The organism is Clavibacter sp. CT19 (assembly GCF_027858075.1).
GTDB lineage: Bacteria > Actinomycetota > Actinomycetes > Actinomycetales > Microbacteriaceae > Clavibacter > Clavibacter tessellarius_A.
In genome coordinates this window covers 55,676-112,914 of the sequence record NZ_JAQHYR010000010.1, presented here as the reverse complement: position 1 = coordinate 112,914, position 57,239 = coordinate 55,676, and the positions used below count along the sequence as shown (strand labels likewise).

The 57,239-nt window shown below is 74.2% G+C and carries 53 protein-coding genes and 1 pseudogene (2 of these 54 running past the window's edge); 41 read left to right on the top strand and 13 right to left on the bottom strand.

Annotated elements, in window-relative coordinates:
• The 7 genes from PED38_RS13090 to PED38_RS13060 all read left to right on the top strand — a co-directional run.
• Positions 1–120, top strand: the final stretch of a protein-coding gene (locus tag PED38_RS13090) for an ABC transporter permease (protein WP_063070300.1). Its footprint begins 579 nt before the window's first position; 120 of the gene's 699 nt are visible here — the last part of the coding sequence; the start codon falls outside the window, past its left edge; the stop codon is at positions 118–120.
• Positions 117–842, top strand: coding sequence for an ABC transporter permease (locus PED38_RS13085; protein WP_270981612.1), 726 nt, complete (start codon positions 117–119; stop codon positions 840–842). The genes PED38_RS13090 and PED38_RS13085 overlap by 4 nt, the downstream gene beginning before the upstream one ends.
• 14 nt (positions 843–856) lie before the next feature.
• Positions 857–1,783, top strand: coding sequence for an ABC transporter substrate-binding protein (locus PED38_RS13080; RefSeq protein WP_063070298.1), 927 nt, complete (start codon positions 857–859; stop codon positions 1,781–1,783).
• Between the two features lie 145 nt (positions 1,784–1,928).
• A complete protein-coding gene (locus PED38_RS13075; protein WP_270981659.1) occupies positions 1,929–2,381 on the top strand; it encodes a DUF3618 domain-containing protein in 453 nt (150 codons plus the stop codon).
• Positions 2,378–3,598: a type III polyketide synthase gene (locus PED38_RS13070; protein ID WP_270981658.1), complete on the top strand. Its 1,221-nt coding sequence runs from the start codon at positions 2,378–2,380 to the stop codon at positions 3,596–3,598. The genes PED38_RS13075 and PED38_RS13070 overlap by 4 nt, the downstream gene beginning before the upstream one ends.
• A complete protein-coding gene (locus PED38_RS13065) occupies positions 3,598–4,302 on the top strand; it encodes a class I SAM-dependent methyltransferase (RefSeq protein WP_270981611.1) in 705 nt (234 codons plus the stop codon). Before PED38_RS13070 ends, PED38_RS13065 begins: the two co-directional genes overlap by 1 nt.
• Entirely contained in the window at positions 4,299–5,489 is a 1,191-nt protein-coding gene (locus tag PED38_RS13060; RefSeq protein WP_270981610.1) for an FAD-dependent oxidoreductase, read from the top strand. The genes PED38_RS13065 and PED38_RS13060 overlap by 4 nt, the downstream gene beginning before the upstream one ends.
• Here the strand turns inward: PED38_RS13060 and PED38_RS13055 are convergent.
• Positions 5,482–6,336 carry a UbiA family prenyltransferase gene (locus tag PED38_RS13055; RefSeq protein ID WP_270981609.1) on the bottom strand — a complete coding sequence of 285 codons (855 nt, stop codon included), beginning with the start codon at positions 6,334–6,336 and terminating at the stop codon, positions 5,482–5,484. The genes PED38_RS13060 and PED38_RS13055 overlap by 8 nt on opposite strands.
• On the bottom strand, positions 6,333–6,503 hold the full coding sequence (locus PED38_RS13050; protein ID WP_270981608.1) for a hypothetical protein: 171 nt from the start codon (positions 6,501–6,503) through the stop codon (positions 6,333–6,335). The genes PED38_RS13055 and PED38_RS13050 overlap by 4 nt, the downstream gene beginning before the upstream one ends.
• A gap of 56 nt (positions 6,504–6,559) precedes the next feature.
• Here PED38_RS13050 and PED38_RS13045 point away from each other — a divergent pair, with 56 nt between their 5' ends.
• Positions 6,560–7,066, top strand: a complete 507-nt coding sequence (locus tag PED38_RS13045; protein ID WP_063070294.1) for a GNAT family N-acetyltransferase — start codon at positions 6,560–6,562, stop codon at positions 7,064–7,066.
• Positions 7,067–7,332: 266 nt separating this feature from the next.
• Here PED38_RS13045 and PED38_RS13040 read toward each other — a convergent pair whose 3' ends face one another.
• Positions 7,333–7,767 (bottom strand): hypothetical protein, encoded by a 435-nt coding sequence (locus PED38_RS13040; RefSeq protein ID WP_270981607.1) that lies wholly within the window; start codon positions 7,765–7,767, stop codon positions 7,333–7,335.
• 438 nt (positions 7,768–8,205) lie between these two features.
• On the opposite strand from PED38_RS13040, the gene PED38_RS13035 reads away from it, so the two are divergent.
• Genes PED38_RS13035 through cydC form a run of 4 tightly spaced genes read left to right on the top strand, consistent with a single transcriptional unit; the run spans position 8,206 to position 14,137 of the window.
• Positions 8,206–9,618, top strand: a complete 1,413-nt coding sequence (locus PED38_RS13035; protein WP_270981606.1) for a cytochrome ubiquinol oxidase subunit I — start codon at positions 8,206–8,208, stop codon at positions 9,616–9,618.
• Between the two features lies 1 nt (position 9,619).
• Positions 9,620–10,624: a cytochrome d ubiquinol oxidase subunit II gene (gene cydB, locus PED38_RS13030; protein WP_063070291.1), complete on the top strand. Its 1,005-nt coding sequence runs from the start codon at positions 9,620–9,622 to the stop codon at positions 10,622–10,624.
• A gap of 7 nt (positions 10,625–10,631) precedes the next feature.
• On the top strand, positions 10,632–12,440 hold the full coding sequence (gene cydD, locus PED38_RS13025; protein WP_270981605.1) for a thiol reductant ABC exporter subunit CydD: 1,809 nt from the start codon (positions 10,632–10,634) through the stop codon (positions 12,438–12,440).
• Positions 12,437–14,137: a thiol reductant ABC exporter subunit CydC gene (gene cydC / locus PED38_RS13020; protein ID WP_270981604.1), complete on the top strand. Its 1,701-nt coding sequence runs from the start codon at positions 12,437–12,439 to the stop codon at positions 14,135–14,137. Before cydD ends, cydC begins: the two co-directional genes overlap by 4 nt.
• Position 14,138: 1 nt before the next feature.
• Here the strand turns inward: cydC and PED38_RS13015 are convergent, their stop codons facing one another.
• Positions 14,139–14,957: an aminotransferase class IV gene (locus tag PED38_RS13015; protein WP_270981603.1), complete on the bottom strand. Its 819-nt coding sequence runs from the start codon at positions 14,955–14,957 to the stop codon at positions 14,139–14,141.
• 53 nt (positions 14,958–15,010) lie between these two features.
• Between PED38_RS13015 and PED38_RS13010 the strand changes: the two genes are divergently transcribed.
• The 5 genes from PED38_RS13010 to holA all read left to right on the top strand — a co-directional run bounded on the left by PED38_RS13010 (position 15,011) and on the right by holA (position 23,349).
• The gene (locus tag PED38_RS13010; protein ID WP_270981602.1) at positions 15,011–16,567 is read left to right on the top strand and encodes an anthranilate synthase component I family protein; all 1,557 of its coding nucleotides are present in this window, start codon (positions 15,011–15,013) and stop codon (positions 16,565–16,567) included.
• Between the two features lie 98 nt (positions 16,568–16,665).
• A complete protein-coding gene (gene leuS, locus PED38_RS13005) occupies positions 16,666–19,224 on the top strand; it encodes a leucine--tRNA ligase (protein ID WP_063070286.1) in 2,559 nt (852 codons plus the stop codon).
• A 140-nt stretch (positions 19,225–19,364) separates the two neighbouring features.
• A complete protein-coding gene (locus tag PED38_RS13000) occupies positions 19,365–20,426 on the top strand; it encodes a ComEA family DNA-binding protein (RefSeq protein ID WP_270981601.1) in 1,062 nt (353 codons plus the stop codon).
• 344 nt (positions 20,427–20,770) lie between these two features.
• Positions 20,771–22,258 (top strand): ComEC/Rec2 family competence protein, encoded by a 1,488-nt coding sequence (locus PED38_RS12995; RefSeq protein WP_063070285.1) that lies wholly within the window; start codon positions 20,771–20,773, stop codon positions 22,256–22,258.
• A gap of 62 nt (positions 22,259–22,320) precedes the next feature.
• On the top strand, positions 22,321–23,349 hold the full coding sequence (gene holA / locus PED38_RS12990) for a DNA polymerase III subunit delta (protein WP_270981600.1): 1,029 nt from the start codon (positions 22,321–22,323) through the stop codon (positions 23,347–23,349).
• A gap of 164 nt (positions 23,350–23,513) precedes the next feature.
• On the opposite strand, the gene rpsT is transcribed toward holA, so the two are convergent.
• Both rpsT and PED38_RS12980 read right to left on the bottom strand, forming a co-directional pair.
• A complete protein-coding gene (gene rpsT / locus PED38_RS12985; RefSeq protein ID WP_012038238.1) occupies positions 23,514–23,777 on the bottom strand; it encodes a 30S ribosomal protein S20 in 264 nt (87 codons plus the stop codon).
• A 135-nt stretch (positions 23,778–23,912) separates the two neighbouring features.
• Positions 23,913–24,431, bottom strand: a complete 519-nt coding sequence (locus PED38_RS12980; RefSeq protein ID WP_063070283.1) for an NUDIX hydrolase — start codon at positions 24,429–24,431, stop codon at positions 23,913–23,915.
• 104 nt (positions 24,432–24,535) lie between these two features.
• Between PED38_RS12980 and PED38_RS12975 the strand changes: the two genes are divergently transcribed.
• The 3 genes from PED38_RS12975 (at position 24,536) to lepA (ending at position 28,758) form a co-directional block, all read left to right on the top strand.
• A complete protein-coding gene (locus PED38_RS12975; RefSeq protein ID WP_270981599.1) occupies positions 24,536–25,798 on the top strand; it encodes an amidohydrolase in 1,263 nt (420 codons plus the stop codon).
• Positions 25,795–26,772 (top strand): epimerase, encoded by a 978-nt coding sequence (locus PED38_RS12970; protein WP_270981598.1) that lies wholly within the window; start codon positions 25,795–25,797, stop codon positions 26,770–26,772. Before PED38_RS12975 ends, PED38_RS12970 begins: the two co-directional genes overlap by 4 nt.
• A gap of 138 nt (positions 26,773–26,910) precedes the next feature.
• Complete coding sequence (lepA, locus tag PED38_RS12965) at positions 26,911–28,758, top strand: translation elongation factor 4 (RefSeq protein ID WP_063070280.1); 1,848 nt, start codon at positions 26,911–26,913, stop codon at positions 28,756–28,758.
• Between the two features lie 66 nt (positions 28,759–28,824).
• On the opposite strand, the gene PED38_RS12960 is transcribed toward lepA, so the two are convergent.
• Both PED38_RS12960 and PED38_RS12955 read right to left on the bottom strand, forming a co-directional pair.
• Entirely contained in the window at positions 28,825–29,664 is an 840-nt protein-coding gene (locus tag PED38_RS12960) for a hypothetical protein (RefSeq protein WP_270981597.1), read from the bottom strand.
• Between the two features lie 266 nt (positions 29,665–29,930).
• Complete coding sequence (locus PED38_RS12955; RefSeq protein ID WP_063070279.1) at positions 29,931–30,704, bottom strand: hypothetical protein; 774 nt, start codon at positions 30,702–30,704, stop codon at positions 29,931–29,933.
• A 376-nt stretch (positions 30,705–31,080) separates the two neighbouring features.
• On the opposite strand from PED38_RS12955, the gene PED38_RS12950 reads away from it, so the two are divergent.
• On the top strand, positions 31,081–31,734 hold the full coding sequence (locus tag PED38_RS12950; protein ID WP_063070278.1) for a DUF1990 family protein: 654 nt from the start codon (positions 31,081–31,083) through the stop codon (positions 31,732–31,734).
• A gap of 38 nt (positions 31,735–31,772) precedes the next feature.
• Here the strand turns inward: PED38_RS12950 and PED38_RS12945 are convergent, their stop codons facing one another.
• Complete coding sequence (locus tag PED38_RS12945) at positions 31,773–32,474, bottom strand: HAD family hydrolase (RefSeq protein WP_063070277.1); 702 nt, start codon at positions 32,472–32,474, stop codon at positions 31,773–31,775.
• 61 nt (positions 32,475–32,535) lie between these two features.
• Between PED38_RS12945 and hemW the strand changes: the two genes are divergently transcribed.
• Positions 32,536–33,759, top strand: coding sequence for a radical SAM family heme chaperone HemW (hemW, locus tag PED38_RS12940; RefSeq protein ID WP_063070276.1), 1,224 nt, complete (start codon positions 32,536–32,538; stop codon positions 33,757–33,759).
• A gap of 51 nt (positions 33,760–33,810) precedes the next feature.
• Here hemW and PED38_RS12935 read toward each other — a convergent pair whose 3' ends face one another.
• Both PED38_RS12935 and PED38_RS12930 read right to left on the bottom strand, forming a co-directional pair.
• Complete coding sequence (locus PED38_RS12935) at positions 33,811–34,224, bottom strand: VOC family protein (RefSeq protein ID WP_063070275.1); 414 nt, start codon at positions 34,222–34,224, stop codon at positions 33,811–33,813.
• A 10-nt stretch (positions 34,225–34,234) separates the two neighbouring features.
• Positions 34,235–34,630: a DUF4870 domain-containing protein gene (locus tag PED38_RS12930; RefSeq protein WP_063070274.1), complete on the bottom strand. Its 396-nt coding sequence runs from the start codon at positions 34,628–34,630 to the stop codon at positions 34,235–34,237.
• A 186-nt stretch (positions 34,631–34,816) separates the two neighbouring features.
• Here PED38_RS12930 and hrcA point away from each other — a divergent pair, with 186 nt between their 5' ends.
• From hrcA to leuA, 13 genes are all read left to right on the top strand, one after another.
• The gene (gene hrcA, locus PED38_RS12925; RefSeq protein WP_063070273.1) at positions 34,817–35,839 is read left to right on the top strand and encodes a heat-inducible transcriptional repressor HrcA; all 1,023 of its coding nucleotides are present in this window, start codon (positions 34,817–34,819) and stop codon (positions 35,837–35,839) included.
• 60 nt (positions 35,840–35,899) lie between these two features.
• Complete coding sequence (gene dnaJ / locus PED38_RS12920) at positions 35,900–37,012, top strand: molecular chaperone DnaJ (protein WP_270981596.1); 1,113 nt, start codon at positions 35,900–35,902, stop codon at positions 37,010–37,012.
• A 2-nt stretch (positions 37,013–37,014) separates the two neighbouring features.
• Positions 37,015–37,767 carry a 16S rRNA (uracil(1498)-N(3))-methyltransferase gene (locus PED38_RS12915; RefSeq protein WP_063070271.1) on the top strand — a complete coding sequence of 251 codons (753 nt, stop codon included), beginning with the start codon at positions 37,015–37,017 and terminating at the stop codon, positions 37,765–37,767.
• 28 nt (positions 37,768–37,795) lie between these two features.
• Entirely contained in the window at positions 37,796–38,152 is a 357-nt protein-coding gene (locus PED38_RS12910; protein ID WP_063070270.1) for an HIT domain-containing protein, read from the top strand.
• Positions 38,139–39,188 carry a PhoH family protein gene (locus tag PED38_RS12905; protein ID WP_270981595.1) on the top strand — a complete coding sequence of 350 codons (1,050 nt, stop codon included), beginning with the start codon at positions 38,139–38,141 and terminating at the stop codon, positions 39,186–39,188. Before PED38_RS12910 ends, PED38_RS12905 begins: the two co-directional genes overlap by 14 nt.
• On the top strand, positions 39,185–39,646 hold the full coding sequence (ybeY, locus tag PED38_RS12900; protein ID WP_043669058.1) for an rRNA maturation RNase YbeY: 462 nt from the start codon (positions 39,185–39,187) through the stop codon (positions 39,644–39,646). The genes PED38_RS12905 and ybeY overlap by 4 nt, the downstream gene beginning before the upstream one ends.
• 10 nt (positions 39,647–39,656) lie before the next feature.
• Positions 39,657–40,973, top strand: a complete 1,317-nt coding sequence (locus PED38_RS12895; RefSeq protein WP_063070268.1) for a hemolysin family protein — start codon at positions 39,657–39,659, stop codon at positions 40,971–40,973.
• Positions 40,966–42,015 (top strand): GTPase Era, encoded by a 1,050-nt coding sequence (gene era, locus PED38_RS12890; protein WP_081234748.1) that lies wholly within the window; start codon positions 40,966–40,968, stop codon positions 42,013–42,015. Before PED38_RS12895 ends, era begins: the two co-directional genes overlap by 8 nt.
• 113 nt (positions 42,016–42,128) lie before the next feature.
• Positions 42,129–43,622 (top strand): sensor histidine kinase, encoded by a 1,494-nt coding sequence (locus tag PED38_RS12885; RefSeq protein WP_270981594.1) that lies wholly within the window; start codon positions 42,129–42,131, stop codon positions 43,620–43,622.
• 65 nt (positions 43,623–43,687) lie between these two features.
• A complete protein-coding gene (locus PED38_RS12880; protein ID WP_063070266.1) occupies positions 43,688–44,374 on the top strand; it encodes a response regulator in 687 nt (228 codons plus the stop codon).
• 79 nt (positions 44,375–44,453) lie between these two features.
• On the top strand, positions 44,454–45,857 hold the full coding sequence (locus tag PED38_RS12875) for an alpha/beta hydrolase (protein WP_270981593.1): 1,404 nt from the start codon (positions 44,454–44,456) through the stop codon (positions 45,855–45,857).
• The gene (locus PED38_RS12870) at positions 45,854–48,415 is read left to right on the top strand and encodes a bifunctional lysylphosphatidylglycerol flippase/synthetase MprF (RefSeq protein ID WP_081234746.1); all 2,562 of its coding nucleotides are present in this window, start codon (positions 45,854–45,856) and stop codon (positions 48,413–48,415) included. The genes PED38_RS12875 and PED38_RS12870 overlap by 4 nt, the downstream gene beginning before the upstream one ends.
• Positions 48,416–48,574: 159 nt before the next feature.
• Complete coding sequence (gene leuA / locus PED38_RS12865; protein WP_270981591.1) at positions 48,575–50,341, top strand: 2-isopropylmalate synthase; 1,767 nt, start codon at positions 48,575–48,577, stop codon at positions 50,339–50,341.
• A 102-nt stretch (positions 50,342–50,443) separates the two neighbouring features.
• Here the strand turns inward: leuA and PED38_RS12860 are convergent, their stop codons facing one another.
• On the bottom strand, positions 50,444–51,121 hold the full coding sequence (locus tag PED38_RS12860) for a trimeric intracellular cation channel family protein (protein ID WP_063070263.1): 678 nt from the start codon (positions 51,119–51,121) through the stop codon (positions 50,444–50,446).
• A gap of 118 nt (positions 51,122–51,239) precedes the next feature.
• On the opposite strand from PED38_RS12860, the pseudogene recO reads away from it, so the two are divergent.
• The 4 genes and pseudogenes from recO to PED38_RS12840 form a co-directional block, all read left to right on the top strand.
• A pseudogene (gene recO / locus PED38_RS12855) lies at positions 51,240–51,953 on the top strand (DNA repair protein RecO); the annotation flags it as partial.
• A gap of 218 nt (positions 51,954–52,171) precedes the next feature.
• Positions 52,172–53,038: an isoprenyl transferase gene (locus PED38_RS12850; protein ID WP_063070261.1), complete on the top strand. Its 867-nt coding sequence runs from the start codon at positions 52,172–52,174 to the stop codon at positions 53,036–53,038.
• A 10-nt stretch (positions 53,039–53,048) separates the two neighbouring features.
• Positions 53,049–54,149 (top strand): Gfo/Idh/MocA family protein, encoded by a 1,101-nt coding sequence (locus tag PED38_RS12845; RefSeq protein WP_270981588.1) that lies wholly within the window; start codon positions 53,049–53,051, stop codon positions 54,147–54,149.
• A gap of 108 nt (positions 54,150–54,257) precedes the next feature.
• Positions 54,258–55,643: a glycine--tRNA ligase gene (locus PED38_RS12840; protein WP_063070259.1), complete on the top strand. Its 1,386-nt coding sequence runs from the start codon at positions 54,258–54,260 to the stop codon at positions 55,641–55,643.
• Between the two features lie 51 nt (positions 55,644–55,694).
• Here the strand turns inward: PED38_RS12840 and PED38_RS12835 are convergent, their stop codons facing one another.
• Positions 55,695–56,234: an aminoacyl-tRNA deacylase gene (locus PED38_RS12835; RefSeq protein WP_270981586.1), complete on the bottom strand. Its 540-nt coding sequence runs from the start codon at positions 56,232–56,234 to the stop codon at positions 55,695–55,697.
• A 51-nt stretch (positions 56,235–56,285) separates the two neighbouring features.
• Between PED38_RS12835 and PED38_RS12830 the strand changes: the two genes are divergently transcribed.
• Positions 56,286–57,011, top strand: coding sequence for a DsbA family oxidoreductase (locus PED38_RS12830; protein ID WP_270981585.1), 726 nt, complete (start codon positions 56,286–56,288; stop codon positions 57,009–57,011).
• Positions 57,008–57,239 carry the 5' portion of a hypothetical protein gene (locus PED38_RS12825; protein WP_063071930.1) on the top strand. Its footprint extends 14 nt past the window's final position, so 232 of the gene's 246 nt are visible here — the first part of the coding sequence; its start codon is at positions 57,008–57,010; its stop codon lies beyond the right edge, outside the window. Before PED38_RS12830 ends, PED38_RS12825 begins: the two co-directional genes overlap by 4 nt.

Below are 57,239 nucleotides of genomic sequence, written 5' to 3'. Positions count from 1 at the left end.
GACCTCCTGCTGGTCATCGCCGGTCGGCTCCTCATGCCGTGGGCCAGCACGCCCTCCCTCCGCGCGCGGTCGCGCTCCGCCCGCCGCGCCGCCCTCGTCACGGATGCGAGCGCCTCGTGAACCTCTTCGCCGAGGCGTTCGGCCTCCTCCTCGACGGCTCCAGGTGGGGCGGGGGCACCGGATACGGCACGCGCCTCCTCGAGCACCTCTCCTACACCGGCCTCGCCATGGGCCTGGCGGCGCTCGTGGCCGTGCCCGCCGGGCTCTACATCGGGCACACGGGTCGTGGACGCAACGTCGCCGTCGCCTTCTCCGGGGGGCTGCGCGCGCTGCCTACGCTGGGCGTGCTGGTGCTCCTCGGCCTCCTGTTCGGCATCGGGCTCACCGGGCCGATCCTCACCTTCTCCGTCCTCGGCATCCCCCCGCTCCTCGCGGGCGTGTACGCCGGGATCCAGGCCGTCGACCGGCCCGCCATCGACGCCGCCCGCGCGGTGGGGATGACGGAACGGCAGATCCTCGGTCGGGTCGAGATCCCCCTGGCCCTGCCGCTCATCATCAGCGGGTTCCGCGCGGCGACCCTGCAGGTGGTGAGCACCGTCACCCTGGGCGCCTTCCTCGGCCTCGGCGGCCTCGGGCGCGACATCTTCACCGGCCTCACCACGCGGGACTTCCCGCTCCTCCTGGCGTCATCGATCCTCGTCACGGCCCTCGCGCTCGTCGTCGACGGCGTGTTCGCCGTCGTGCAGCGACTCGTCATCCCCCGCGGCGTCGTCGCCGCCGCGGGACGCACCCCCGACTCACCGCACGCCTCGTCGAGGCACGCGGTCAGCACCACCTCCTGAAAGGAACACAGCACATGTCCCACAGCATCACCCGCCGGCTCCTCGTCGGCACCGTCGCGCTGGGCACCGCGATGGCCCTCGCCGGCTGCGCGTCCGGCGACCCCCTCGACACCTCGGGCGGCCAGGGCTCCGCGGCGCCCGGCGACACCATCTCCGTGGGATCAGCCGCATTCGGCGAGAACGTCATCCTCGCGGAGGTCTACGCGCAGGCCCTCGAGGCCAACGACGTGAAGGTCACGCGCAACCTGCAGATCGGCGAGCGCGAGGTCTACCTCAAGGCGCTCGAGGAGGGGTCCATCGACCTCATCCCCGAGTACACGGGCAACCTGCTCGCGGCGTACGACACCGATTCGACGGCCGCCTCCAGCGACGACGTCTACTCCGCCCTCGGCGCCGCCCTCCCCGACGGCTTCGAGGTGCTCGACGAGTCGCCCGCCGAGGACAAGGACTCCTACAACGTCACCAAGGAGTACTCCGCGGCCAACGGCGTCACGAGCCTGTCCGACCTCAAGGGCAAGACGGTCCGCGTGGGCGGCGGCGCGGTGCTGGGCGAGCGCGAGTACGGGATCCCCGGGCTCACGAGCGTCTACGGCGCCGATGCCAGCCTCGTCACCATCGAGGACCAGGGCGGCCCCAACACCGTCAAGGCGCTCCTCGACGGCCAGGTCGACATGGCGAACATCTACACGACCACGCCGTCGATCCTCGACAACGGCTTCGTCACGCTGAAGGACCCCGAGAACCTCATCAAGGCGCAGAACGTCGTGCCGCTCGTGAAGACCGCGAAGATGAACCCCGACATCACCTCGATCCTCGACAAGGTCTCGGCCGCGTTGACCACCGAGGACCTCACGAAGATGAACCGCCGCAACCAGGGGGACGAGAAGGCGGAGCCCGCCGCCATCGCCTCCGACTGGCTGAAGGAGAAGGCCCTCTTCTAGGAGGAGCCGACCGGGCCGAGAGGCCCGTCCCGCGACGAGGGGCCGACGCACGAGCGCCGGCCCCTCGTCGCATCGCGCTCCGCCGTGCACGCGGCGGAGCACAATGGACCCACCGATGTCCTTTCCCGACGGCAGGAGCCCGCGCATGGCGAAGAAGAAGAAGTCCCCGACCGGCGAGGTGAGCGTGCTCGGTGCCGTGACGACCGTGGCCCGCGAGGTGCGCAAGCACAAGGTCGTCGCCGAGTCGGCCCCGCACGGGCAGGGGGCCGACATCCCGCCCGCGCCCAAGCGCAGCCCCGAGGAGCTGAAGCGCGACATCCGCTCCGGCCGCGACGAGCTCGCCCGCACCGTCCGCGAGCTCGAGACCGCGCTCGACGTGCCGGCCCGGGCGTCGGACCTGAAGGCCGAGGCGTCCGGCCGCGTGCGCGGCATCCGCGACGACGTCGTCGCGCGCGTCCGCAGCACGACCGACGACGTGACGGCCCGCACGCGCGCCTTCACCCGGAACGACCCCGCCCTCGCCGCCTCGATCGGCGCGGGCGCCGTGGCCGTCGTCATCGCGGTGGGCGCCGCCGTCGTCTCCGGCGGCCGACGCTGACCGCGTCGATCCGCTCCATCGCGACGGAGGTCCCGCCGACCGTCCTCGCGCAGGAGGGGGTGCGCGACCTGTTCGGGAGCCAGCCCGAGCTCAGCCGCCTCGGGACGCGGCTCGTCTCGGCGGCGTTCGGGGCGTCCGGCATCCGCACGCGGCACACGGTCATCGACGAGCTCGGCACCGCGCCCGGCATGGCGGGTGCCGACGCTCCGGCCGGGCCGCACGCGGACGAGCCGGTGTTCTACGACCGCGGGACCGGCCGGATCCTCACGCCCGGCACCGGCGCCCGCAACGACACGTACATCCGCGAGGCCCCCGCGCTGCTGCTCGGCGCGGCGCGTCAGGCGGTCGAGCAGGCGGCCGGCATCGAGGCGTCCGACGTGACCCACGTCGTCACCGTGTCCTGCACCGGCTTCTACGCGCCCGGCCCCGACTACGCCGTGGTCCGCGGCCTCGGCCTCGGCGCGTCCACCCAGCGCTTCCACCTCGGCTTCATGGGCTGCTACGGGGCGTTCCCCGCGCTCCGCATGGCGTCGCAGTTCTGCGCCGCCGACCCGGATGCCGTCGTCCTCGTCGTGTGCGTCGAGCTGTGCTCCCTGCACCTGCACTCCTCGGACGATGCGGACACCATCGTCGCGTCCTCCGTGTTCGGCGACGGGGCCGCGGCCGCGATCGTGACCGCGCGGCCCGCGCCCGCCGGCTCCACCGTGCTCGACCTCGACGCGTTCGAGACCGTGCTCACGCCCGTCGGCGAGGACGACATGGCGTGGACCATCGGCGACCAGGGCTTCGACATGGTGCTCTCCAGCTACGTGCCGAAGATCATCGACGAGCACATCACGGGCGCGCTCGAGCCGCTGTGGGCGCAGGTGCCCGCGCTCCGGGGCGTCGCGCCCGCGGACATCGAGGACTGGGCGATCCACCCGGGCGGGCGCAGCATCCTCGACCGCGTGGAGGACCGGCTGGCGCTCGCGCCCCGCCAGCTCCAGGCATCGCGGTCGACGCTGGCCGAGGTCGGCAACATGTCGAGCGCGACCGTGCTGTTCGTGCTCCAGCGGATCCTGCACGGCACCCCGCCCGCGGACGTCCCGGGCGTGGACGGCAGCGAGCTGGCCGCACCCGTCGCCGTCCCGGGCGCGGGTGCCGGTCGCGTGTGCGCCATGGCGTTCGGACCGGGGCTCACGGTCGAGACGTCGCTGATGACCCGCCGCATCGCCTGATGGACCTGTCCCGTCGCGACGTCGGCCTCACCGAGCTGATGGACGACCCCGACTGCGACCCCGCGGCGCTCGACCGCACGTACGCCCGCTTCGCGCTCGTCAACCGCGTCGTGGCGGGGTGGCGCGGGGTGTACCGGTCCCGGATCCGCCCGCTGCTGTCCCCGGCGCGGGAGACGACGCTCCTCGACATCGGCTCGGGCGGCGGGGACGTGCCCGTCGCCCTCGTCCGGTGGGCGCGCCGGGACGGGCTGCGGCTGCGCGTGACGGGCATCGACCCCGATCCCCGCGCGGCCGCGTTCACGCGCGACCTGCCGGCGGATCCCGACCTGACGTTCCTCCGGGCGTCGAGCGCCGACCTCGTCGCCGAGGGCCGCCGCTTCGACCTGGTGACGAGCAACCACGTGCTGCACCATCTCGACGACGCCGCCCTCGACGCGCTGCTCGCGGACTCCGCGGCGCTCGCCCCGCGCGCGATGCACGGCGACATCGCGCGGAGCCGGCTCGCGTACGCGGTCTACGGTCCGCTGTCCCGGCTGGTGGCGCGGGGCTCGTTCGTGCACGTCGACGGGCTGCGTTCGATCCGCCGCAGCTGGACGCCCGTGGAGCTCGCGCTGCGCGTGCCGGACGGCTGGCGCGTCGAGGGGGCCGTGCCCTGCCGGCTGCTCCTGGTGCGCGACCCCTCGGCGCGGGGCGCGACGCGGTGAGCCCGCGCGACGCGCTGGTCGTGGGCGGCGGGCCCGTGGGGATCCACCTCGCGGCGCTCCTCGCGCAGGCTGGCCTCGACGTGCGCGTCTGGGAGGCGCGGCCCGAGCCCGCGCGGCTGTCCCGGGCCATCGGCATCCACGCGCCCTCCCTCGACGCGTTCGACCGCCTCGGCGTGGCCGACGAGATGGTCGCCGAGGCGGTGCTCGTGCGGAACGGCATCGCGATGGCGCGCGGTCGCGCGATCGGCCGGGTGTCCTTCGCCGGCGCGTCCGCCACGCACCCGTACGTGGCGGCGTTGCCGCAGTGGCGCACCGAGGCGATCCTCGCCCGCCGCCTCGCCGCGCTCGCCCCGGACGCGCTCCGACGCGGCGTGACGCTCACGGGGCTCGACGCGGATCCGGTCGAGGCGCCCGGCGGCGGCGTCCGCGCGACGGGCCAGGACGCGGACGGCCGGCTCGTCGAGGCGACGGCGCGCCTCGTGATCGGCGCCGACGGCACGCGCGGCCGGGTCCGCGACCTCCTCGGCATCGGCGTGGACGAGCGCCCGCTGCCCGACCGCTTCCTCATGGGCGACGCGCCCGACACCACGGACGGCGGCGACGACGCCGTGATCACGCTGCACCCGGACGGCGTCGTCGAGTCGTTCCCGCTGCCCGGCGGCATGCGCCGCTTCGTCGTCGGCGTGCGCGCCGGACAGGGGGACGGCGATCCGGCCGAGATCGTCGCCGCGGCGGTGCGCGCGCGCACCGGCCACGTCGTACGCGCCGCGGACCTCGATCCCGTCAGCGGGTTCGGCGTACGGCGGCGTCTGGCGCGTCGCATGTCCGCCGGCCGCGCGCTGCTCATCGGCGACGCGGCCCACGAGATCAGCCCCATCGGCGGCCAGGGCATGAACCTCGGCTGGCTCGACGCGGACGCCCTCGCGCCGATCCTGGTCGACGCCGTCCGCTCCCGCGACGGCGTGCCGGACGCGCACCGCATCGCCCGCTGGGAGCGCGACCGCATGTCGAGCGCCCGACGCGCCGCGGTGCAGTCGGAGATCAACACCGCGCTCGGCCGGCCGGTCCGCGGCCTCACGCGGGTCGTGCGCGACGCCGGGCTCCGCGCGGTCCTCGCGTCGCCCGCCGCCGCCGGGCTCGCGTCCGTCTACGCCATGGGCAGGGACGCGGGCGCGCGGATCAGGTGAGCTGCGTGGCGTTCGCCGCGACGAGCGCCACGAGCAGCAGCGACGCCGCCATGATCAGCCGGAACAGGAGCCGACCCGGTGGTCGCGTGACGACCAGCACCGCGCCCCACGCCGCGATCGCCAGCATCGCGACCAGACCCGCGACGGCGAGCGGCGTCACGGCGTGCGCGGGATCGGCGAGCACGGGCCCGACCGACGCGACCACCGCGCCGAGGGCGAGCGCCCCGAAGGCGACCAGGCCCGACGGCACGCGGCCCAGCCGGTGCGGCAGGCCGCGCACGCCCGTCCGCGCGTCGTCCTCCAGGTCGGGGAGCACGTTGGTGAAGTGGATGGAGACGCCGAGCACCGCGCCCGTGGCGACGGCCCAGGCGGCGGCGGGCAGCGGATCCGGGCCACCGAGCGCCACCACGGTCGGCAGGATCCCGAAGGCCACGACGAACGGCACGACGCTCGCCGCGGTGCGCTTGAGCCCCGCGTTGTAGGCCCAGCCCGCGCCGACCAGCACCACGTGCGCGACGAGGAAGGCCGGCCCCAGCAGCGCGGACACCGCGAGGCAGGCGGCCGCCGTGCCGAGCGCGGCGACGCGCACCTCGGCCACGGTCACCTCGCCGCGCGCGACCGGCTTGTCGGTGCGGCCGACACGGCGGTCGCGGCCCGCGTCGATCCAGTCGTTGGACAGCCCGATCGACAGCTGCCCGAGGAGCACGGCCACCGCGACGGCGGCGACGCGCCCGGGCGCGAACCCGAGGGCCGCGGCGAGGCCGGCCGCGAGCACGGTGACGGTGGCCGTCGGACCCGGATGCGAGGAGAGCGCGAGGAGCCGGATCGACCGCAGGGGGCGCCTCACGCGAGCGTCAGCCCGGAGCAGCGCGAGCGCGCGGATCCGGCGGAGGCGCCGGAGCGGGGGATCGCCGCCGAGCCCTCGCGCGCGGAGGACCGCACGGCGTGCGGGGCCGGCCGGAGGAGGGTCGCGTCCTCGTCGTCCCCGGGGACGGGCGCGATGGTGCAGTGCATGCATCGATCCTGCCGCACTCGTGGGCCGGCGACGACCGCGCCGATACCCTGGTGGGATGCTGATCCGCCCCGCCGAGCCCCGCGACATCGACGACCTGCTGGACATCCGCAACGACGCCATCCTGCACGGCACGGCCCTCTGGATGGACGAGCCCGTGGACCGCGCCGAGCGCGAGCGCTGGTACGAGGAGACCACGGCGGCGGGCGACCCGATCCTCATCGCCGACGTCGACGGGCGCGTCGCGGGGTACGGCACCTACGGGCAGTGGCGGGAGAAGTCCGGCTACCGCTTCTCCGTAGAGGACTCCGTCTACGTGCGCGAGGGCTTCCAGGGGCAGGGCATCGGCCGGGCGCTCGTGGAGGGGCTCATCGCGCACGCGAAGGCGGCCGGGAAGCGCGCGATGTTCGCGGACATCGAGGCCGGCAACGCGGGATCCATCCGGCTGCACGAGCGGCTCGGCTTCCGTCGGGTGGGGCTCCTGCCCGGAATCGGCGTCAAGTTCGGGCGGTCGCTCGACCTCGCGATCCTGCACCTCCCGCTCGAGGACGCGCCCCGCGCCTGAGGCGGCGGACGGTCGAGAGGCCCGGCACGGGGCGCGGGAACGCCGCACGGTGCCGGGCCTCTCTCCGACGGCCCGGGTTCCTTCGGGGGAGAGGAGGCCGTCGTGGTCCGGGAGCGGTCCGCCCGGGGGGGATGGACGGACGCGCTCGTCGGGTTGCGAGCATCGGCCCCAGGGGGGTAAGGGCCGTCTGCTCGTAGACGACTCTAGCCGGTCCTCATTTATGCGGACACACCGGGCTGGCCCCAGTAGGAGGGGCGCGGCGCGGATCAGTCCTGCGACTCGTCCAGCTCGCGCGCGCCGACGGCGACGACGGCGTCCCGCAGCGCGTGGAAGTGGTGCACCTCGAGGCCGTTGCGGAGGAGGTACGGCTCGACGCCGCCGCGCCCCGCGAGCGAGTGCAGCGCCTGGATGACGGGTGCGGGATCCCCGGCGACCGCGTGCTGGGCGGCGTCGCGGACGTCGAGCCCGCCGGCCACCAGGGCGAGGGCCACGACGAGCACGTCCTGCACCGACGCGGTGCGTGCGTCGTACCGCTCGGGGGCCTCGGCCACGACGCGCTCGGCGGCCTCGGCGACGCGCCCGGCGAGCAGGGCGCCGTCGGCCACGAGGACGCCGACGTAGGCGGACGCGGTCGCGGGAGCCGCAGCGGCGGATCCCGTCGCGAGGCCGGAGGCCCGGGGTGCGGGGGCGGAGGAGTTCATGGCGGCCCTTCGGTCGTCGTGCGGTTCGGGTCGTGCGGGGCCGGGTGCTGCGGATCGGATCCGGCGGAGGCGCGACCCGGCGGGCCGCGCGTGGACGCGGGCGCACCGGGTCGACGCCGACCGGATGCGTCCTCGAAGGCTCGCCCGGCCGGATGAACGCCGGGTGTCGCGCGCGCCGCCGTCGGGCGAACGCGGCCCGACCGGGATCCGCCGCGCCCCTCGCGCCGATCGTCTACAAGTCGTAGAATGGAGGCGTCGCGATGGAGCCTCGAACCGCACGATCCACCCTCCACAGGAAGCGCAGCCGGTCGCCATGACACCGCATCCCGCCCCCGCCGACCACCCGCACGCGAGCCGGCTCCCGGCCGCCCGTCCGTCGCACGCGTCGGTCCCGCGGGATCCGCGCCGCACGGGCGCCGCCCGGAGCGGGACCCGCTCGTGAACGAGCTCCTCGACCCGCTCGTCCTCTCCCGCTGGCAGTTCGGCCTCACGACCGTCTACCACTTCCTCTTCGTGCCGCTCACGATCGGCATGGCCGTCGTCTGCGCGCTGTACCAGACCGCCTGGGTGCGCACCGGCAAGCAGGAGTACCTGCGCCTCACGCGCTTCTTCGGGCGGATCTTCCTCATCAACTTCGCGATGGGCACCGTCACCGGCATCGTGCAGGAGTTCCAGTTCGGCATGAACTGGTCGGAGTACTCGCGCTTCGTCGGCGACGTGTTCGGTGCCCCGCTCGCGCTCGAGGGGCTGCTGGCGTTCTTCCTCGAGGCGTCGTTCATCGGCGTCTGGATCTTCGGCTGGGACAAGCTCCCGAAGGGGCTGCACCTGGCGTCCATCTGGGTGGTGTCGGCGGCGTCGATCCTGTCGGCGTACTTCATCCTCGCGGCCAACGCCTTCATGCAGAACCCGGTGGGCTACCGCATCGACGAGGTCCGCGGCCGCGCGGAGCTCACCGACATCGGGGCGCTCCTCACGAACAAGGTCGCGCTCGCCGCGTTCCCGCACACGATCTTCGCCGCCTTCATGTGCGCGGCCGCCGTGATCATCTCGGTCGCCGCCTGGCACCTCTCGCGCAACCAGCACCTCGACACGATGATGCCGGCGCTGAGGTTCGGCATGTGGTTCATGGTCGTCTCCGGCGCGCTCACGATCCTGTCGGGCGACCAGCTCGGCCTCGCCATGGTGCAGACGCAGCCGATGAAGATGGCGGCCGCCGAGGCGCACTACGACACCTCATCGGGAGCGGCCGCGTCGTTCTCGCTCTTCACCTGGGGCACGCCGGACGGCTCCAGCGAGCTGTTCTCCATCCGCATCCCGTACCTGCTCTCGTTCCTCTCCACGCACACGCTCGACGGCACCGTGCAGGGCATCAACGACCTGCAGGCGCAGTACGTGGCGAGCTACGGCCCCGGCGACTACACGCCCACCATCTGGGTCACCTACTGGGCGTTCCGCTGGATGATGGGCTTCGGCATGGCGGCCATCGGCGTCGCCGTCGCGGGCCTCTGGTTCACGCGCCGCGGGCGCCGCATCACCAGGCCGTGGATGTGGCGGGTCGCCATCTGGGCCGCCCCGCTCCCGCTGCTCGCGATGACGGTCGGCTGGATCTTCACGGAGATGGGCCGCCAGCCGTGGATCGTGTTCAGCCTGCTGCAGACGTCCTCCGCCGTCTCGCCCAACGTCACCGGGCTGCAGGTGCTGATCTCGCTCGTCGCGTTCACGCTCGTCTACGGGTCGCTCGCGGTGGTGGAGTTCCGCCTCATCCTGAAGGCGGCGCAGCACGGGCCGGAGCCCGAGCGGGAGCCGGATCCCGTGACGGGCGAGGTCGCCCGGGAAGCGAGCGTGTACTGACATGGACCTGCCCACCCTCTGGTTCGGCGTCATCGCCTTCCTCTTCGTCGGCTACTTCGTGCTCGACGGCTTCGACTTCGGCGTGGGGATGAGCCTGCCGTTCCTCGCGAAGGACGACACCGACCGGCGCGTCCTCATCAACGCGATCGGCCCGGTCTGGGACCTCAACGAGACGTGGCTCATCGTCGCGGGCGCCGCGCTCTTCGCGGCGTTCCCCGAGTGGTACGCCACCATGTTCAGCGGCTTCTACCTGCTGCTGCTCGCGATCCTCATCACGCTCATCCTCCGCGGCGTCTCGTTCGAGTACCGGCACCAGGGGGCGTCCGACCGGTGGCGCGGGTCCTTCGACCTGATGATCGTGGTCGGCTCGGTCGTGCCCGCGTTCCTCTGGGGCGTCGTGTTCGCGAACGTGGTGCGCGGGGTGCCGATGGACGCGGGCCACGACTACACGGGTTCCACGCTCGACCTGCTGAACCCGTATGCGCTCCTCGGCGGGCTCACGACGCTGTCGCTGTTCCTCGTGCACGGGCTGCAGTTCGCGGCGCTGAAGACGGACGGGCCGATCCGGGCGCGTGCCCGGGCGCTGTCGATGCGGGTGGGGGCCGTCACCATCGTCGTCGCGGCGACCTTCCTCGTCTGGACCACGCTGGCCCACGGCTCGGCCCTCTCCGGGCTGATCTCGGTGCTCGCCGCCGTCGCGCTCGTCGCGTCGTACCTCGCCAACGTGCGCGGCCGGGAGCGCTGGGCCTTCGGTCTGCTCGCGGCCACTATCGCGCTCGCGGTCGCCAGCCTGTTCGCGGCGCTGCACCCGTTCGTCATGCCGGCGTCGAACGACCCGGCGTACGGGCTGACGATCGCGAACGCGTCGTCGTCGGCGTACACGCTGACGATCATGACGTGGGCCGCGGGCTTCGCGCTGCCGCTGATCCTCGCGTACCAGGGGTGGACGTACTGGGTGTTCCGGAAGCGCATCACGCGCGCCGTGATCAGCCGGGCCGCCCACTAGGCGCACGGTGAAGCCCCTGGATCCGCGGCTGCTGCGGGCGTCCGCCGCCGCCCGCACGATGCTCGTCGTCGGCGCCCTCGCGGGCATCGTGCAGACCGCGGCGCTCGTGGGCTTCTGCTGGTCGCTCACGCAGCTGGTCGTGCGGGCGATCGCGGGGCGGACCGCGGAGGAGCTCGCGCCCGTGCTCGCGCTCGTCGTCGTCTCGGCGGTCCTCCGCGGCGTCGCCGGCTGGCTGCTCGACGTGGTCGGTGCGCGTGGGGCCGCGCAGGTCGTCGCGGAACTGCGGCGGCGCGCGCTCCGGGCCGTCGTCGACCTCGGCCCGGTGTGGACCGCGAGCCGCAGCCGCGCCCGCGTCGCCACGGTCATCGGCCCCGGCCTCGACGCGCTCGACCCGTACTTCGCGCGCTACGTGCCGCAGCTGATCCTCACGGCGCTCGCCACGCCGATCGTCGTCGCGGTGCTGCTCCTCGCCGACCCGCTCACGGGCGTCACGGTGCTCGTGACGCTGCCCGTCATCCCCGTCTTCATGGTGCTGGTCGGCTGGGCGACGCGGGAGGTGCAGCGGCGTCAGTGGGTCCGGCTCACCGAGCTGGCGTCGGGATTCCTCGACGTGGTCGACGGTCTCTCCACCCTGCTGGTGTTCGGGCGGGCGCGGCGGCAGACGGCGAGGATCCGGCGGGTCACCGAGGAGCACCGCGTCGAGACCATGCGCGTGCTCCGGATCTCGTTCCTCTCCGGCTTCGTGCTCGAGCTCGCCGCCTCCCTGTCGGTGGCGCTCGTCGCGGTGTCGGTGGGCGTGCGGCTCATCGGCGGGCAGCTCGACCTCGAGGTGGGGCTGTTCGTGCTGCTGCTCGCGCCCGAGGCGTTCCTGCCGATCCGCCAGGTCGGCGTGCAGTTCCACGCCGCCGCGGAGGGGGTGGCGGCCGCGGACGACGTGCTCGGGATCCTCGACGCGGAGCGGGCGGGGCGGGCGTCCCGCGCCGCCGGAGCCGCAGCCGCACCCGCTCCGGGGTCTGCGCGGTACGGCGCGGGCGCCGCGCCCGGCGAGGCGGCTCCGGACGACGAGCTCGTGATCCGCGACCTCGTCGTCGCGCACGACGACCGGCCGGTGGTCGACGGCCTCTCGGCGCGCTTCCGCCGAGGCTGCGTGACGGCGGTGACCGGCCCGAGCGGGGCCGGGAAGTCGTCGCTCCTCGCTGCGGTGCTCGGGCAGCTGCCCGCGCGCGGCGTCATCGGCTGGGCGGATGGCGACGGGGACCCGACCGCGCTCCGGCGGCCGGCACCCGCGGAGATTGCCTGGGCCGGACAGCGGCCGGGCCTCGTGGCCGGCACGGTGCGGGAGAACGTCGCGCTGGGCGTCCCGGATCCGGACGATGCGCTCGTCCGGCGCGCCCTGTCCCTCGCAGCCGCCGACGGCATCGACCCCGACCTCGTGCTCGGCGTCGGCGGCCAGGGCCTCTCGGGCGGGCAGGCCCAGCGGGTCGCCGTCGCCCGCGCCGTGCACCGCGCGCTCGCCCTCGACTGCCCGCTCGTGCTCCTCGACGAGCCGAGCTCCGCCCTCGACGCGGCGGCGGAGGAGCGGCTGGCGCGGGGGATCCGCGCGCTCGCCGACCAGGGCCGCGCCGTCGTCGTCGTGACCCACCGCCCGGCGCTCGTGGACGCCGCCGACGAGGAGCTGCGGCTCGCGGCGCCGGGATCCGCCGCCGCGCCTCCCTCGCCCGGCGCGCGGCCCGCGGAGCACGAGCGGGCCGGCGCCGTCGCCGATCCCGCGCGCACGACTCCCGAGCCCGCCTGGCGCGCGCAGGTGGCGCCGTGAACCGCGGCGAGGTGCTCCGCCTCGCGCAGCCGCCGCTCCGCCGGGCGCTCCCCGGGCTGCTGGCGGGGCTCGCGAGCGCGGCGGGCGCGGTCGCCCTCCTCGCGACCTCGGCCTGGCTGATCACGCGCGCGTCGGAGCAGCCGCCCATCCTCTTCCTCGGCATGGCCATCGTCGGCGTCCGCGCCTTCGCGCTGGGGCGCGCCGCGTTCCGCTACCTGGAGCGGATCACGAGCCACGACGCCGCGTTCCGCGCCCTGGCGACGCTGCGGGTCGGGGTGTTCGAACGGCTCCTGCCGCACGCGCCGGCCGGGCTCCGGCACACCCGGCGCGGCGACCTCCTCGCGCGGCTCGTCGGCGACGTCGACCGGCTCCAGGACCTCCCGCTGCGCGTCGTGCAGCCGCTCGCCGTGTCGGTGCTCGTGCAGGCGGCGAGCGTCGCCGTGGTGACGGCCGTGCTCCCGGCCGCCGGGATCGCGCTCGCCCTCGTGCTCGCCGTCGCGCTCGCCGTCGGCGTCCTCGCGACGCGGGCGCTCGCGGGGCGCGCGGAGACGCGGATCGCCCCGCTGCGCGCCGCCGTGCAGGACCGGGTGCTCGACCTCGTCGGCGGCCTCGACGTGCTCACGGCGTTCCAGGCGGTGGACGCGCGGCTCGCGGACCTCGAGCGGGTCGCGCGTCGGCTCCGCCGCGAGGAGCTGCGGAGCGCGGCGGCCACGGGCGCGACGACGGGCGTCGTCCTCGTCGGGACGGGCGCGGTCGCGGGCTGGACCGTGCTGCAGGGCGTGCCCGGCCTCGCGTCCGGCGCGCTGGATCCGGCGTGGCTCGTCCTCGCCGCGCTCGTGCCGCTGGCGCTCGTCGAGTCGGCGACCGCCGTGCCGCTCGCGGTGCAGGCGTGGACGCGGGTGCGCACGAGCGCGGATCGGGTCGCGGGCGCCGCGCCGGCGGTCGTGCCCGCCGAGATCCCGCTGGAGCGGGCGGAGGAGCCGGAGCAGGCGGGCCCCGATCCCTCCGCTGCCCGCGGCGGCGCGACCCTGGTGATCCGCGACCTCGTCACCCGCTGGCCGGGCGCGGACGCCGACGCCCTCCGACCGGTCTCGCTCGCGGTGCGGCCGGGGGAGACGGTCGTCGTGCGCGGCCCGAGCGGATCCGGCAAGTCGTCGCTCGCCGCCGCGCTCGTGCGCTTCCTCGAGTCGACGGGCGGCTACGAGCTCGACGGCGTCGACGCCCGGTCGCGGCGGCCCTCCGAGGTGCGGCGGATCGTGGGCCTGTGCGAGCAGTCGCCGCACCTGTTCGACGCGAGCATCCGGCAGAACCTGCTCTTCGCCCGCGAGGAGGCGACCGACGACGAGCTCCTCGCAGCACTCGACCGCGTGGGGCTCGCGGGCTGGACCGCCGATCGCGGCGGCCTGGACGCGCGCGTGGGCGACCGGGGCGGGCTCGTCTCCGGCGGCCAGGCGCAGCGGATCGCGCTGGCCCGGGCCCTCCTCGCCGACTTCCCGATCCTGGTGCTCGACGAGCCCACGGCGGACGTCGACGCCGACCGCGCCCGGGCCGTCCTCCGCGACGTGCTGCAGGCCGCGCGCGACCGGGGCCGCGGGGTGCTGCTGCTCACGCACACGGACGTGCCGGCGGACCTCGTCGACCGGACGGTGGAGCTCGGCGCGATCGGGGGAGCGGGCACCCTCCCCTCCGCTGGCTGACTCAGCCCACCGGCAGCTCGCGCCGCAGCGCGTCGAGCCGCGCGCGCCAGGCGGTCACGCGGCCGGGCTCGGCGGCGACGGCCGGGCCGTCGATCCACCCGCGCACCAGGCGGATGCCGTGCAGCGCGCTCACGGCCCACACCTCGCGGCCGTCGAGGTCGGCGGGACGAACGCGGTCGTGCAGCACATCGACCCCGAGGGCGGTCGCGAGCGCGAGGATGCTGCGCTCGGTGATGCTCGCGATCCGCGGCACGTCGCCCTCGACCACCGCGAGCGCGTCGCCGTGCCACCACAGGATCGCGCTGTAGGCGCCCTCGACGATGGTCCCGTCGTCGGCGAGGATCACGGCCTCGCCCGCGCCGTGCCGGGCCGCGCGGCTCCGCAGGGCGCCGAGCGCGTGCAGGTCCGGGCCCTTGAGGCGCGGCAGGGTGCGCGGATCCGGCCCGTCGTGGTCGCGCAGCACGACCGTCGCGGTGCGCTCGGGGGCGGGTCGCACGAGCAGGCGGGCGACGTCGCCGTCCGGGCCGCGCAGCGCCTCCACGCGGGGGAACCAGGCGCCCGCGCGCGGCAGCGCGGCGACGGCGGCGTCGAGGAAGGCGGCGGGATCCGGCACCGCGGCCGCCTGCGTCCGGAGCGCCGCGAGGAACCGCTGCCGGTGCACGTCGAGCGCGAGGACCCGCCCGTCGTCCACCAGGAACGAGTCGGCCGCGAGGACCCGGTGCCCGGCGGGCCGCGTCTCCTCGGCTCCTCCCCGGGTCGCGTCCGCGGCGTCGGGCGCCCAGCCCGCGGGGGTCCACCGGAGGATCTGCTCGGAGCTCATACCCTTGAGGCTAGGCGGCCACAGGGTGCGGCCACGACACCGGGAGGCCGCGCATGGACGGAGCGCTCGCGCACGCGAGGACGGCCGTCCGGGGACGCCGCATCGCCGGATGGCACGACCCCGAGGACGTCTTCACGGCCCTCTTCGCCGACGAGGCCGCGGGCGACGTCGCGTGGCTCGACGACTCGGCGGGGGAGGGCTGGAGCTACCTCGGTGCGAGCGCGGGCAGCGTCACCGCCTGGCCGGACGGCGTCTTCGACGGGCTGGCCGGGCTGCTGGCGCACGCGTCGGCCGCCGACGCCGGCGCCTCCCTCGACGCCGGCGCCTCCCTCGACGCCGGCGCCTCCCTCGACGACGGCCTCCCACCCGACCTCGCCTTCCGGCTGGGCGTGGTCGGCTGGATCCCGTACGACGCCTGGACCGAGACCGTGCCGCTGCACCACGCGCCGGTCGCGGACGCCCCGGACCGCGCCGCGCCCGAGCACGCAGCGCCCGAGCATGCCGCGCCCGAGCATGCTGCGCCCGAGCATGCTGAGCCCGCCGCCGCCGTCCTCCGGGTGGAGCGCCTGCTCGCGTTCGACCACGGCACCTCCGCCGTCTGGGCGGTCGCGCGCGCGGGGGACCCGTGGCTCGACGCCGTCGAGGGCGACCTCGCGGGCGTCCCGGCGAACCCCCGTCGGGCCGCCGCGGCGCCACCGCACGGCCCCGCCGACGCGGATCCGGGATCCGACCCCGTCTGGCGCCACGACGACGACGGCTACCTCGCCCTCATCCGCTCGTGCCAGGAGTCCATCCGCCGCGGCGACGCCTACCAGCTCTGCCTCACCAACACCGCGCGCATGCCCGGACGGGTCGACCCCGTGGGCGTGCACCTGGCCCTGCGCGCGCTCAGCCCCACCCACCACGGCGGGTTCCTCCGCATCGGCGGCACCGTGCTCGTCAGCGCGTCGCCCGAGCGCTTCGTCGAGGTGGACGCGGGCGGCACGCTGCGCACGCTCCCCATCAAGGGCACCCGGCCGCGTCACGCCGATCCGGCAGCCGACGAGCGGGCCCGCGCCGAGCTGCTCGCGAGCGACAAGGAGCGCGCGGAGAACGTGATGATCGTCGACCTCATGCGCAACGACCTCAGCCGCGTGTGCGTGCTCGGCTCGGTCCGCGTCACGAGCCTCTTCGCCGTCGAGGCGTACGCGCAGGTGCACCAGCTCGTCAGCCGTGTGGAGGGCCGGCTCGTGCCCGGCGTCACGGCGGTGGCCGCGGTGCGCGCCCTGTTCCCCGCCGGATCCATGACGGGAGCCCCGAAGTCCGCGGCCGTCGGCATCCTCCGGGCCCTCGAGCGCGGGCCGCGCGGCGTGTACGCGGGCGCGTTCGGCTGGTTCGGCGACGACGGACGTGCCGACCTGGCCATGGTGATCCGCTCGGTCGTCGTCGCGGACGGCCGCGCCACCGTGGGCGCCGGGGGCGGCATCACGGCCCTGTCGGTGCCCGAGGAGGAGCTCGAGGAGGTGCGCGTGAAGGCCGCGCCGCTGCTGGCCGCCGTGGCCGCGGGCCGGGTCGCGGAACGCGTCGAGGGTCTCCCGTCCTCCCTCCCCAGGGCCGCCGCCGGGGCCTGATCCGCCACCCCGTCGCCCGTGCGGGTTCCCCCCGGCCGGGTCACTAGTCTTGTCGAGGCCTTGACGGCCGCGACCCCCGCATCGAATCGAGAGCGCCCTTGGCACACGAGACCCCCGACACCCCCGGCGACACCTACGACTTCCGCGCCATCGAGGCCGAGTGGTCGGAGGTGTGGGAGCGCGAGCAGCCGTTCCGCACGCCGGACGCGAGCGACACCCGTCCCCGCAAGTACATCCTCGACATGTTCCCGTACCCCTCGGGCGACCTCCACATGGGGCACGGCGAGGCGTTCGCCATCGGCGACGCGGTCGCGCGCTACTGGCGCCAGCAGGGCTTCACCGTCCTCCACCCCATCGGCTGGGACTCCTTCGGCCTGCCCGCGGAGAACGCCGCCATCAAGCGCGGCGTCGACCCGCGCGAGTGGACCTACGCGAACATCGACACGCAGAAGCAGTCGATGAAGCGCTACGGCCTCTCCTTCGACTGGGAGCGCGAGCTCCACACGAGCGACCCCGAGTACTACGCGTGGAACCAGTGGCTGTTCCTCAAGATGCACGAGAAGGGCCTCGCCTACCGCAAGGACAGCTGGGTCAACTGGGACCCGGTGGACCAGACGGTGCTCGCCAACGAGCAGGTGCTGCCGGACGGCACGTCCGACCGCTCCGGCGCCGTCGTCGTCAAGAAGAAGCTCACGCAGTGGTACCTGCGCATCACCGACTACGCCGACCGCCTGATCGACGACCTCAACCAGCTCGAGGGCAAGTGGCCGTCCAAGGTGCTCAACATGCAGCGCAACTGGATCGGCCGCTCCGTGGGCGCGGAGGTCGACTTCGTCATCGAGGGCCGCGACGAGCCCGTCACGGTGTTCACCACCCGCCCGGACACGCTGCACGGCGCCACGTTCATGGTGGTCGCGCCCGACAGCGACCTCGCGGCCGAGCTCGTCGAGGGCGCGTCCGACGAGGTCCGCGAGGAGTTCCGCGGCTACCTCGAGCGCACGCAGCGCCTCAACGAGATCGAGCGCTCCACGACCGACCGTCCGAAGACGGGCATCCCGCTCGGCCGCACGGCCGTCAACCCGGTCAACGGCGAGCGGATCCCCGTCTGGGCCGCCGACTACGTCCTCGCCGACTACGGCACGGGCGCGGTCATGGCCGTCCCCGCGCACGACCAGCGCGACCTCGACTTCGCGCGCGCCTTCGACCTGCCGGTGCGCGTGGTGGTCGACACCACGCAGCCCGTCACGGGCGCCATCCGCATCATCCCGGAGGACGGCGAGCTGCCCGACCTCGAGGAGGTGCTGCCCGGTCGCACGGGCGTCGCGCTCCCCGGCGAGGGCCGCCTCATCAACTCCGGGTCGCTCAACGGCCTGAGCAAGCAGCCCGCCATCAAGCGCGTCATCGAGCAGCTCGAGGCGGAGGGCCGAGGCCGTGCGGCGAAGAACTACCGGCTGCGCGACTGGCTCATCTCGCGCCAGCGGTTCTGGGGCACGCCCATCCCCATCGTCTACGACGCGGAGGGCAACGAGATCCGCGTGCCGGAGGACCAGCTGCCCGTCAGGCTGCCCGACACCGCGGGGCTCGACCTCACGCCCAAGGGCAAGTCGCCGCTGGCCGCCGCGACGGAGTGGTCGAACGTGCCGAGCCCGGTGGACGGCAGCCCGGCCACGCGCGACCCCGACACCATGGACACGTTCATGGACAGCTCCTGGTACTGGCTGCGCTTCCTCTCGCCGAACGACGCCACGAAGGCGTTCGACCCGGCCGACGCCGACCGCTGGGCGCCCGTCGACCAGTACGTGGGCGGCGTCGAGCACGCGATCCTGCACCTGCTGTACTCGCGCTTCATCACCAAGGTGCTGTTCGACCTCGGCTACGTCACCTTCACGGAGCCGTTCAGCGCGCTGCTGAACCAGGGGATGGTGCTCTCCGGCGGCGTCAAGATGTCGAAGAGCAAGGGCGGCGTCGACCTCGGCTCCGAGATCGACCGCCACGGCGTGGACGCCATCCGGCTCACCATGGCGTTCGCCGGCCCGCCGGAGGACCCGATCGACTGGGAGGACGTGTCCCCGTCCGGGTCCGCCAAGTTCCTGGCCCGTGCGTGGCGCCTCACGGGCGACATCACGAGCGCGCCCGAGGTCGAGTGGAAGACGGGGGACGAGGCGCTCCGCCGCGTCACGCACCGCTTCCTGGCGGAGGGCCCCGGGCTCCTCGAGGCGTTCAAGTTCAACGTGGTCATCGCCCGCACGATGGAGCTCGTCAACGCCATCCGGAAGACCATCGACCAGGGCCCGGGCGGCGGCGACGCGGCCGTCCGCGAGGCCACCGAGGTCGTCGCCGTGGCGCTCAGCCTCTTCGCGCCGTACACGGCCGAGGACATGTGGAAGCGCCTCGGCTACACGGGCTCGGTCGCGTTCGCCGGCTGGCGCAAGGCCGATCGCAACCTGCTCGTCGTGAGCACGGTCACCGCCGTCGTGCAGGTCGACGGCAAGGTGCGCGACAAGCTCGAGGTCGACGCCCGCATCGGCGCCGACGAGCTCGAGGCGCTGGCCCGGGAGACGGCGGGCGTCACGCGGTCCACCGCCGGCCGAACGATCGACAAGGTCATCGTGCGCGCGCCGAAGATCGTCAGCATCACCACCAAGCCCGCCTCCTAGCGGGTCGCCGCGCACGCGGGAACGAGGGCGGTCCGGATCCCGGGCCGCCCTCGCTCCATCCCAGGGGCCGCCGCGGGGCACGATCCCCAGCCCGGACGCACGGGATCGTCCGCACCGGCGTCGCGGCCTACCGTGCGCGCATGCGCTCCCACCGCCCCTCCCGGCCCGCACTCCCCGCCGACGATCCCGGCGACGCCGCGGGCGACGCCACGGGATGGGGCGGACCCGACGAGGATCCGTTCCCGGCGGAGGATCCGTTCGACGCGGAGCATCGGTTCCCGGCGGAGGACCCGTTCGACGCGGAGGACCCGTTCGGTGCGCGCGCAGACGCGGCCGAGGACGCGCGGCCGCGCCCCGCGGACCGGGGCACACGCGCCGCCGCGCCGCGGCTCCCGGCGGACCTCGTGGGGCGGCGTCCGCGGTTCCGCCTGCGCACGGGGGTCGGGGCGGCCGCGGTGCTCGTGGCCGCCGCGCTGGTCGTCACGATCCTCGTCACGGCCGTCCAGGCGACCGGGACGCCCGGCTCCGACGCAGCCGGGGCCGCCTCGCCCCGCGCGACCTCGCACGGGGAGGGAGCGGCCACCGCCGACGCGTCGGCAGCGGGTGGCACCGTGTCCGACGTCGGGTCCGACGACGCCGGATCCCCCCGCACGACGGGCCATCCCGGGGATGCCGTGTCGCGCTCCGGGGGCGCAGCCGATGCCGACGGCGCGGGCACCGGATCCGGCTCCGGCTCCGGGACCGCCGGCGCCGCCCCCGTCTACGTCCACGTAGTCGGCGCCGTCGTCTCTCCGGGCCTGTACCCGCTGGCGGCCGGGAGTCGGGTGGTCGACGCCCTCGCCGCAGCCCACGGGCTCGCGGACGGCGCGGATCCGGCGGGCGTCAACCTGGCGCGCGTCCTCGTCGACGGCGAGCAGCTCGTCGTGCCGCGCCAGGGGGAGACGCCTCCCGCCGCCGCCTCGGGTCCCGCCGGTGCGGCCGCCGGCAGCGCGGGCGGCGCGACCCCGTCCGCGCCCGTCGACCTCAACACCGCGACAGCGGAGCAGCTGGAGACGCTCCCGCGCGTCGGCCCGTCGCTCGCCGGGCGCATCATCGCCTGGCGATCCGCGCACGGCCGCTTCGCGCGCGTCGCCGACCTCGGCCGCGTGCCGGGCATCGGCGATCGGACGCTCGCCTCGCTGACGCCCCTGGTGCGGGTGTGACGCCCCGCCGAGCGGACCCGACCGCGCGCGACCGCCCCGCCCGTGGCCCTCGTGACGTCCGGGGCGGCCGTGATCGGGCGCGAGCAGCCGCCGCCGCGACGCCGCTCGACCTGCGGCTCGCCATCCCGGCGGGGGTCGGCTGGTGCGCGACGGCCGTGGCGATCGGCGTCCGCGGGTCCGCCGCTCCGGCCGCGGTCCTCGCCGCGGCGCTGGCCGCTGCGCTCGCGCTGGCGTCGGTGGCCGCGGCGCGGCGGTCCCGATGTGACGAGCGCGGCGCCCGACCGGCCCCACCCGGGCGCGGATCGCGGCGCGCATCCCGGGGTCCCACCTCATCCCCGCCCGGGATGCTCCGAGGCGCGGCCGGCCTGGCGGTCGCCGCGGGCGTGGCGGCGATGCTCCTCGGCGCGGCGGCCGCCCGCGAGCCGCTGCGCCATCCCGTCGAGCTCGAGGCCGCGGCGGCCGCCGCCGGGATGGTCGTCGCCGACGTCGTCCTCGACGAGTCGCCCGCCCCGGTGGCGGGGCGCGCGTCGGGCGCGTCCGCCGCACCCGCCCGGGTCCGGATCGTCGGCCGCCTCCGCGTCATCCACGTCGGCGGGCAGGCGCCCGGTCGGGCCGCCGACGTCACGGTGACCCCGTCGGCGCCCGTCCCCGTGGTCGTCTTCGCGCCCGCCGCCGCCGTGGGCGGCGCGCGACCCGGGGTGGGGTCGACGATCCGGCTGACCGCGGCGGTGCGAGCCGCGGAAGCGGGCGACCAGGCGGCCTACCTGCTCCTCGCCCGCGGCGGCCTCGAGCAGATCGCCCGGCCCGACGGCCCGCTCGCCGTCGCCGACGGCCTGCGCCGGGAACTGACGCGCGCCGCGTCCGAGCTGCCCGGGCCGGGAGCGCGTCTGCTCCCCGGGCTCGCCATCGGCGACGTGTCCGCCGTCCCCGCGGAGCTCGCGCAGACCATGAAGGACACCTCCCTGACGCACCTCACAGCCGTCTCCGGCGCCAACTGCGCGGTCATCGTGGGCATCGTGCTCGCGCTGGCCGCCGCCGTCGGGCTGCGGCGGCCGGCCCGCGCCGTCGCCGCGGTGGGGGCCCTCGCCGCGTTCGTCGTGCTCGTCACCCCGCAGCCGAGCGTGCTGCGCGCGGCCGTCATGGCCGCGGTGCTCATCGTGTCCACCGTCACCGGCCGCCCCTCACGCGGTCTGCCCGCGCTCGCCCTCGCGGTGGTCATCCTCCTCGTGGGCGATCCCTGGCTGGCTCGGGACCTCGGCTTCGCGCTGAGCGTGCTGGCCACGGCGGGTCTGCTCGTGCTCGCGCCACCGCTCGCCGACCGCCTCGCGCGAGGGATGCCGCGTCGCCTGGCCGAGGGGCTCGCCGTCCCCGTCGCCGCGCAGGTCGCCTGCCAGCCGGTCCTGCTGGTGCTGCAGCCGGGACTGCCCGTCCACGGCGTGCTCGCGAACCTCCTCGCCGAGCCCGCGGCGGCGCCCGCCACCGTCGCGGGGCTCGCCGCGTGCGTCCTGCTGCCGATCTGGCCGGCCGCGGGGGGATTGGCGCTGCGGCTCGCCTGGCTGCCGTCCTCGTGGATCGCGGCCGTCGCCCGGGTCATGTCGGAGCTGCCGTGGGGGCGGGTCCCGTGGCCCACCGGCTTGGGCGGCGTCGTCGCGCTCACGCTGGCCAGCGCGCTGGCGGTCGCGGCGCTCGCGCTCGGACGCGGGCCGGGGGAGCGCCGCGCCGGGACCGCCGTCACTCCCGGCCCGGCCCCGCCCGCAGCCCCGTCGTCGGCGGGCCCGCCGCCCGTGCACGGCGTGCGCCCGGGGACGGCCGATGTCCCACCCGACGGCTAACCTGGATCCGCTCGCGGCACCCGACCGCGGCCGACCACTCCACCCCGCCCGGAAGGACCCGCATGGCGACCAGGACCACCCGCGGCACCGCCGCGAAGGCGTCCGCGGCCATCCCGCAGCTCGCGTGGGATGCCGTCCGCCCCGCCCCCATCGTGCTCGTCTCCGGCACGGAGGCGCTCCTCGCGGACCGGGCCATCCGGCGCCTCCGCGACATCCTCACCGCGGAGGATCCGAGCATCGAGGTGTCCGACATCGAGGCCGACTCCTACGCCCCGGGGGAGCTCATCACGCTGGCCAGCCCGTCGCTGTTCGCGGAGCCGCGGCTCATCCGCGTGGTCAACGTGGAGAAGTGCTCCGACCAGTTCCTGCTCGACGCCGTCGCCTACCTCGAGTCCCCGGCCGACGACACCTACGTCGTGCTCCGGCACGCCGGGGGAGTGCGCGGCAAGAAGCTGCTCGACGCGGTGCGCGCGGGCACGGGCGGCGGCATCGAGGTCGTCTGCGCGGAGCTGAAGAAGGACAGCGAGAAGCACGACTTCGCCGTCGCCGAGTTCCGGGCGGCCAAGCGCTCCATCACGCCGGGCGCCGTGCGCCAGCTCGTCGCCGCGTTCCAGGACGACGTCAGCGAGCTCGCGTCCGCGTGCCAGCAGCTCATCTCCGACACGGCGCACGAGATCACCGAGGTCACGGTCGACGAGTACTACGGCGGCCGGGTGGAGATCAACGCGTTCGCGGTCGCCGACTCCGCCATCGCCGGTCGCCGCGGCGAGGCCCTCGTGCTCCTCCGGCACGCGCTCACCTCGGGGGCGGATCCGGTGCCGCTCATCGCCGCCTTCGCCATGAAGATCCGCACCATGGCGAAGGTCTCGGGCGTCTCCGGCCCGTCCGGGCAGCTCGCCTCGAAGCTCGGCATGGCGCCGTGGCAGGTGGACCGCGCCCGGCGCGACCTGCAGCTCTGGGACGACGAGGGCCTGGGCCGCGCCGTGGAGGCCCTGGCCGAGGCGGACGCGCAGGTCAAGGGCGGCGGACGCGACGCGGTCTACTCGCTCGAGCGCATGGTCCGCACGGTGGCCTCCCGCGGCCGCGACTGAGACAACGGCGTGGGCCACGACGGGGACCGCGACTGAGACCGCGACGGGGACCGCGCCTGAGGCCGCCCATCAGGAGCGCGCCTGAGGCCGCACATCTGCATCGCGCCGAGCACGACGAAGGGCCCCGCGGAAAGCGGGGCCCTTCGTCGTGCGGTGCGGCGAGGTCAGCCGATCTTGGCGACCTGCTTGGCGATCGCGCCCTTGCGGTTCGCGGCCTGGTTCTTGTGGATGACGCCCTTGCTGGCGGCCTTGTCGAGCTTCTTGCCGGCGAGGCTGACGGCCTTGACGGCCGCGTCCTTGTCGCCCGCCGTGATGGCGGTCTTGACCGAGCGGATCGCCGTCTTCAGCTCGCTCTTGACGGCCTTGTTGCGCTCCTGGGCCTTCTTGTTCGTGCCGATGCGCTTGATCTGCGACTTGATGTTTGCCACGTGTTATGTCTTCCGTTCGATTTTTCGTCAGATGAGTTGCCGCTCAGCGAGAGAGGGCGCCTGCGGCGATACCGCGTGATCGGGGAGGATCACACGCAAGCCAACAGGCGACGATACCAGGTCGCGGCCGGGAAATCAGGCGCCCGAGCCCCGCGCGTCGCCGTCCGCCCACGGGGAGCGCTCGCCCGGACGCACGAAGCGGGCCTCGGGCAGGTCGTCGACGGCGTCCAGGATGCGCTGGCGGAGGTCCGCGGGCATGTCCGGGAGGGCGTCCACCGGCCACCAGCCCACGTCGAGCGACTCGTCGTCGGCGACGTGCGCCTCGCCGCCCACGTAGCGGCAGCGGAAGGTCAGGTCGAGGTAGCTCGCGCGGTCGCCGTTGGGGTAGGTGATCTCGCCGGTGGTGCCCACGGAGACGAGCCGCTCGACCTCGATCTCCACGCCCGTCTCCTCGGCGGCCTCCCGCGCGGCGCCGACGGCGGGCTCCTCGCCGGGATCGAGGATCCCCGTGACGGGCGCCCACCCGCCGGTGTCGCCGCGGCGGACGAGGAGCACGCGCGGGCCGTCGAGGATCACCGCGGTCACGCCGGACAGCCACAGGGGCTCCGTGCCGATCCGCTCGCGGAGCGACACGATGAAGTCGGGGATGCCCATCCCGCGAGCCTACCGAGGCTCCTCCGGCGACCCCGTCCCCGGCGGCCGCCAGAACGCGCCGCGGCCGCCCCGCCGCCGCCGTCCCGCCGTCCTAGGCTCGGGGCATGGCCCTCCCCGCAGATCCCACCGCCCCCGTCCGCGCCTCCTCCTCCACCGTCACCGCCATCACCGGAGGCCACGTCGTCCCCGTCGACGGCGTCCCGATGCCCGGCGGCACCGTCCTCCTCCGCGACGGCCTCGTCGCCGCGGTCGGCCCGGCCGCCGACGTCGAGGTCCCCGCGGGCGCGACCGTGATCGACGCCGCCGGCCGCTGGGTCCTCCCCGGCTTCGTCGAGGCGCACGGCCACGTGGGCATCCACGAGGAGGCCAACGGCCCGGCGGGCGACGACACCAACGAGATGACCGACCCCGACATGTCGTCGGTGCGCGCGATCGACGCGATCGACATCGACGACGAGGGCTTCCGCGACGCGCTCAAGGGCGGCGTCACGACCATCGTCGTGAAGCCCGGCTCGGGCAACCCGATCGGCGGCCAGTCCGTCGCCATCAAGTCGTGGGGCGGCCGCACCATCGACGAGCAGCTCGTGAGCGACTCCGTGAGCGTCAAGAGCGCGCTCGGCGAGAACCCGAAGCGCGTCTACGGCTCCAAGGACCGCACGCCGTCGACGCGCCTGGGCGTCGCCATGGTGATCCGCCGGGCCTTCCGCGACGCCGAGGACTACCGCGCCGCCCGCGACCACGCGGCGAAGGAGGGCACGCCCTTCTCCCGCGACCTCGGCAAGGAGACGCTCGTGCGCGTCCTCGACGGGGAGCTCGCCTGGGACCAGCACACGCACCGCCACGACGACATCGCCACGGCGATCCGCCTCGCCGACGAGTTCGGCTACCGCCTCGTGGTCAACCACGGCACCGAGGGCGACAAGATCGCGGACGTGCTCGCCGAGCGCGGCATCCCCGTCATCTTCGGGCCCATGATCACCTCGCGCTCCAAGGTCGAGCTCCGCGACCGCGCCGTCGCGAACCTCGCGGCCCTGCACCGGGCGGGCGTCCTCGTGGCGATCACGACGGACGCGCCCGTCGTGCCCATCGACTTCCTGGTGCACCAGGCGTCCTTCGCGGTGAAGGACGGCCTGCCGGCGGACATCGCGCTGCGGGCGATCACCGCGAACCCCGCCGCCATCCTCCGCCTCGACCACCGCGTCGGCGCGCTCACGCCGGGCCTCGACGCCGACGTCGTGATCTGGTCGGGCGACCCGCTCGACGTGCGGTCGCGCGCCGAGCACGTCATCATCGGCGGCGACACGGTCTACACGTGGGCCGACGGCCGGGGCACCACGGTCGAGCGCGGCACGCGCTTCGGCGCATGAGCGACGCACCGGGGCCGACCGCCCCGCGCATCGCGGTCATCGCGGGCGCGTCCGGCTTCATCGGACAGGTGCTCGTCCGCGAGCTGACCGAGGAGGGCTACCGCGTCCGCACCGTCGGTCGCTCCGGCGCCGACGCGCGCTGGGGCGACGCCGAGGGGATCCGCCGCCTCCTCGACGGCGCCGACCTCCTCGTGAACCTCGCGGGCAAGAGCGTGAACTGCCGCTACGGCGTGGCGAACCGCCGGGAGATCCTGCGCTCGCGCGTGGAGACGACCGCCGAGCTCGGACGCGCGATCCAGGACAGCGTGGCCCCCGTGCCCGTGTGGATCAACGCCTCGACCGCCACGGTGTACCGGCACGCGACCGACGGGCCGCAGACCGAGTCGACGGGGGAGCTCGGCGACGACTTCTCGCCGTCGGTGGGCCGCGCCTGGGAGCGCGCGTTCTTCGCGCCGGATCTGCCGTCCACGCGTCGCGTCGCGCTGCGCATCGCGATCGTCCTCGGACGGGACGGCGCGCTCCAGCCGCTCCTCGGCCTCGCGCGCTTCGGCCTCGGCGGGCCGCAGCTCGACGGGCGGTTCCCGGGGCGCCCGTCGCGCATCCGGGCGGGCGCGCACCACGTCTTCCAGCCGACGAACGGCCGCCAGGTCTTCAGCTGGCTGCACATCGACGACCTCGTGGGGATCATCCGCTTCGTGCGCGACACCCCGACGATCGAGGGCCCGGTCAACGCGTCGAGCCCCGCGCCCGTCACCAACCGGCGGCTGATGAAGGTGCTGCGCCACGCCGTCCGCATGCCGGTCGGCCTCGCCGCGAACCGGTGGATGCTCGAGGCGGGCATGTGGCTGTTCCGCACCGAGCCCGAGCTCGTCCTCAAGAGCCGCTGGGTCGTCCCGGAGACGCTGGAGGCCGCGGGCTACCGGTTCCGGTGGCCGGAGCTCGGCGCGGCGGTCGCCGACATCGTCCGGCGCTGATCCCGTCGCCGGGCGCGGTCCCTGCTCCTCCGCGGGCAGGGACCGCGCCCGGCCCCGGCGCCGGCGCTCGGACTGGCCGGACCGCCCCGCCATGGGATGATCGTCGGACCGCCCCACCCGCTCGACCTTGAGGAACGCGTGAGCCCCCTAGCAACGAAGGCCCTCCGGCCCGCCGCGACCGACCCCGCGTCCATCCGCAACTTCTGCATCATCGCCCACATCGACCACGGCAAGTCCACGCTGGCCGACCGCATGCTGCAGCTCACGGGCGTCGTCGAGTCGCGCGCCATGCGCGCCCAGTACCTCGACCGCATGGACATCGAGCGCGAACGCGGCATCACCATCAAGAGCCAGGCCGTGCGCATGCCGTGGGAGCTGGAGGGGAAGACCTACGCGCTCAACATGATCGACACCCCCGGTCACGTCGACTTCTCGTACGAGGTCTCCCGCTCGCTCGCCGCATGCGAGGGCGCGATCCTCCTGGTCGACGCCGCGCAGGGCATCGAGGCCCAGACGCTCGCGAACCTCTACCTCGCGCTCGAGAACGACCTCACGATCATCCCGGTGCTCAACAAGATCGACCTGCCGGCGGCGGATCCCGACAAGTACGCGGCCGAGCTCGCCTCCCTCATCGGCGGCGACCCGGCCGACGTCCTGCGCGTCTCCGGCAAGACGGGCGCCGGCGTCGAGGAGCTGCTCGACCGGGTCTCGCGCACCATCCCCGCTCCCGTCGGCGACCCCGACGCGGCCGCCCGCGCCATGATCTTCGACTCGGTCTACGACGCCTACCGCGGCGTGGTCACCTACGTCCGCATGATCGACGGCAAGCTGAGCCCGCGCGAGAAGATCGCGATGATGTCGACGCGCGCCACCCACGAGATCCTCGAGATCGGCGTGAGCTCGCCCGAGCCCACGCCGTCCGACGGCCTCGGCGTCGGCGAGGTCGGCTACCTCATCACGGGTGTGAAGGACGTGCGCCAGTCGAAGGTCGGCGACACCGTCACGACCGCGGCGCGCCCCGCGACCGAGGCGCTGCCCGGCTACACCGAGCCGCTGCCCATGGTCTTCTCCGGGCTCTACCCGATCGACGGATCCGACTACCCCGACCTCCGCGACGCCCTCGACAAGCTGAAGCTCTCGGACGCCGCGCTCGTCTACGAGCCCGAGACCTCGGTCGCGCTCGGCTTCGGCTTCCGCTGCGGGTTCCTCGGCCTCCTGCACCTGGAGATCATCACCGAGCGCCTGTCGCGCGAGTTCGGCCTCGACCTCATCACCACGGCGCCCTCCGTCATCTACGAGGTCACGAGCGAGGACAAGAAGACGGTCACGGTCACCAACCCGAGCGAGTTCCCGGGCGGCAAGATCGTGAGCGTCTCCGAGCCCGTGGTGAAGGCCGCGATCCTCGCCCCCAAGGACTACGTCGGCACGATCATGGAGCTGTGCCAGTCGCGGCGCGGCATCCTGCTCGGCATGGAGTACCTCGGCGAGGACCGGGTGGAGATCCGCTACACGATGCCGCTCGGCGAGATCGTGTTCGACTTCTTCGACAACCTCAAGAGCAAGACGGCCGGCTACGCGTCGCTCGACTACGAGCCCGCGGGCTCGCAGGAGGCCGACCTCGTGAAGGTCGACATCCTGCTGCAGGGCGAGCAGGTCGACGCGTTCAGCGCCATCGTGCACCGCGACAAGGCGTACGCGTACGGCGTGCTGATGACCGGGCGCCTGCGCGAGCTCATCCCGCGCCAGCAGTTCGAGGTGCCGATCCAGGCCGCCATCGGCGCCCGGATCATCGCCCGCGAGTCCATCCGCGCCATGCGGAAGGACGTGCTCGCCAAGTGCTACGGCGGCGACATCACCCGCAAGCGCAAGCTGCTCGAGAAGCAGAAGGAGGGCAAGAAGCGCATGAAGATGGTCGGCCGCGTCGAGGTCCCCCAGGAGGCGTTCATCGCCGCGCTCTCGGGCGACACGGAGAAGAAGGCCAAGTAGCCGCCCCCCCCCGCACGACGCGCCCCCTGCCTCTCGAGGCAGGGGGCGCGTCGCGTGCGGAGCAGGTCAGCAGACGGTCGGCTTCGGCGAGCCGGCGGCGGTCCACTGGCGGAACGTCAGCGCGACGCCCCGGGGAGCCGCGAGGCCGACGTAGCGGATCTCCGAGCTGCCCCGCGCGGAGCAGTACCTGTCGTTCGGGAAGGACGGGACGACCTTCGGCGTCGGACGGCCGGCGTCGAGCCACGTGTCGTAGGAGATCGCGGTCTGCCCGCCCGTGAGGGGATCCGGACCGACGATCGTGCCGAGCCAGGAGAGCTTCGAGAAGCCGACGGCCTCACGGCGGTCGACCGCCGGGTAGCCGAGGGTGCGCCACTCGGCGAAGGTCAGCGTGTGCCACTCGGCGGCATCCGAACCCCAGAGCGTGCCGGTGCGCACGAGCAGCTCGTCGGACGTCGGGTACTGGACGACGGTGGAGGAGAACGGCAGCGCGCCCCGCGTCGGCGCCGGCGATCCGGCGCGCCGCCACTCGGTGCCGGTCAGCACCGCCGTGAGGCCGGAGTGCGTGCCCATCACATCGGCGAAGACGGTGCTGTCCCAGGGGAGGAGGCGGTAGGCGACGGCCGCGGGGACGGGACGCGGGAAGCCGTCGGCCTTCCACTCCGCGAAGGTCGCGTAGCCGATCCCGGGGACGTCGGCGGAGACGGGGGACTCGACGATCAGCGAGTCGTTGAAGGGGACCGAGTAGTAGGTGTCCCCGGCAGCGGCCTGGGCTGGTGCCGCGGCGAGGACGCTGCCGCCGAGGACGAGCGCCCCGACGAGGGCGAGGGCGAGGGCGGGCAGTGAGCGGTTCATGATGGCCTTCCGATGGGCGACGCCGAGGCGCCGAGAGGTGTCGTGCTGGATCATGCGGACCGAGGATCCGCCCGTTCCGGCTCGGCCTCGCAGGCCCAAGGTAGCGGCTTCCACTCGCGTAGGAATGCAGCTCTGATCACGGTTTCATCACGGCACCGACCACCCTCGGACGAGGGTTGGGCGGACGGATGAGGAGGTGGTCCTCGCGGGAGGGATGCGCGCGGCGCCTGGACCTGCTAGGCGTGCGCACCGCACGTGGCCTGGACGACGAGACGCGCCCCGCCTCGAGAGGCGGGGCGCGTCAGGCGCTGCGGGAGGGGTCAGCAGGTGGCGGGCTCAGGCGACCCCGCGGCGACCCACTCGCGGTAGGTGAGCGCCATGCCCTCGGGCGCGGCCTTCCCCACGTAGCGGATCTCGGCGGCTCCGGCCGCGTGGCAGAAGCGGTCGCCGTCGTAGGACGCGACCACGACGGGGGTGGGGCGGGCGAAGCGGTCCCAGACCGCGAACGAGACGGGGCCCGTCTCGCCCGAGCTGGACACTGGGCCGACGAGCGTCGCGTTCCAGGACAGCTTGGAGAAGATGCGCGGCGACGTCGTGTCGACGGCCGGGTAGCCGAGGTGCGCGTACTCGGCGAAGGTCAGCTGGTGGTATCCGGGGTCGTCGGTGAAGGAGGACTCGGACTCCACGACGAAGAGCTCGCCCGATCCGGAGTACTGCAGGATGCTCGACGCGGCCGGGAGGCGGTCCGTACGGGGCGTCGGGGACCCGGCGCGCCGCCACTCGGCGGAGGTCAACGAGACCGAGAACGCCGCGTCGCCCGCGGTGCTGTCGGCCTGGACGGTCGACTCCCACGTGAAGCGCACGTACTGCGTGGCGGCGGGCTGCGGCGCCGGGAAGCCGGCGGCGCGCCACGTCTCGAAGGACGCGGGCTGTGCTTCGGCGCGCCCGGCGACCGTCGTCACCTGGAAGAGCGAGGAGTCGTAGGGCACGGAGTAGAACGTGCCGCCGGCGGCCGCGGAGGCGGGGGTCGCGACGGCGACTCCGGCGACGGCGAGAGAGCCGGCGACGGCGAGGGCGGTGAGGGAGCGGAGCACGGGAGGACCTTCCGAGGACCGACGACGAGCGTCGGGAGAGGGGGATGCGCGACGCTCGGGAGGCCCGGCGCCGACTGAAGGATAGGGGTCCGCGGAGGACGGCCGCGCGCGTTCGGATCACGATCCGGTGACGGTCCTCGGGCCCCTGCATCGCGGGGATGACGGCGTCGTCGGGATCCTCATCCGGAGGGATGACGTCGAGGGTCCGAGCCCCCGCCCGGGGGCACCGAGAGCCCTCGGACGGGGGCTCGTCCATGCTGGCGGCACGCGCCGCGGCGCATCCGGCGATGGCTCGGAGCACCGGCTCGGCTCCGCTCCGCAGCGGTCCGCCCGGCGTCGGCCGGGACGTCCAGCGGCACGCCGTAGTCTGATCCTCATGCGCCGCAGCACCTACACCGCGACCGCCGTCACGTACGGCTCCGTCGGCGGCACCCAGGCCGTCGATCTCATGACCTACCCGCCCGAGGGCTACCGCCCCGCCGAGGCGAGCGCCCGGCTCGGCAGCGGCGACGAGCGCTTCGAGCAGGCCGTCGCCCTCCTCATGACCTGGGGGGTGCAGCGCGGCAGCGGGATCGACGTCACGCGCATCGAGCAGGAGGTGCCGGACGAGCCCGGCTACCGCGGACTGGAGTTCGACGAGGACGGGGTGCCCCAGGTGCCCGCCGACCGCCCGCGCGAGGCGCTGTACGGCGACGACGGGACCGCGTGGATCACGTCGGGGACCTCGGCCGTGCTGCGCATGCCGTTCGGGCCGTTCCACCCGGAGGCGCCGGTGCGCGTCGTCTACACCGTCGAGGAGGCCGACCGCGTCGGCTTCGCCTACGGCACGCTGCCCGGCCACCCGTTCAGCGGCGAGGAGGCGTTCCTCGTCTCCCGGGAGCCCGACGGCAGCGTGTGGCTCACCCTCCGCGTCTTCTCCCGCCCGGCCTCGTGGCCGCTGCGGCTGGCGAGCCCCGTCCTCCGCGTCGTGCAGGGGATCTTCACGCGCAGGTACCTGCGCTCGCTGCACCCGGCGGTCGCCTCGGCCTGATCCGCGGCGCCGCGTGCTCCGCCCCTCGGGTGCCGGGATCAGCGCGCGGCGAGCCCGTCCAGGAACGCGAGCACCTCGTCGCGCCCGGCCCGGAGGTCCGGCACCACGAGCGCCGCGTGCGCGTCCGGGGCCCGCAGCGCGTCCACGTCATACGCCCCCGTCGCCACCGCGACGAACGGGAAGCCCGCCGCCTCCGCGGCGACGCCGTCCGCGGGGGTGTCGCCGATGATCACGACGGGCGCGCCGGCCAGCTCGGCGGCCGCCCGCCGGGTGAGGTCGCTGCGGATCCGGGCCTCGTGCCCGAACGCGGACGCGTCCCAGTCGAACAGGCCGACGTCGAGCCCGGCGCCGTCGAGCTTGTACCGGGCGCGGAGCGGCGAGTTGCCCGTGAGGAGCGCGTTCACCCAGCCGCGTGCCGCCACGTCGGCCACGAGCTCGGGGACGCCGACCGGCACGGTGCGGCGGCCAGGACCGTAGTGCTCGACCCGCGACAGCTCCTCGAGGTGCTGACGGACCGGCGCGTGCAGCGACTCGGGCAGGCCGTAGACGTCCAGGGTCTCCCAGATGATCTGCCCGTCGGTCTTGCCGTGCGCGTGCACCGTGCGGTCCACGAGCGGCTCGCCCGCGGCCAGCTCGATCGCGCGGTGGTACATGCTGCCGGAGCGCGGGCTGTTGTGGAGGAGCGTGCCGTCGACGTCCCAGAGGACGTGGAGGGGCCGGGGCGTGGGGGCGGCGGTCATGCGCCCATCCTGCCGGAGGCCGCTGCACGGACCGGCCTCCGCGCCGGGGGATGATGGACGGATGCCGTCCGCCCTGCCCCTCGCCGATCCCGCCCCCGCCGACGGCCTGCTGCCCGCCTCCGCGTCCGCGGGCGCCGACGAGCGCGCGTTCGGCGTCTACCTGCACGTGCCGTTCTGCCGCGTGCGCTGCGGCTACTGCGACTTCAACACCTACACGGCGCCCGAGCTCCGGGGCGTGAAGCAGTCGGACTACGCGTCGCAGGCCGTGCAGGAGGTGCGGTTCGCCGGATCCGCCCTCCGCGACTCCGGCGTACCCGCACGGCCCGCCTCCACCGTGTTCCTCGGCGGCGGCACGCCCACCCTCCTGCCGGTGGAGGACCTGGTGCGGATGCTCGACGCCGTGCGCGAGACGTGGGGCATCGCGGAGGGCGCCGAGGTCACGACCGAGGCGAACCCCGACAGCGTCGACGACGCCTACCTCGCGGCCCTCGCGGCGGGCGGCTTCACGCGCGTCTCGTTCGGCATGCAGTCGGCCGTGCCGCGCGTGCTGGCGACGCTGGAGCGCACGCACGACCCCGCCCGCATCGCGCCCGTCGTCCGCGGCGCCCGCGCGGCCGGGCTCGAGGTGAGCCTCGACCTCATCTACGGCACGCCGGGGGAGAGCATCGACGACTGGCGCGCCTCGCTCGAGCAGGCGATCGCCCAGGAGCCCGACCACCTGTCCGCGTACGCGCTCATCGTGGAGCCCGGCACGAAGCTCGCGCGGCAGATCCGCCGCGGCGAGGTGCCCGAGCCCGACGAGGACCTCCAGGCCGACATGTACGAGCTGGCCGACCGCATGCTGGGCGAGGCCGGCTACGAGTGGTACGAAGTGAGCAACTGGGCCCGCGGCGGCCGCCGCAGCCGCCACAACCTCGCGTACTGGCAGGGCCACGACTGGTGGGGCGTCGGACCCGGCGCGCACAGCCACGTCGGCGGCGTGCGCTGGTGGAACGTGAAGCACCCGGCCGCCTACGCCGACCGCGTGCTCGCGGGCGCCTCCCCGGGCGCCGGCCGCGAGAACCTCGACGACGCCACGCGCGAGGTGGAGCGGGTCCTGCTCGGGGCGCGGATCCGCGACGGCCTGTCCATTCCCACCCTCACCGTCGAGGGGCGCCGCCAGGTCGCCGGGCTCATCGCCGACGGCCTCGTGGACCCGCGCGCCGCCCTCGCGGGCACCCTCGTGCTCACCCTGTCGGGGCGGCTCCTCGCCGACGCCGTGGTCCGCCGCCTCCTCGAGGACTGACACGGGCCGTGGTCCGCCGCCTCCTCGAGGCCGGCGCGCACCGCCGCCGGGTCAGAGGACGACCGCGCCCACCTCGTCGCCCGCCTCGCGCTCGGCGTCGCTGCGCTCCACGCAGAACTCGTTCCCCTCCGGGTCGGCGAGCACGACCCACCCGCTGCCGTCCGCGTTCCGCCGGTCGGCGACGAGCGTCGCGCCGAGGGCGAGCACCCGGTCGACCTCCTCGTCGCGCGTGCGGTCGTCGGGCGCCAGATCGAGGTGCACCCGGTTCTTCGCCGTCTTCGGCGCGTCCGTGCGCTGCAGGATGATGCCGAGGCCCGACACCGGGTCGCCGAGCCACGCCGCGTCCTCGTCGGGGCGGTTGGGCTCGTCCGGATCCTCCGCGAAGCCGGTGACGCCCGCCCAGAAGAGCGAGAGCGCGTGCGGGTCCCGGCAGTCCACGGCGACGTGGCGGATCCTGGCGCTCATCGGTCCCCGACTACTTGATCCACCGGATGTTGAGCGGGTAGCGGTAGGGCCGACCGCCCTGCACGCGCGCGCCGCCGATGATCGCGAACACGATGTTGACCACGACGACCGCGAAGATCACGAGGCCGAGCAGCACGGAGATGAGGATCCCGAGGAACGGGATGACCACGAAGACGGCCTGGAGCACGTTGAGGATGACGAGCACGCCGGCGACGTTGATCGTCCAGTTCGTCGCCTCCTTGCCCTCCTGGTCCGTGAAGCGACCGCGTTCCCGGAACACGAGCCAGACGATGAACGACGGCACGATGAGGATCGCGAGGAAGTGCGTCAGCGACGCCCACAGCCGGTCCTCGCCCGGGGTGAGGGGGGCGGGGGCGCCGTAGGGGTGGGGATCGGGTGCGGACATCGCGGGCCTCTCGGTGCACGGCACGGGCCGACGGCCGGTGGATCGCGCGGGATCGTGTGGGTGGTGCCCGGCCTCGCCCGGCCCCACCACGCTACCTCCGCCGACGCGCGACCGGCAATGCCGGGCCGTCGGATCCACGCGGTACGATTGGCAGTCAGAACCGACGAGTGCCAGGAGGGAGCCGCCATGGTCTCGGAACGCGGACTCGACGTCCTCCGGGTGATCGTGCAGGACTACGTGTCCTCCCGTGAGCCCGTGGGCTCCAAGTCCATCGTGGAGCGCCACGCCTTCGGCGTCTCGGCCGCCACCATCCGCAACGACATGGCCCTGCTCGAGGAGGAGGAGCTCATCGCGGCGCCGCACACCTCCTCGGGACGCGTGCCGACGGACAAGGGCTACCGGCTCTTCGTCGACCAGCTCGCGGACGTGCGCCCGCTCACCCCGGCGCAGCGCCAGGCCATCCACGTGTTCCTCGGCCAGTCGGTCGACCTCGACGACGTGCTCGCGCGCACCGTGCGGCTCCTCGCGCAGCTCACCAACCAGGTCGCGCTCGTGCAGTACCCGTCGCTCGCGACGAGCCACGTGAAGCACGTCGAGCTGGTCGCGCTGTCGGCCACGCGCGTGCTCACCGTGCTCATCACCGACACGGGCCGCGTCGAGCAGCGCGTCGTCGAGCTCCAGGGCGATCCCGACCAGGAGTTCCTCGCGGCCATGCGCACGCGGGTGAACGCGGCCGTCGGCGGTCTCGGCCTCGCCGAGGCGGCCGCACGCCTCGAGACCCTGGCCGACGAGGTGGAGCCCGCCCAGCGGGCCGCCGCCGCGGCTCTCGCGGGCACGCTCGTCGAGCAGGTGCTCGCGAACCGGCAGGAGCGCCTGCTGCTCGCCGGATCCGCGAACCTCGCCCGCACCGAGCGCGACTTCCCGGGCAGCATCTCGCCCGTCCTCGAGGCGATCGAGGAGCAGGTGGTGCTCCTGCGCCTGCTCGGCGAGATGGAAGCCGACCAGCACGGCGTCTCCGTGAGCATCGGGCGGGAGAACGCCCCGTTCGGGCTCGGCGAGACGAGCGTGCTCACCAGCGGCTACAGCTCGTCGGGAGGCGTGCTCGCGCGCCTCGGCGTGCTGGGCCCGACCCGCATGGACTACTCCACCAACATGGCGTCGGTGCGCGCGGTCGCGCGCTACCTCTCGCGCCTGCTCGAGGAGCGGTGACGCCCGCACGCCGGCGCACCGCCCCTGTTCCCCACGACCATCACCACCGAAGGGCCCGACGTGGCTGACCACTACGAAGTACTGGGCGTGAGCCGCGAGGCGACGTCCGAGGAGATCAAGAAGGCGTACCGCAAGCAGGCGCGCCAGCTGCACCCGGACGTCAACGACGCCCCCGACGCCGCCGAGCGGTTCAAGCTCGTGACGCACGCGTACGACGTGCTGTCCGACCCGCAGCAGCGCCAGCAGTACGACCTCGGCCCGCAGGCCGGGTTCGGCGGCGGCGGCCAGGGCTTCGGCGGGTTCGGCGACATCTTCGAGACGTTCTTCGGCGGCCAGCAGGGCGGAGGGGGGCGCGGTCCGCGCTCGCGCCAGGAGCGCGGCCAGGACGCGCTCCTCCGCGTCGAGGTCGAGCTCGAGGAGGTCATCTTCGGCGTGCACCGCGACCTCGAGATCGACACGGCCGTCGTGTGCGACACGTGCCACGGATCCTGCGCGCAGCCCGGCACGAGCGCCGTCACGTGCGACATCTGCCGCGGCTCCGGCAGCATCCAGCGCCAGGTGCGCTCGCTCCTCGGCAACGTCATGACGTCGAGCCCCTGCGGCACCTGCCGCGGCTACGGCACCGTCATCCCGCACCCCTGCCCCACGTGCGCCGGCCAGGGCCGCGTCCGCGCGCGCCGCACTGTGCCGGTCGACATCCCGGCCGGCGTCGACACGGGCCTCCGCCTCCAGATGCCGGGCTCCGGCGAGGTCGGCCCCGCGGGCGGACCGAACGGCGACCTCTACCTGGAGATCAAGGTCGCGCACCACGACGTCTTCAGCCGCAACGGCGACGACCTGCTCGCCACGGTCGAGGTGAGCATGGTCGACGCGATCCTCGGCAGCGACGCGCGCATCGAGGCGCTCGACGGCGCGGTGGACCTCGAGCTCCGCCCCGGCATCCAGAGCGCCGAGATCATCACGGTCCGCGGGCGCGGCGTCACGAAGCTCCGCGGCTCGGGGCGCGGCGACCTCAAGATCGGCATCCAGGTGGTGACGCCGCAGAAGCTCGACCACAGGGAGCGCGACCTCATCCAGCAGTTCGCCAAGCGCAACAAGGCGCCCGCGCCCCACCTCGCGCACTTCCAGCAGGGCCTGTTCCAGAAGCTCCGCGACCGCTTCCTCAACGTCTGACCGTGGCGCACTTCCACCTCGCGGACGACCTCGGCGACGGCGAGCTGGCCGTGGGAGCGGTCGTTGCGCTCGGCGCCGCGGAATCGCGGCACGCGGTGACCGTCGGCCGGATCCGCGCGGGCGAGGGCCTGCTCGTCGGCGACGGCCGCGGGACGATCGCGTCGTGCATCGTCACGACCGCGGATCCGCAGCGGCTGGAGCTGCGGGTCGACGGTGTCGAGGAGCACCCCGAGCCGTCGCCGCGCGTCGTGCTCGTGCAGGCGCTCGCGAAGGGCGACCGCGACGAGCTCGCCGTGCAAGCCGCGACCGAGCTGGGCGTCGACGCCGTGATCCCGTGGCAGGCGCAGCGCTCGATCTCCCGCTGGGAGGGCGCCAAGGTCGCCAAGGGGCGGGACCGCTGGCGCGCGATCGTGCGCGAGGCCGTGAAGCAGTCCATCCGCCCGCGCGTGCCCGGCGTGGAGGGGCTCGCGACGACGAAGGACCTCGCGCGGATGGCCGCCACCGCCCGCGTGCTCGTGCTCGACCCGACCGCCGCGACGCGGCTGTCCGCGCTCGACCTCGCCGCCCCCGCCGAGGCCGAGGCGACCGACGTGCTCCTCGTCGTGGGACCCGAGGGCGGCATCAGCCCGGCGGAGGTCGAGGTGCTCCGGGAGGCCGGGGCGATCCCGGTCGCGCTCGGCTCGGGCATCCTCCGCACGTCCACCGCAGGACCCGCAGCGCTCGCGCTCGTGAACGCGGCCCTCGGGCGATGGTGACGTCGCGGGCGCCGCGTAGGCTGGACGCATGAGCGAGACCCGAGAGCCCACCGTCTTCGAGCGCATCGTCGCCCGCGAGATCCCGGCCGAGATCGTCGCGGAGACCGAGCGCGTGATCGCGTTCCAGGACATCGCCCCGAAGGCCCCCGTCCACGTCCTGGTCGTGCCGAAGACGGCCGCGTACCGCGATGTCGTCGAGCTCGCCGCGGGCGACCCGGGCCTCCTCGCGGAGGTCGTCGACCTCGCGTCGCGCATCGGCGCCGAGCGGGCGGGCGGGCAGTTCCGCCTCGTCTTCAACACGGGCGCGGCGGCCGGCCAGACGGTCTTCCACGTGCACGCGCACGTGCTCGCGGGCTTCGGCCAGGGGGACCATGTCGGGTTCTGACCCGCGGGGCGGCGCGTCCGCGGAGGAGGAGCGCGTCGAGCAGACGGCGACGATGGACGGCGTGCTCATGGTGCGCCTCCTCGGGCCGCAGGACCGGCTGCTCCGGCAGATCGAGCGCGAGCACCCGGACGTCGACGTCCGGGTCCGCGGCAACGAGATCACGCTCGTCGGCACCCGGGCGGACGTGGCGTCGGCCCGTCGGCTCATCGACGAGGTCGTGGCGATGGTGGAGGACGGACAGCACGTGGAACCGCAGGAGATCGAGACGAGCGCGCGCCGGCTCGGCCAGGACGACGCCCGGACGCTGTCCGACGTGCTGAGCGAGGCCATCGTGCAGTCGCGCGGCCGCGTCGTGCGCCCCAAGACGCCCGGCCAGAAGCAGTACGTCGACGCCATCGACGCGAGCACGATCGTGTTCGGCATCGGCCCCGCGGGCACCGGCAAGACCTACCTCGCCATGGCCAAGGCCGTCCAGGCGCTGCAGCGCAAGGAGGTCGAGCGGATCATCCTCACCCGCCCGGCCGTCGAGGCGGGCGAGCGGCTCGGCTACCTGCCCGGCTCGCTGACCGACAAGATCGACCCGTACCTCCGGCCGCTGTTCGACGCGCTCAACGAGATGATGGATCCCGAGCTCGTCCCGAAGCTCATGGCCTCCAACACCATCGAGGTGGCGCCGCTCGCCTACATGCGCGGGCGCACCCTCAACAACGCGTTCGTCGTGCTCGACGAGGCGCAGAACACCACTCCGGAGCAGATGAAGATGTTCCTCACCCGCCTCGGCTTCGGCTCGAAGATGGTGGTCACGGGCGACATCACGCAGGTCGACCTGCCCACGGGGTCGAGCGGCCTCCAGCTCGTCACCCGCGTGCTGGACGGCATGGACGACATCCACTTCTCCCGCCTCACGAGCGACGACGTCGTGCGGCACACCCTGGTCGGCCGCATCGTGGACGCGTACACGCGCTACGACGCGGAGCGCCAGGCCGCCGACCACCTCCGCGCCGAGCGCCGCATCGCCCCTGGGAGCACCCGATGAGCATCGAGATCAACAACGAGTCGGCGATCGAGGTCGACGAGCCGCTCATCCAGCGCCTCGCCACCTACGCGCTCGACACCCTGCACGTGCACCCGGACGCCGAGCTCGCCATCGTGATGGTGGACGAGGGCGCGATGGAGCAGCTGCACGTGCAGTGGATGGACGAGCCGGGTCCCACGGACGTCCTCAGCTTCCCGATGGACGAGCTGCGCCCCGGCACCGAGGACCGCCCGACGCCCGCCGGGCTCCTCGGCGACATCGTGGTCTGCCCGCAGGTCGCCGCCGAGCAGGCCGTGACGGCGGGGCACTCGACCATGGAGGAGATCCTGCTGCTGACCGCGCACGGGATCCTGCACCTGCTCGGGTTCGACCACGCCGAGCCCGACGAGGAGCGCGAGATGTTCGGGCTCCAGCGCGACATCCTGATCGGGTTCGCCATGAGCGAGCGCGGTCGCTGACCCGCCGACGATGCTCGCCCTCCTCGTCCCCGCGTTCCTCCTGGTCGTCCTCGGCGGCCTCCTCGCCGCCTCCGAGTCGGCCATCTCGTCCCTGTCCCGCGCCGACATCCAGGAGCTCGCGCTCACGTCGCGCGCGAGACGGTCGATGCTCGCCATCTCGACCGACGCCGGCGCGTACGTCAACGCGCTGAGCTTCGTCCGCATCATCGCCGAGACGAGCGCCGCCGTGCTCGTCACGCTGGCGCTGGCGGACACGATCGCGGAGTGGTGGATCACTCTGCTCGTGGCCGCCGCCATCATGACCGCCGTGTCCTTCGTGCTCGTCGGGGCCAGCCCGCGCTCGGTCGGTCGGGTGCACGCCCGCCCGCTCCTCGCGTGGACGGCGCTCATGGTGCGCGTGATCCGGGTGGCCATCGGCCCGGTCGCCGACGCCCTCGTCGCGCTCGGCAACCGCGTCACGCCCGGCCGCCCCAAGACCGTGGCGACGTTCACCAGCGAGGAGCAGCTGCTCAGCATGGTGGACGAGGCCACGGAGCTCGAGGTGCTCGAGGAGGACGACCGCGAGCTCATCCACTCCATCTTCGAGTTCAACGACACCGTGGTGCGCGAGGTCATGATCCCGCGCACCGACATGGTCGTGGTCGAGCAGACCGCGCAGGTCGGCAGCGCCCTCGGCCTCTTCCTCTCCCGCGGCATCTCCCGGGCCCCCGTCACGGGGCGCGACTCGGACGAGATCGAGGGCGTGCTGTACCTCCGCGACCTCGCGCGCATGGTCTACGAGCGGCCCCTCGAGGCCGAGGGCGCGACCGTCGACCAGCTCGCGCGTCCCGCCGTGTTCGTGCCCGAGTCGCAGAAGGCGGACGCGCTGCTGCGGCAGATGCAGCTGGAGTCGAACCACCTCGCGATGGTGGTGGACGAGTACGGCGGCATCGCCGGGCTCGTCACGCTCGAGGACCTCATCGAGGAGCTCGTGGGCGACATCAGCGACGAGTACGACCGCGACGTGCCCGAGTACGAGGACCTCGGCGAGGGCGTGTACCGTGTGAGCGCCCGGCTCCCGATCGACGAGCTGGGCGACCTGTTCGGCCTCGAGCTCGACGACGACGACGTGGACAGCGCTGGCGGCCTGCTCGCCAAGACACTCGGCCGCCTGCCGGAGCGCGGATCCGTGGTGCGGGTCGGCGGTCTGGTGCTCACGGCCGACCGGGTCGAGGGGCGCCGCACGCGCATCAGCACGATCCTCGTCGAGCGCGACCGCGCGGACGACGACGACCACGAGGCGGCCCCCGCGGGCGCCGCCGCCAGCAGAGGACACGACCATGACTGACCCCCGGGACGACGACGACGTGGCCGCGGCTCCGACGACGGATGCCGACGCCGCGGCGCCCGCCCCGCTCTCCGACGCCGCGTGGGGCATCGACCGCGCCGCCGACGCCGCCGCCGAGGCCGCCCGGCCGAAGCGCAAGCCCCGCGGCGGCGCCCCGGCGTACCGCGCCGGGTTCGTCTCCTTCGTCGGCCGCCCGAACGTGGGCAAGTCGACGCTCACCAACGCGCTGGTGGGGGAGAAGGTGGCCATCACGAGCTCCAAGCCGCAGACCACCCGCAAGGCCATCCGCGGCATCGTGCACCGGCCCGACGGGCAGCTGATCCTCGTGGACACCCCGGGCATCCACCGCCCGCGGACGCTCCTCGGCGAGCGGCTCAACTCGCTCGTGCAGACCACGCTCGGCGACGTCGACGTCATCGGCCTGTGCATCCCCGCGGACGAGCGGATCGGCCCGGGCGACCGCTTCATCAACGAGCAGCTCGACGAGTACCCACGCGCCCGCAAGATCGCCATCGTCACGAAGACCGACTCCGCGTCGCGGCACGCGGTCGCCGAGCAGCTCCTCGCCGTGCAGGAGCTCCGCGACTGGGACGCCATCGTCCCCGTCTCCGCGGTCGAGGCCATCCAGCTCGACGCGCTCGTGGGCGAGCTCCTGAAGGCCCTGCCCGTCTCGGAGCAGCTCTACCCAGACGACGCCGTCACCGAGGAGGGGCTCGAGGCCCGCATCTCCGAGCTCATCCGCGAGGCCGCGCTCGAGGGCGTGCAGGACGAGCTGCCGCACTCGCTCGCCGTGACGATCGACGACATGATCGAGCGCGAGGACAAGGAGCTGCTCGAGATCTACGCGAACCTCTTCGTCGAGCGCGACAGCCAGAAGGGCATCGTCATCGGCGCGCAGGGGTCGCGGCTCAAGCACGTGGGCCAGGTGGCGCGCGCGCAGATCGAGCCGCTCGTCGGGAAGCGCGTGTTCCTCTCGCTGCGCGTGAAGATCGCCAAGGACTGGCAGCGCGACCCGAAGCTGCTCGGCCGCCTCGGGTTCTGACCGGGACACGGGAGCCGCCGCGCGTACATCGCGCGGATGAGATCGGGGCGACCGGCCGCGGATCCTCGGCCGCTCGGGGCGCGCCCGGCGGGCGCGGCCCCTACGGTGGTCCCATGCTGCGCAGGATCCCGAGGTACCAGGTCGTCCTCGACGTCGTCCTCGCCGTGGCGTTCGTCGCGCTCCTCGCGCCCGGCTCGATCGGCGTCATGGCCGCCGGCGCGTTCGGCGTCCTCTCGTTCACCACATCGCCGGTCTCGCTCGTCCTCGTGCTCGTCATGGGCGCCGCCCTCGCCGTGCGCCGCCTGTCGCCCGGCCTCTCGCTCGCCATCGCGTGGGCGGGCGCCCTCATCCAGATGGGGGCGGGCGTGGGCGTCGAGCCCGGCGACCTCGCCGTCGCGGGCGTCGTGTACTGCAGCGCCGCGTACGGGGGCCGGATCGTGCGCGCGCTCGGCCTCGCCTCCGCGCTCGTCGGCGGGATCGTGGCCGCCCTCTACCTCTCCTACGAGTCGGGCCGGGTGCCGATCGGCAGCGCGGCCTTCAGCACGGGGGAGTGGACGGCGTACGCCACCCTGGTGCTCTTCCTCCTCCTCTGCGCGTGGAGCGTGCTGCTCGCGTCGTGGACCGCGGGCCGCCTCGTCGTCGCGTCGCGCGCGTCGCACGCCAGCCGGAGCGCGCAGGAGACGGCCGAGCGCGACCAGGCGCGCGCGCTGCACGACGTCGTCGTCGAGCAGGAGCGGAACCGCATCGCCCGGGACATGCACGACGTCGTCGCGCACTCGCTGGCGGTCGTGATCGCCCAGGCCGACGGCGCCCGCTACGCCCGTCTGGTGGACCCGGAGGCGTCCGACCAGGCGCTCCGCACCATCTCGACCACCGCGCGGCAGGCGCTGGGCGACGTCCGGATCCTCCTGGCGCAGCTGCGGCACAGCTCCGACGACAGCCCGCAGCCCGAGCTCAAGGAGCTCAGCGACCTCATCGAGCAGATGCGCTCCACGGGCCTCACCATCGCCGTCGTCGAGACCGGCGAGCCGGGTGCGTTCGGCACCGGCCAGCAGCTCGCCGTGTACCGGATAGTGCAGGAGGCCCTCACGAACGTCCTGCGGCACGGCGACGTCGCGCACCCCGTCGACGTGGAGCTGGCGTGGGAGCCCGACGGCGTGTCGGTCGCGGTGCGGAGCCGCACGCTACCGGATCCGGTCCGGCCCGCGCGGACCACCACCGGGATCATCGCGCTGCCCGTCCTGCCGCCCGCGCCCGCCACGTCCCCGCAGCCGGTCGGCCACGGCCTGGCGGGCATGCGCGAGCGCGCCACGCTGTCCGGCGGACGGTTCTCCGCGGGCGTGCGCGACGGGGTGTGGACGGTCTCGGCGTGGGTCCCGTTCGCGCCGGCCACCCGACCCGTGCCGCGCGTGCCCGTGCCCGGCGCCGCCGCGACGGCCGGATCCCACGCGCGCAGCCGGCCCCTCACCCTCGACGAGCTGTTCCCGCCCGAGGCCGCCGCCGCGGGCACGGCGACGCCGAACCCGCGCATGAGCCCGCACCGCACCGCCGCCGCCCGCGGTGCCGCCGCCCGCCGAGCGGACGACGACCGCTCGACGGCGTCCTGACCCGCGCATCCGCCGACCCGCGCATCCGCTGCCCCGCCCTCCCGCACCCCGACAGAAGGACCCCCGTGCCGACACCCCCCATCCGCGTCGCCCTGGTCGACGACCAGGCCCTGTTCCGCACCGGCGTCCGCATGCTCATCTCCTCGCAGCCCGACCTCGAGTTCGCGGGAGAGGCCGCCAACGGCGAGGAGGCCGTCGGCCTCGCGCGCGAGCAGCGGCCCGACGTGATGCTCATGGACATCCGCATGCCCGTGATGGACGGCATCCACGCCACCGCCGAGGTGCTGCGCGCGGCGGACGCGCGCGGGGAGCGCCCGCCCCGCATCCTCGTGCTCACCACCTTCGACCTCGACGAGAGCGCGGCGCGCGCCATCCGGGCCGGCGCGAGCGGCTTCGTCCTGAAGGACGCCGACCCCGAGTTCCTCCTCGCCGCCATCCGCACGGTCCACGCGGGCAACTCCGTCATCGCCGCATCCGCGACCCGGCAGCTGCTCGAGCACTTCGATCCCGGCTCCCAACCGCGCGTCGCGCCGCCCGCCTTCTCGTCGCTCACCTCCCGGGAGCGGGAGATCTTCGTGCTCGCGGCGCGCGGGCTCAGCAACGCCGAGATCGCGCAGGCCGAGTTCCTCAGCGAGGCGACCGTGAAGACCCACGTGAGCCGGATCCTCGCGAAGCTCAGCCTCCGCGACCGCGTGCAGCTCGTGGTCTTCGCCTTCGAGCACCGGCTGACCGGCACGCGACCGACTCCGTAGCCGCTCGGCGCGCGGCTCCGGCCCCGCCCATGGTCGTGGGCTACATTCGATCGCCACCCTCCAGCTCCAGAGGAAGACCGTGCTCAAGCAACTCGCCGACCTGCCCATCATCTCGACGTCGTTCGTGACCGCGGTGGCGGTCGCGCCGATCGTGGGACTCGTGCTCCTCGCGGTGATCGCGCGACGCGCCCGGCTGGTGCGCGGCGCACGTGCCGAGGACCCCGTCCGCACGGCGGGCGTGCTCGGCCTCGCGGCCCTCCTCGGAGCGCTCTCCGGCATCGCGCTGGCGTGGCTCCTGGGCGACGTGCTGGACCTCTTCGGCGTCGTGCTGTCGATGCCGACCCGCGGCTGGACGGCGGTCGGGGGCATGGGCCTCGGCCTCGCGCTGGTGTCCCTCGTCCGCGGACGACGCGCCGTGACGGGCGTCGGGGGGCGCGCGGCCCCGCCGCGGAGCCTCCGGGCTCTGCACACCGTCGTCGCCGTGCTGGTCGTGCCGCTCGTCGCGTTCGCCGCGGCCGTCGGCATCAACGACGACATCCAGGAGTACCCGAACATCGCGGCGGTCTTCGGCCTGTCGCGGATCAGCCCCCTCGACGTCTCCGCGCTCCCCGGACCGCTCCCCGCGGGCGACCCGGGGACGCGGGACGCGTCGGCACCGCTCGACGAGACGTGGCAGGCGCGCGAGAACCTGCCGCACCGCGGGCGCGTCGGCAGCGTGACCATCCCCGGCACGCAGTCGGGCTTCCCCGCACGCGAGGCGTTCGTGTACCTGCCGCCGGCCGCGCTCGTCGCGGACGCCCCGCAGCTCCCCGTCATCGTGGGGATGTCGGGTCAGCCCGGTTCGCCCGTGGACCTGATCGACTCCGGGCGCCTCGACACCCTGCTCGACGCCTACGCCGCCGACCACGGCGGTCTCGCGCCCATCGTCGTGATCCCCGACCAGCTCGGCGCCGACGACGCCAACCCCCTGTGCATCGACTCCCCGCTCGGCAACTCCGAGACGTACGTCACGGTGGACGTGCCGGCGTGGATCCGCAGCCACCTCCGCGTGCTCCCCGATCGCGACGCCTGGGCCGTCCTCGGCTTCTCGCAGGGCGGCACGTGCGCCGCGCAGTTCGGCACCGGCCACCCCGACCTCTTCGGCTCGCTCATGGACATCTCGGGCGAGCTCACGCCCAACCGCGGACCCGACACGGTCCAGGCCGGGTTCGGCGGCTCGCAGGAGCTCTTCGCGGCCGCCGCGCCGGAGGCCGTGATGAAGGCCCGCGCCCCCTACGACGACATGAGCGCCTTCTTCTGCGTGGGCGAGAACGACCAGGCCTTCCGTTCGCAGGTGGAGGAGATGTCGGCCGCGGCCAAGGCCGCGGGCATGGACACGCGGATGGGCCTCGCCCCCGGCCGAGCCCACGACTGGGGAGCCGTGACCAGCTGCGTCCAGGACGCGCTCCCGGCGCTCGGCCAGCGCCTGGGGCTCTCGCGATGAGCCCGCGCCCTCCGCTCCTCACCCTGTCGGGCACCGGTCGCGCGCTGATGATGCGCACCCTGACCCTCCCCGCGACCACGGGCATCGCCGTGGTCGTGCTGCTGCTGGGCATCCTCCCCGCCGTGTCGGACCGGTGGGCGCACACGGTGCACCACGACCTCGCGACCGGCTACGTCGCGGTCGTCGAACGCGGGCACTGGTGGACCACGGCGACCGCGGCCTTCCTGACGGACGGGCCCGTCGAGCTCGTCGTGTCCCTCCTCGCCGTCCTCGTGCTCGTCGGCGCCGCCGAGCGGCTGATGGGCTGGTGGCGGACGCTCCTCGGGTTCCTCCTCACCGGCACCGTCGGCTCGCTCCTGGGCATCGCGGTGCAGGCCCAGGGGCTCGTCGACGGCGAGCTGTGGTCGCACGGCGTCCGCGGCATCGCGACGGCCGATCCGCTGACGGCGGTGGCCGGCGTCCTCGCCCTCTCGAGCGCGTGGGCCGGGGTGCTGTGGCGGCGCCGGATCCGCGTGGTCCTCGCGGTCGTGGTGCTCGTGTTCCTGCTCTACTCGGGTCAGCCGTCCGACCTCTACCGGCTGCTCGCGATCATCGCGGGCGGGGTCGCCGGAGCGCTCCTCCACCGCCCGGCCGTCGGCGCGCGCTGGCAGCGCAGCTCCCACCACGAGGTGCGCGTGATCCTCGCCACCGTCGTCGGAATCCTGGGCACCGGTCCCGCCATCGCGCTGCTGTCGCGGAGCCGGTACGGCCCGCTCGCGCCCATCGCCCTCCTGTTCGTCGACGACCGCGTGCCGGGCGACGCCATCTCCACGCGCTGCCTGTCGAGCGACTTCACCCACGACTGCCTGCAGGAGATCATGCTGGCGCGCATCGGCGGCGGGGTCGGGCCGATCCTCCTGTCCGTCGCCCCGCTGCTCGCCCTCCTCGTCGCCGCCTACGGGCTCGCCCGCGGACGCCGGTTCGCGGTGTGGCTCGCCGTCGCCGTCAACGGGCTCCTCGCCGTGCTGTCGGCGTACGCCTTCGGCATGCTCGTGCACCGCGACATGGTCTCGCCGCGCCTGTCGGCGTCCCCGTCCGCGCATCCGGAGGCGGTGGCCGCGCTCGCGGCGTCCGTGCTGCTGCCGCTCGGGAGCGCGATCGTCCTGGTGCTCATGCGGCGGCACTTCACCATCCTCTCCACGGCCCCCGCCATCCGCCGCTTCCTCCTGACGGTCGCGGGCGCGCTCGCGGGCCTCATGGCGCTGTTCGTCGGGGTCGGCCTCGCGCTGTCCGACGCCTTCACCCGGACCGTGGACCTCAACGACCTGCTGGCCGAGGCACCCGACCGCTTCATCCCGGCCTCGTTCCTCCGCGGCGAGTCCCTCGACTTCCTTCCCACGGACCCGATCACCGACATCGTCTACCGCGGCGTCGGACCGGTGTTCTGGATCATCCTGGTCATCGCGAGCCTGCGGGCCATCGCGGACGTGCGCATCCAGGCCGTTCCCCGGGCCGCGTCGCTCGTGCGCCCGGCGCTGCAGCGCGGCGCGATCGGCTCGCTCTCGCACATGGCCACCTGGCCCGGCAACTCGTACTGGATCGCCGCGGACGGAGCCACGGTCGTCGCCTACCGCGTGGTGGGCAGCGTCGCCATCACGACGGCGGCGCCGCTCGGCGCGCCCGCCCACGACGAGCGGGCCCTCCGCGACGTCCTCGGCCAGTTCGCGCGCTTCGCCGACGACAACGGATGGACGCCGGTGTTCTACAGCGTCCCCGCGTCGATGTCCCCGCTGTTCCGCGACATGGGCTGGGAGACCCTGGTCGTCGCCGAGGAGACGGTCGTGCGCCCGGGCACCTGGCAGACCACGGGCAAGAAGTGGCAGGACGTGCGCACGTCCATCAACCGGGCCGACCGGGCCGGCATCCGCGCCGAGTGGACGACGTGGGCCGAGCTGCCGCTGGCGTGGGCCAGCCAGATCGACCAGATGTCCGAGGAGTGGGTCGCCGAGAAGGAGCTGCCCGAGATGGGCTTCACGCTCGGCGGGGTCGAGGAGCTGCGCGACCCGCAGGTGCGCCTCATGCTCGCGGTCGACGCCGACGACCGCGTCCAGGCCGCGACGAGCTGGCTGCCCACCAGGCGCGACGGCGTGGTGATCGGCTGGACCCTCGACTTCATGCGCCGCCGGCCCGACGGCATCAACGGCGTGATGGAGTTCCTCATCGCCCGCTCCGCCATGCGCATGAAGGAGGACGGCATCGAGTTCATGAGCCTCTCCGCGGCGCCCCTCGCGCAGACCCGGGCGGCGTCGCCCGACACCGCGTCGGACGCGCCGGGGGAGGAGCGCCGGGAGAGCGCGGTCGAGCGGATCCTCGAGTTCCTCGCCGACTCGCTCGAGCCGGTCTACGGGTTCCGCTCGCTGCTCGAGTTCAAGCGCAAGTTCCAGCCGGAGCTGGTGCCGCTGATCATGGCGTACCCGGACGCGACCGCCCTGCCCACCATCGGGCTCGCCCTCACCCGGGCGTACCTGCCGTCCACGTCGGTGCGCGACCTCACGCGCGTGCTCCGCTCCGCCCGATGAGCGCCGCCCGGCCGCGGGTGCGGACCGCCTGGGCGCCGGTGTACCGTGGACCCATGCAGTCGGGCCGCCTCCTCCTTAGTCGCCGCGGCGAGGCCTGATCCGGCCCTCCTCGTCGCGGAGTCCCGTCACGGCTGACCCGCACACGACGAGGAGACGACCATGAAGAGCACGCAGGCCCCCAGCGGGATGCCCATCCACAAGTACCGCCCGTTCCACGAGCAGATCCAGGTGGACCTGCCCGACCGCACCTGGCCCTCCCGCCGGATCACCGAGGCGCCGCGCTGGTGCGCGGTCGACCTCCGCGACGGCAACCAGGCGCTCATCGACCCGATGAGCCCCGAGCGCAAGCGGATCATGTTCGACCTGCTCGTGCGCATGGGCTACAAGGAGATCGAGGTCGGCTTCCCGTCGGCCAGCCAGACCGACTTCGACTTCGTGCGCAGCCTCATCGAGGAGGGCGCGATCCCGGACGACGTCACCATCCAGGTGCTCACGCAGGCGCGCGAGCACCTCATCGCCCGCACCTACGAGTCGATCCGCGGCGCCAAGCAGGCGATCGTCCACCTGTACAACTCCACGAGCGTGCTGCAGCGCGACGTCGTGTTCCGCACCGACCGTCAGGGGATCATCGACATCGCGCTCGAGGGCGCGCGCCTCTGCAAGCGGTACGAGGAGACGATCCCGGACGTGGACGTGTACTACGAGTACTCGCCCGAGAGCTACACGGGCACCGAGCTGGAGTTCGCGACCGAGATCTGCAACCGCGTCGTCGAGGTGCTCGACCCCACGCCCGAGCGCAAGGTCATCCTCAACCTGCCGGCGACCGTCGAGATGGCGACGCCGAACGTCTACGCCGACTCCATCGAGTGGATGTGCCGCCACATCGACCGCCGCGACGAGGTCATCGTGTCGCTGCACCCGCACAACGACCGCGGCACGGCCGTCGCCGCCGCCGAGCTCGGCTACCTGGCCGGCGCCGACCGCATCGAGGGCTGCCTCTTCGGCAACGGGGAGCGCACGGGCAACGTCGACCTCGTCGCCCTCGGGATCAACCTGTTCACGCAGGGCATCGACCCCCAGATCGACTTCAGCGACCTCGACGGGATCAAGCGCACGGCCGAGCACTGCAACCAGCTGGCCGTGCCGGAGCGGAGCCCCTGGGCGGGCGACCTCGTGTACACGGCGTTCAGCGGATCGCACCAGGACGCCATCAAGAAGGGCTTCGAGGCCATGGCCGTCGACGCCGCGGCCCAGGGCAAGACGGTCGACGAGATCCCGTGGGCCGTGCCGTACCTGCCGGTGGACCCGCAGGACCTCGGCCGCTCCTACGAAGCCGTGATCCGCGTCAACTCGCAGTCCGGCAAGGGCGGCGTCGCGTACCTGCTGAAGGCCGACCACTCGCTCGACCTGCCGCGCCGCCTCCAGATCGAGTTCTCCGGCGTCGTGCAGGCCAAGACCGACGCCGAGGGCGGCGAGGTCACGAGCGCGCAGATCTGGTCGATCTTCCAGGACGAGTACCTCCCCGCGCCCCTCGACCGCGCCGAGGAGAAGTGGGGGCGGTTCGAGCTGACCTCCACGCGCACCTCGAGCGACATGGGCGGATCCGTCTCGCTCGACGTCGAGCTCCGCGACGGCGACGAGGTGCGGCAGGCATCCGCCGCGGGCAACGGCCCCATCGCCGCGTTCCTCCAGGTGCTCGCCGACCAGGGCGTGGACGTGCGCCTCCTCGACTACGTGGAGCACGCGCTCAGCGCGAGCGGCGACGCGCTGGCCGCGTCCTACGTGGAGCTCGAGGTCGAGGGCGTGCGCCTCTGGGGCGTGGGCATCGACGAGGACAGCTCCACGGCCTCGCTCGAGGCCATCGTCTCCGCGGTCAACCGGGCGATCCGCCGCACGGTACGCGAACCGGAGCTCGCCGCGGTCTGATCCGCGGGGCACCACCACGATGACGGCCGGGCGGCGACGCCCGGCCGTCATCGTGCGCGGGGGGCGTCCCGCGGGCGGCGCAGCTGCGGGGACGCGGGCGCCTCAGCGGCGGGGACGCGGGCGGCGCAGCGCCGTGAAGCGCAGGCGGCTGAGCGCGCGCTGCTCCGGCAGGCTCCAGCCGAAGCGCACCGCGAGGAGCCGCGTGGTCGCGGTGACGGCGACGCAGACGATGGCGGCGCCCCACATGGGCACCCCGAACGCGGCCAGCCCCACCACGATGACCGCGCCCACGGCGGCGGCGACCGCGTAGAGCGAGCCCACGTGCATCATCGCGATGGGCAGGTTGAGGAGCAGGTCGCGCACGAACGAGCCGCCGACGGCCGAGACGACGCCGATGAAGACCGCGGGCACCTCGGGGACGCCGGCGGCCATGGCCTTCGACGTGCCGATGGCGCAGAAGAGGCCGATGGTGAGCGCGTCGAGCACGGTGATGACGACGTCGAGGCGGGTGAAGATCCGCTCGAGCAGCATCCCGCCGAGGGCCGCGGCGACGGCCACGAGCATGAGCCAGTTGCTGGAGAGCGCGGCCGGCGTGACGTTGAGGAACACGTCGCGGAGGAGGCCGCCGCCGAGCCCCGTGGCCGTGCCGATGATGGCGACCCCGAGCAGGTCGAGCCGCCGGTCGCGGAAGCCGGCCGCGAACATGGCGCCCTGGAGGCTGCCGATGCTGACCGCCAGGAGGTCCGCCCACAGCGGGATGGTGAGGGGGACGGGATCCATGGCCTCCCCTTGATAGCACAGCGCGGGTGCCGTACCCGGCCGCGCGACGCCGGGTGGACCGGGACGGACCCGCGCGGCGGCGGAGGGGGAGCCGGGGCGCGGGGCGGATAATCGACGGGTGCCCCTCTACCGTGACGAGATCGTCGTCCTGCGCACCCACAAGCTGGGCGAGGCGGACCGGATCGTCACGATGCTCTCCCGGCAGCACGGCAAGATCCGGGCCGTCGCGAAGGGCGTGCGCCGCACGCAGTCCAAGTTCGGCGCGCGGCTCGAGCCGTTCATGGTCGCCGACGCCCAGTTCTTCGAGGGCCGGACGCTCGACATCATCACGCAGGCCGAGTCCATCGCGTCCTACGGCGCCCTCATCGCGACTGACTACGGCAGCTACACGGCCGCCAGCGCCATGGTCGAGACGGCCGACCGCGTCACCGAGGACGAGGGCTCGCTGCAGCAGTACCTGCTCCTCGTCGGCGCGCTCCGATCGCTCAGCCGCCGCGAGCACGGCGCGAGCCTGACCCTCGACTCGTACCTCCTGCGGAGCCTCTCGATGGCCGGCTGGGCGCCGAGCTTCCAGGACTGCGCCGTCACGGGCGCGCCGGGCCCGCACTCCGCGTTCGTCGTGCAGCTCGGCGGCGTGGTCGCGGATGCCGCCGCCCCGCCCGGATCCCCGCGCCTCGACCCCGACACCCTCGCCCTGCTCTCCGCGCTCCTCACGGGCGACTGGCGGCACGCCGAGGCGGCGACGCTCCGGTCGCAGGCGCGCGCGAGCGGTGTGGTCGCGGCCTACGCGCAGTGGCACCTCGACCGGGGGATCCGCTCGCTGGGCCTCGTCGACCGCAGCGACGCCCGCCAGCTCCTCCCGCCCACGGAGCAGCCCGTGCCGCTCGACGCACCCGATCTCGACGGCGCCGACCCGGATCCGGCCGCGGCCCTCGCCGCCGCGACCGCGTCCGTCGTCCGGGCCACCCCGCGCGACGCCGACCCCGACCCCGACGACGCGACCGCCGTCGCCGACCCCGCCGACCGATCCCGAGCACAGGAGACGACCCCATGAGCCGACGCCCCGAGGTCCCCGGCCGCACCGACCTGCCGCTCGACTGGACGGGGGAGCGTCCGCCCGAGATCCCGGCCGACCTCGTGCCGCAGCACATCGCGGTCGTGATGGACGGCAACGGCCGCTGGGCGAACCAGCGCGGCCTGCCCCGCACCGCCGGGCACCAGGCCGGCGAGGAGGCGTGGTTCGACACCGTCGCCGGCGCCGTGCAGCTCGGCGCGACGCACCTGTCCGTGTACGCGTTCTCGACCGAGAACTGGAAGCGCTCGCCCGCGGAGGTCCGCTTCCTCATGGGCTTCAACCGCGACGTGATCCACCGCCGCCGCGACCAGCTGAACGCCTGGAACGTGCGGATCCGCTGGGCCGGCCGCCGCCCCCGCCTCTGGCGCAGCGTCATCGACGACCTACGGGTCGCCGAGGAGATGACGAAGGACAACACCGGGATGACGCTCACGATGTGCATCAACTACGGCGGCCGCACCGAGATCGGCGACGCCGTGAAGCGCATCGCCGAGGACGTGGACGCCGGGCGCCTCAAGGCGTCGCGCGTCGACGAGCGCACGATCCAGCGCTACCTCTACCTGCCCGACGTGCCGGACGTCGACCTCTTCATCCGCAGCTCCGGCGAGCAGCGCACGAGCAACTTCCTGCTCTGGCAGTCGGCGTACGCCGAGATGGTCTTCCTCGACCGGCTCTGGCCCGACTTCCGGCGGAAGGACCTCTGGGACGCCGTCGAGAGCTACGTGCACCGCGACCGGCGCTTCGGCGGGGCGATCGACGCGCACGCGGGCGACGCCGACGAGGGGTCCGCCGAGGATCCCGACGCCCCGACGGACGGCGACCGGGACCCGGACGCTCAGTAGCATCGATCGGGTGAGCACACCCGACACCGCCTCCGCCGCAGCCCCGTCCGACACCGCCGCCGAGGCGCCCATCCGCGTGGGGATCGTCGGCTACGGCCTCGCGGGCCGCGTCTTCCACGCGCCGTTCCTCGAGGCGAGCCCGGAGTACCGCGTCGCGCTCGTCGCGACCTCGGATCCGGACCGCGCCGCGCTCGTGCGCGAGCGCCACCCGGGCGCCGACGTCGTGGCGTCCGCCGACGAGCTCTTCGCGCGCTCGTCCGAGCTCGACATGGTCGTCATCGCGTCGCCCGCCTCCGCGCACCTGCAGCAGGGCATGCAGGCGCTCGACGCGCACCTCGCCGTCGTGATGGACAAGCCGTTCGTCGCGACCGTCGACGAGGCGCTCATGCTGATCGAGCGGGCCGAGGCGCTCGGCGTGCCCTTCTCCGTCTTCCAGAACCGCCGCCTCGACGGCGACTTCCTCACCGTGCGCGCGCTCATCGAGTCGGGGCGCCTCGGCGACGTGCACCGCTTCGAGTCGACCTTCGAGCGCTGGGGCGGCCCGGTCCGCGACCGCTGGCAGGACCGCGAGACCCCGGCCGACGCCGCCGGCATCTCCTACGACCTCGGCAGCCACCTCATCGACCAGGCGCTCCAGCTCTTCGGCCCGGTCGTCGATTTCGCCTCCGAGCTCGCGACGGTGCGCGACGGATCCGCCAGCGACGACGACGCCTTCTACTCGCTGCTGCACGAGTCGGGCGTGCAGTCGCACATCACCGTCAGCCGAGTCGCCGCCCTCGCGGGCCCGCGCTTCCGCGTGCTCGGCACCGCCGGCGCGTACGCCGTGCACGGGTTGGACCCGCAGGAGCCGCTCCTCAAGCGGGGCGCGTCGCCGACCGACGCCGGCTTCGGCGAGGCGCCCGAGTCGGAGTGGGGCACGCTCGTCGAGGCGGCGGGCGATCCCGCGGGCGAGCGGATCCCCACCGAGCGCGGCCGCTACGCCGACTTCTACGCCGCGATGGCCGACGCCGTGCGCGGACGCGGACCCGTGCCCGTCGAGCCGCGCGACTCCCTCGAGACCGTCCGCATCGTCGAGCTGGCCCACCGCCGGACCGCGGGCGACGAGGACTGAGCGCCCGCCCGTAGACTGGGGGCCGCCTTTCCCGGCGACCCGCGGCGCCCGCCCACCGGTCGTCGTCCGCCGACCGGGCACCCAGTCCGGCCCCACCTAGGAGCAATCGTGGCAACCCCCTCGCGTCTCGACCCCGTCATCAACCTCGCCAAGCGGCGCGGATTCGTCTTCCAGGCGGGTGAGATCTACGGCGGCTCGCGCTCCGCGTGGGACTACGGGCCGCTCGGCGTGGCGCTGAAGGAGAACATCAAGCGCCAGTGGTGGCAGACCATGGTCAACGGCCGCGACGACGTCGTCGGCCTCGACTCCTCGGTCATCCTGCCGCGCCGAGTGTGGGAGGCGTCCGGCCACGTCGAGGTCTTCAGCGACCCGCTCGTGGAGTCGCTGCACACGCACAAGCGCTACCGCGCCGACCACCTCCTCGAGGCGTACGAGGCGAAGCACGGCCACCCGCCCGTCAACGGCCTCGCCGACATCAAGGACCCGGACACCGGCCAGCCCGGCTCCTGGACCGAGCCGCAGAACTTCTCCGGCCTCCTCAAGACCTTCCTCGGCCCCGTCGACAACCAGGAGGGCATGCACTACCTCCGTCCCGAGACCGCGCAGGGCATCTTCGTCAACTTCGCGAACGTGCTGAGCGCGGCGCGGCAGAAGCCGCCGTTCGGCATCGGCCAGATCGGCAAGAGCTTCCGCAACGAGATCACGCCGCAGAACTGGATCTTCCGCACGCGCGAGTTCGAGCAGATGGAGATGGAGTTCTTCGTCGAGCCCGGCACCGACGCCGAGTGGCACCAGTACTGGATCGACCAGCGCTACGCCTGGTACACCGACCTCGGCATCGACCCCGAGAACCTCCGCCTCTTCGAGCACCCGGCCGAGAAGCTCTCGCACTACTCCACCCGCACGGTCGACATCGAGTACCGCTTCGGCTTCGCCGGCGGCGCGTGGGGCGAGCTCGAGGGCATCGCGAACCGCACCGACTACGACCTGCGCACGCACTCCGAGGCGTCCGGCCAGGACCTCTCCTACTTCGACCAGACGAAGAACGAGCGCTGGATCCCGTACGTCATCGAGCCCGCGGCCGGCCTCACCCGGTCGATGATGGCGTTCCTGGTGGACGCGTACCACGAGGACGAGGCGCCGAACGCGAAGGGCGGCGTCGACAAGCGCACGGTCCTCCGCCTCGACCGCCGGCTCGCGCCCGTGAAGGTCGCGGTGCTGCCGCTGTCGCGCAACGAGCGGCTGTCGCCGGTCGCGCGCGAGCTGGCCGCCGAGCTGCGCAAGGTCTGGAACATCGAGTTCGACGACGCGGGCGCCATCGGCCGCCGCTACCGGCGCCAGGACGAGATCGGCACGCCGTTCTGCGTCACGGTCGACTTCGACACGCTCGACGACAAGGCGGTCACGGTGCGCGAGCGCGACACCATGGCGCAGGAGCGCATTCCGCTCGACGATCTCATGGGGTACCTCGCGGGGCAGCTCATCGGCGCCTGACCCGCTCCGTGCACGACCGGTCCGCCGTCCCCGATGCCGCCTCGCGCGGGATCAGGGGCGGCGGATCGTCAGCTCGTCGGTGATGTCGCCGAGGGTGGCGCCGAGCGCCGTCACCAGCGCATCCGCGTCGACGAGCGCCGAGACGCCGTGCTCGCCCGCGCCCATGCCGATGCGGCGGCCGCGGATCCGCTCGTCGGCGTACACCGGCAGGTCGCCCTCCGCGCCGAGGGGCGTGATCGTGCCGCGCTCGTAGCCCGTCGCCTGGAACGCGACCTCGGGCGCCGGCATCGAGAGCTTGTTGACGTCGACGAGAGCGCGCAGCTTCGCCCAGCTGATCTGCCGGTCGCCCGGCACGAGCGCGATGAGCAGCGCGCCGTCGTGCCGCTTCACGACGAGCGACTTCACGAGGTGCGACGGATCGATGCCGAGGCCCGCGGCCGCCTCCTCGAGCGAGGAGGCCTCCGGTCGGTCGACCACTTCGACGTCGATCCCGAGGCGGGCGGCATGGGCGAGGACGCGGGCGCGTCCGCGGGGAGCGGCGTCGTCGGATCCGGACGGGGAGGGGGAGGGGGAGGGGGAGTTGTCGGCCATGACCGGGCAACACCGCGGGAATGCCCCGCCTTCCCGACCGGTTGCCCACCCGTGACCGACACCCCCGCCTCCGCCCTGCCCGCCCTCCGCGTCGACGTCTGGTCCGACATCGCCTGCCCGTGGTGCTACGTCGGCAAGCGGCGGTTCGAGGCCGGCGCGCGGGCGTTCGCCGCGCAGACGCCCGGCGCCCCGGCGATCGAGGTCACCTACCGGTCCTTCGAGCTCGCGCCCGACACCCCGGTCGACTTCCAGGGCACGGAGGTCGACTTCCTCGCCGGCCACAAGGGCATCCCCACCGAGCGCGTCCGCACGATGCTCGCCGACATGACCTCCCTCGCGGCCGCCGAGGGCCTCGACTACGACTACGACGCGCTGCAGCACACCAACACTGTCCTCGCGCACGAGCTGCTCCACCACGCGCGGGCGCACGGGCTGCAGCTCGAGATGGTCGAGCGCCTGCTGTCCGCCTACTTCACGGAGGGGCGCCACGTCGGGCGGGTGCCCGACCTCGTCGAGCTCGCGGCCGAGGTCGGCCTCGACGCCGACGCGGCGCGGGAGGCGCTCGAGTCGCACCGCCACCTCGACGACGTGCGGGCCGACCAGGCGCAGGCGGTCGCGTACGGCATCCAGGGAGTGCCGTTCTTCGTGATCGAGGAGCGCTTCGGCATCTCCGGCGCGCAGGACCCGACGGTCTTCGCGTCCGCCCTCGCCGAGGCCCTGGCCGCGCGCGACGGCGAGACCATGCGCGTCGTCGCGGGCGAGGAGGCGGCGCGATGAGCGTCCCTCCCGCCACGGGCACGCTGCCCGTCGTCGCGCCCGCGGCTCCGGAGACGCCGCGGCTCCCGCTCCTCGCGATGCGCGGATCCGCCGACGCCGCCGCCTGCGAGGGCGACGCGTGCCTCGTGCCCGGGGCCGTCGCCGCCCCGGCCGACGCGGGATCCGCCGCTCCGACGGACGCGGATCCCGCCGCCGACCTCGCGCGGGTGCGCGACGCCATCGACTCCG

Coding starts and splice junctions, on each gene's coding strand:
- hemW (WP_063070276.1), top strand. CDS start 32,536: ATGCCGTCCGCCCTGCCCCTCGCCGATCCCGCCCCCGCCGACGGCCTG.
- PED38_RS13065 (WP_270981611.1), top strand. CDS start 3,598: ATGGACCTGTCCCGTCGCGACGTCGGCCTCACCGAGCTGATGGACGAC.
- PED38_RS12935 (WP_063070275.1), bottom strand. CDS start 34,224: ATGAGCGCCAGGATCCGCCACGTCGCCGTGGACTGCCGGGACCCGCAC.
- PED38_RS12945 (WP_063070277.1), bottom strand. CDS start 32,474: ATGACCGCCGCCCCCACGCCCCGGCCCCTCCACGTCCTCTGGGACGTC.
- PED38_RS13040 (WP_270981607.1), bottom strand. CDS start 7,767: ATGAACTCCTCCGCCCCCGCACCCCGGGCCTCCGGCCTCGCGACGGGA.
- PED38_RS12975 (WP_270981599.1), top strand. CDS start 24,536: ATGGCCCTCCCCGCAGATCCCACCGCCCCCGTCCGCGCCTCCTCCTCC.
- PED38_RS13050 (WP_270981608.1), bottom strand. CDS start 6,503: ATGCACTGCACCATCGCGCCCGTCCCCGGGGACGACGAGGACGCGACC.
- PED38_RS12850 (WP_063070261.1), top strand. CDS start 52,172: ATGAGCCGACGCCCCGAGGTCCCCGGCCGCACCGACCTGCCGCTCGAC.
- ybeY (WP_043669058.1), top strand. CDS start 39,185: ATGAGCATCGAGATCAACAACGAGTCGGCGATCGAGGTCGACGAGCCG.
- PED38_RS13045 (WP_063070294.1), top strand. CDS start 6,560: ATGCTGATCCGCCCCGCCGAGCCCCGCGACATCGACGACCTGCTGGAC.
- cydB (WP_063070291.1), top strand. CDS start 9,620: ATGGACCTGCCCACCCTCTGGTTCGGCGTCATCGCCTTCCTCTTCGTC.
- PED38_RS12860 (WP_063070263.1), bottom strand. CDS start 51,121: ATGGATCCCGTCCCCCTCACCATCCCGCTGTGGGCGGACCTCCTGGCG.
- PED38_RS12910 (WP_063070270.1), top strand. CDS start 37,796: ATGAGCGAGACCCGAGAGCCCACCGTCTTCGAGCGCATCGTCGCCCGC.
- PED38_RS13000 (WP_270981601.1), top strand. CDS start 19,365: ATGCGCTCCCACCGCCCCTCCCGGCCCGCACTCCCCGCCGACGATCCC.
- PED38_RS12970 (WP_270981598.1), top strand. CDS start 25,795: ATGAGCGACGCACCGGGGCCGACCGCCCCGCGCATCGCGGTCATCGCG.
- PED38_RS12995 (WP_063070285.1), top strand. CDS start 20,771: ATGCTCCGAGGCGCGGCCGGCCTGGCGGTCGCCGCGGGCGTGGCGGCG.
- PED38_RS12885 (WP_270981594.1), top strand. CDS start 42,129: ATGCTGCGCAGGATCCCGAGGTACCAGGTCGTCCTCGACGTCGTCCTC.
- hrcA (WP_063070273.1), top strand. CDS start 34,817: ATGGTCTCGGAACGCGGACTCGACGTCCTCCGGGTGATCGTGCAGGAC.
- era (WP_081234748.1), top strand. CDS start 40,966: ATGACTGACCCCCGGGACGACGACGACGTGGCCGCGGCTCCGACGACG.
- PED38_RS12835 (WP_270981586.1), bottom strand. CDS start 56,234: ATGGCCGACAACTCCCCCTCCCCCTCCCCCTCCCCGTCCGGATCCGAC.
- PED38_RS12980 (WP_063070283.1), bottom strand. CDS start 24,431: ATGGGCATCCCCGACTTCATCGTGTCGCTCCGCGAGCGGATCGGCACG.
- PED38_RS13015 (WP_270981603.1), bottom strand. CDS start 14,957: ATGAGCTCCGAGCAGATCCTCCGGTGGACCCCCGCGGGCTGGGCGCCC.
- PED38_RS12960 (WP_270981597.1), bottom strand. CDS start 29,664: ATGATCCAGCACGACACCTCTCGGCGCCTCGGCGTCGCCCATCGGAAG.
- PED38_RS12950 (WP_063070278.1), top strand. CDS start 31,081: ATGCGCCGCAGCACCTACACCGCGACCGCCGTCACGTACGGCTCCGTC.
- PED38_RS12895 (WP_063070268.1), top strand. CDS start 39,657: ATGCTCGCCCTCCTCGTCCCCGCGTTCCTCCTGGTCGTCCTCGGCGGC.
- PED38_RS13010 (WP_270981602.1), top strand. CDS start 15,011: ATGGACGGAGCGCTCGCGCACGCGAGGACGGCCGTCCGGGGACGCCGC.
- leuA (WP_270981591.1), top strand. CDS start 48,575: ATGAAGAGCACGCAGGCCCCCAGCGGGATGCCCATCCACAAGTACCGC.
- PED38_RS13075 (WP_270981659.1), top strand. CDS start 1,929: ATGGCGAAGAAGAAGAAGTCCCCGACCGGCGAGGTGAGCGTGCTCGGT.
- holA (WP_270981600.1), top strand. CDS start 22,321: ATGGCGACCAGGACCACCCGCGGCACCGCCGCGAAGGCGTCCGCGGCC.
- PED38_RS12905 (WP_270981595.1), top strand. CDS start 38,139: ATGTCGGGTTCTGACCCGCGGGGCGGCGCGTCCGCGGAGGAGGAGCGC.
- PED38_RS12870 (WP_081234746.1), top strand. CDS start 45,854: ATGAGCCCGCGCCCTCCGCTCCTCACCCTGTCGGGCACCGGTCGCGCG.
- PED38_RS12930 (WP_063070274.1), bottom strand. CDS start 34,630: ATGTCCGCACCCGATCCCCACCCCTACGGCGCCCCCGCCCCCCTCACC.
- PED38_RS13080 (WP_063070298.1), top strand. CDS start 857: ATGTCCCACAGCATCACCCGCCGGCTCCTCGTCGGCACCGTCGCGCTG.